Below are 57,671 nucleotides of genomic sequence, written 5' to 3' on the forward strand. Positions count from 1 at the left end.
GTCGGGGTCGTTCAGCCAGCCTTGCGCGGTTTTCAGGTCGTCTTCAAGCCGGCAATACTCGGCAAACCGTTCGGTGGCGGGCAGCAGTTCGGCGCGCTCACGGGTGACGGATTTGAACAGTGCCATGTCCTGCGCGGCGTGTTGGGAGGACAAGTGGTCGTCCAGGTCAGCCAGGCGTTCGGTCAGCCTGGTCAGCCTGGCCCGCATGCTGTCTTTCATTCGGTGTGATTGCCGTGTTTGAGGTTGAACAGCCGGGGCAGCCATTTCATCATGGCTTCCCGTTCTTCAGGGGTGGCGCCATGCAGCAGGGTCAGTGGGCCGTGCATGAACTTGGCGCTCATGCGGTGGGCCATGAGTTGCAGCACTTCATCGGGCGCTGTGCCTTTGCTCAGTAGCTTTTGCGCGTGCTCCAGTTCCAGTTGGGCAATGTCGTCGGCCCTGTGCTGCAGGTGTTGGATGATGGGCACCACGGAACGTTCGGACACCCAGCGCATGAAGCCCTGCACCTGTTGTTCGATGATGGCTTCGGCTTGGTTCACTGCCGCTGCGCGGTGGTCCCTTCCTTCCTGCACAATCTGGCTGAGGTCATCCACGGTATACAGGAACACGTCGTCCAGCTTGGACACTTGCTGTTCAATGTCGCGGGGCACGGCCAGGTCCAGCATGAACATGGGTTCGTGTTTGCGGGTTTTGCTGGCCTGCGCCACCATGCCCAGCCCAATCAGGGGCAGGGTGCTGGCCGTGCAGGAAATGACGATGTCTGATTTCGGCAGTTGCTCGGGAATTTGCCCCAAGCCAATCACCTTGGCGCCATGGGCTTGGGCCAACGCCAGGGCCCGGTCGGCGCTGCGGTTGGCAATGGTGATGCTTTTGGGTTGCTGGGCAGCAAAATGCGCGGCGCACAGTTGAATCATTTCCCCAGCGCCCACAAACAGCACGTGGCGGCGTGACAAGTCGCCGAAAATCCGTTGGGCCAGTTTGACTGCCGCTGAGGCCATGGACACGGAGTGAGCGCCAATTTCTGTGTGCGAACGCACGTCTTTGGCCACGGAGAAGGTGCGCTGGAACAATTGGTGCAGCATCAGACCAAGGGTGCCCGCCTCTTCAGCGCTGCGGGCGGCCTGCTTCATTTGGCCCAGTATCTGCGCTTCGCCCAGCACCATGGAATCAAGCCCGCTGGCCACTCTGAAGGCATGGCGCACCACGTCCTGCTGCGGCAGTATGTACAGGTGCGGCTGCAATTCGTGCATGGGGATGTTGCGGTTGTCGGCCAGCCAGTTCAGCAGGTCGCTTTGGAGCTGCTGGGCGTTTTCAGCGGCGCAGTAAACTTCGGTGCGGTTGCAGGTGGAGAGAATGGCTGCTTCCGGGGCTTTGAGCCGTTGGCTCAGGGCATGCAGGGCTTCGGTGAGGTGTTCGGCTGGAAATGCCAAGCGCTCCCGCACAGCCAGCGGGGCGGATTGGTAATTCAAACCGACTGCGAGAAGCTCCATGATGCCCTGTCTACGAACCAACCCTCAATTATACCTTGGGGGTTGGCCCGAGGCTTAACTGCTTTGTTCAAGCTGTTTGCGGATCTTGGCGAAGTCCCGCGATTTGCCGTCGGTGTCCACGTGTTCAAGCTTGTAGCCAAACCCGTACACGGGGGAAAGCCGGAAGCCCAGTTCAGGCTTGAGGGACAGCTTGGAGCGCACGCGGGAGATGTGGGTGTCCATGGTGCGGGAGGGCAGGTCGGTGTCGCGCCCCCAGACGCTTTCCTGAATATGGCCGCGCGACAGGGGCTTGCCCATGTTGCGGAACAGCAGCAGTGCCAGGTCGAATTCTTTTTGGGTCATGACCACGCGTTGGCCCTGACACACGATGGTGGTGAACTTGGGGTGGAACTCAAGGCCTGAAATCTCGAACACTTCAGGGGCGGTGAGTTCCGGGTAGGCCCGGCGCAGCAGGGCATTTACCCGCGCCACCAGTTCGCCACGGCGAATCGGTTTGATCATGTAGTCGTCGGCGCCGCAGTTCAGGGCCTCAACGATGTTCTCTTCATCGGTTTTGGAGGTGATGAAGAGGACGGGCACTTTCAGGTTCATGGATTCGCGGATCCAGACCATGACACGGGGGCCAGAGTTGTCAGGCAACACCCAGTCCAGCAGGATCAGGTCGAAGCTGTCCCGGTAAATGGCGGCCTGAAAGGCTTTGAAATTGGAAAAGGTGTGGCACTTGTGTCCCACAGCATCGAGCACCCATTTGAGCATTTCGCTCTGGGTGGCGTCATCTTCAAGAATCGCGATTCGCATGCGATCAATCCCCGGTCTTCTGTCTGTATTGGCTGTAATTCTTATGGTGAGGTTAAGTCTAACCTTCCAATCCGTAGATTAACCCTGAATGTTGCAATTTGTTAACTAGTTTGATGCGTTTTCTGTTTGCAATGCATGTATGGCGTGGGCTCCAGCAAACATCACTCCGACGATGCGCAGGGCTTTGTCGTAAATGGCGTCCCGTTCCTGAGGGGTTTCAACATAGTCCACGGCCATGAAGAGCATGTTCTGGGCGAGCACTTCCAAAACCTCGGTCATCTCCTGCTGCGGCAGGCCTGGTAACAGGCCGGAGATGCGTGGGTCGGTGCAAATATCGATGCTGATGGTGCGCAGGGTCTTTTTGAGGCCTTGCCGCATTTTTTCAAGGCTGCCAAAGGCTTCTGAAGCGCCCACCACAATGGGTTTTGGGTTTTCCACGGCCCAATCAAAAAAGCGCTTGAGCAAGACCGGCCGAATGTCCAGATCCGCTTCGCGGGCGGTGGCCACGCGCACCTCAGTGAAGGCCCTAATTACATCACGCTCAATTTCATCAATGACCGCTTGGCCCAGGCTGGCCAAGTCTTCGAAATGGCGATAGAAGGCGGGTGCGGAAAGGCCGGCTTCACGGGCGATTTCCCGAATACCGAGGCTGGAAAAACTGCGCCGGTGGTAGCTCAGGTTCAGGGCGGCTTCAATCAGCCTTTGACGGCCATGCTGGGGGGGAAGGGAGGATGTCATAGGGCGCGATTATAACCAAAACGGTCGCAAGTGTCTGAATCGTCGTGGTTTAGAGGCAAAAGTCCATTTGTCCGAATCAGGGGTTGACGTGCATGTTAACGATCGTTAACATGCAATCACGCTACTCGGAATGGCCGAACAGTTCAAGGCCATCTGACACGAACAAGGAGACAACACCATGTTGCATTACCTGAAATTCACCACCTTTCCGTTCATTGCTTTTGCAGTGCTGCACACCATGTTCCAAGGCGGTGCCTGGATGTATTCCGGCATTGTGGCGCTGGTGTTGGTTGTGGCCCTGGGCGATTTGATTCTGCCTGAGGACCGCACCGAGCCCCGTTTTCATCAAGAGTGGTTCCTGAACTTGATGCTGTGGCTCACCCTGCCGATTTTGGTCTGGTTGACCTTGCTGTTCAGTTGGGGCGTTGCACCCACGGATGTGTTTGGCTTGGACGGATTCATGAAGGAATGGTTTGGTTATGACCGTTTGGCCTTGCAAGCCGAAACCACCCCTTTCCAGTGGTTCATCGGAGCGGTGGCCGGGGCATTTCTGTATGGCGCAGGGGGAACCAATGTGGGCCACGAGCTGACGCACCGCACCTACAGCCCAAGGGACATGATTTTGGGCCGTTGGATGTTGGCGTTCACCGGTGATGCATCCTTCGCCATTGAGCACGTGTACGGCCATCACAAAAACCTGGGTACACCCCACGACCCTGCCACCGCGCAGCGTGGCGACAACGTTTACACCTTTGTGTTTCGCAGTTGGCTGGGTGGCTACGCATCGGCCTGGAAGCTGGAAAAGCAGCGTTTGGCCAAGTTCGGCCAGTCGGTGTGGAACCCGGTGCACAGCCGCATGATGCGCGGCAACCTGATGACCCTGTCGATTGCCCTGTCGGTGTATGTGATTGGTGGTGGATGGGCGCTGGCCCTGTTCTGGGTGATGTCGGCAGGCGGTAAAACCCTGCTGGAAATTGTGAACTACATGGAACACTACGGCATTGTGCGCCGCCCCGAAGACAAGGTGGAGCCCCGCCACAGCTGGAACACCAATGCGTCAGTGAGCACTGCGCTGCTGTATGCGCTGACCCGCCATTCCCACCACCATGCCGAGGCTGACCAGGAATACTGGAACCTGCGGTGCTACCGCCACGCCCCCATGCTGCCCACCGGGTACCTGGGCACCATTTTGCTGGCCTTGGTGCCGCCCCTGTACAAGCGTGTAATGACCCCTCTGCTGAACCATTGGGACGAGCATTTCGCCACGCCTGCCGAGAAAAAGTTGGCGATTGAAGCCAGCGTGAAGAGCGGCATGAAAGGCCTGAAGTCTGCCCAACTGGGCCACGTGACGCAGGCCCACACCAACAACGCTGTGTCGGCCTAAGGCCTGAACAGAATTAGGAGAACTCCATGAAATTGCTCGAATGGTTGGGTTTGCAGGGTGGTGCGGTGGGTGCGGGCAGTTCATCCCCCAAGCGCAAGGCGCGCGAAACTTTTAAAGTAAGTGTGAATGCCGGTGAGCAGTCGTTTGAGGTGGAGAAGGGCCGCAAAGTGGTGCTCAACGCGGCCTTGTCTGCTGGCTTGGGTTTCCCCCACAATTGCCGCGTGGGCAGTTGCACGCAGTGCAAATGCACGCTGAAAAGCGGCAAGGTGCGTGAACTGACCGATTCCAGTTATGTGTTAAGCGCTGAAGATCTGAAGAAGGGGATGATTCTGGCTTGCCAGTCCATTCCCGAGACTGACCTTGAAATTGAAGTGCCCTTGACCTCCGGCGGTGACCGTTTGGTGGAAACGCGCGGCACAGTGGTGAGCCAGAAAAACCTGACGCATGACATTGTAGAGCTGCGGGTGAAACTGGATGACCCCATGCCCCTGAAAGCGGGCCAATACGCTGAACTGCGCCTTGAAGAGTTGAGCCTAAGCCGAAACTACAGTTTTGCGGTGGCGCCCAAAGGCCAGGAACTTGATGAGCTGGTGTTCCACATTCGCAAAGTGCCCGGTGGGCGATTCACCGAGTGGCTGTTTGAGTCCAGCAAACTGGACACCCGCTTCAGTGTCAGCGGCCCCTTTGGCGATTTCTACCTGCGAGCCCCAGAGGGCGAGAAGCCTGCACCGATTGTGTGTGTGGCCGGTGGCAGTGGCATGGCGCCCATGCTGAGTCTGCTGGAGCAGGCGGTGTGGGCCGGTGAAACCCGGGATGCCCATTACCTGTTTGGTGCGCGCACACAACAAGATTTGTACGGTGAAAAAGACATCGGCCGAATTCAGCAAAGCTGGCGTGGGTCCATGAACTTTGTCCAGGTGTTGTCCGAAGAGCCTGCGGATTCGAACTGGACTGGTGCCCGTGGCTATGTGACCGATCAGTTGGATGCACTTAAACTGGATTGGCCGAATGTGCAGGCTTACCTGTGCGGCCCACCGGCCATGATTGATGCAGCCATTGCCAAGTTTGGTGCTTTGGGTGTGAAGCCCGAGAACATCCGGTTCGACAAGTTTGAGTAATTAACTTGACTAAGCATCAGGCTCATCCAGTGAGCCTGAGTCGATCAGGGCAGGGGTAAGCTTGCAGGCAGGTCAGACGCGCCAGGCAAGCTACCCGTGGGCAAGCTGCTGATCGGCAGGCTGTCCAGCGGCAACATCGCCAACACGTCGCCGAGTGGGGCCAGAGGTGTGCCAGCCAAGGCGTCAATCAGCGGGGCCAGTGGCGATGTGCTGCCACCGCTGTCCGTTCCCCCGTCTGTACCTCCGGTGTCTGTGCCGCTGCCTGAATCGCCACCTGAGCCGCTACCTGAACCGCTGTCTGTGCCTGTACCGGTTCCCGATCCTGTGTCTGTTCCTGAGCCGGTGCCTGTCCCCGTGTCGGTTCCTGTTGTTGTGCCTGTGCTGGTCGTTGTGGTGCTGGCTGTGGTGGTGTCACCGTCGCTGCTGACCACTGAAGCAACGGCCAAGCCGCCGCCAATCACCGCTGCGGCTGTGCTGTCCGAGCCCAGTGTCGCTGCACCCAGCAAACCTGCGCCAAACAGGCCGGTAAAGCCGCCGCTGTCGGTCATCATGACTGCGCCGTTGCCCCCATCGCCCACGGCGAACAGTTCTACCCCCTCTGACAAAGCAGTCACCTCAAAAATGGGTGCGCCTTCCGCGCCGCTGGCAATAGTGACTTGGGCTGCAGCACCGGGTGCCATGGTCACCAGTGAATCGGCTTGTTCAGGATTCATGGCTCTCAGGCTGATGTCCACCGGGCTGGTGTCCGTGTTTTTGATCACATCGCCTGCCAAAATGGCGTCACCTTGAGCCAGGGTCAGTTGTTCGCCTTGGCGCTGAACGATCACTTTTTCCGTGCTGGTGGCCACGGTGCCGATGGGTTCGGTGGTGCTCATGATGCAGGGTCCTGCTCTGTTTTGTCTCGTTGATACTTCGGCGCAATGGCTTCAGATTCACCCTGTTTGGGTGAAAAAAAACCCCGCCGGGGCGGGGTTTTTCGGCCTGACCTTGCTTAGATGGGCAACGGCAGCGATCCCAACTGGTTGGGGTCCAACTGAGACGTGATCGGTGACAGGGCTGAGCTGAGTTGCTCTGCACCGGACACGATGCCGTCTTCGATGGTTTGACCAACCTGTGGAATTTGCTCCAAAGGCGCAGCGGCCACCAGTTGTTCGGCACCGGAGACAATGGGGTCGTCGCCACCTGGCAGGGATGGCAGGCCACCGCCACCACCGGGCAGCGAGGGTGCTTCCCCGCTAAGCAGGCCAGCAAGCTGTTCCGCACCGGAGACAATGCCATCCTCAATGGTTTGACCAACCTGCGGAATTTGCTCGATCGGAGCTGCGTCCACCAGTTGCTGGGCACCGGCAACCAAGGGGTTGTCGCCGCCACCGGGCAGTGAAGGTGCGCCACCGCCGAGCAGTCCGCCCAGTTGTTCCGCGCCTGCAATGATGGCGTCTTCAATGGTTTGGCCAACCTGCGGAATTTGCTCGATCGGAGCTGCGTCCACCAATTGCTGTGCACCAGCCACAATGGGGTTCTCGTCGCTGCCGCCGCCACCGCTGCCGGCGCCTGGCAGAGAGGGAACACCGCCACCCAGCAAGCCATCCAGTTGCTCAGCACCGGCCAGAATGCCGTCTTCGATGGTTTGCCCAACTTGAGGAATTTGCTCGATAGGAGCGGCATCTACCAACTGCTGTGCGCCAGACAGAACTGGGCCCGCGTCGTCACTTGGTGCAGGTGTGGTTGGTGGTGGGTTTTCGCCGCCAGGTGCGGGCGTCGTTGCGGGCGGGGTCGCGTCCGCTTCTTTGCCCAACACGGGCTGCAGAACAGGGCCCAGTCCGGGAATGGCGGAGGCTGCATCGGAAACCATAACCACTGCGTCGGACAGCGTCCCCACGCCGCCAGCCACTGGAATGAGGGCTGCGCGCAGGGGGCCTGTCAAGGCGCCGTCTTCGCTGGCGCCTTGGTCAATCGCTTGAGCGACTGAGTCCAAGCCACCGGCAACGCCCACTGGGCGTTCAATCGGGGTGTCAGCCAGAGCACCGGCCACAGTGCCCACGAGTGGTACCAAACCAGTGGGGTCGGCAGCGCCAGCGCCTGCCACTTGAGTGCCGACGTCAACCAGCAGGTTGGACAAGCCGTTGAACCCTGCATCGGTAATTTGGCCGCCAGACGGGTCTGCTGCAGCGGTGTCGCCGCCCAAGAAGAAGCCCAGGCCATCGGTCAATGGTGCCAGAGGGGTGTCTGCGCCACCGGCCACCAAGCCGTTGGCTGCTTCAGACACCAAGCCAGCCGCACCAATGGCCTGTTCGGGTGCATCGGTGGTCGCTGGAGTTGTTTCGGCAGTTGTGGATACACTTGACGGATCCGGGTCGTCTGGCTTGTCAGTCGTTACTGGAGTTGAAGAACTAGAAGGCATAGGAGTGGTGGTTTCTTTGTCGCCATCTCCGTCGCCACCGTTAATAACGTTGTCATCGCTGGAGGCGGCAAAGCCGAGAATACCCAAGCCGGCCAGTGCTGCAGCTGGACCCAAGCCAGCTCCAGAGGCCAGCAAACCAGCGCCGATCAGGCCGCTGGTTGCGCCTTCGTAGGGCACCAGCGTGGCTGAGCTGACTTCGTCAGCCACGTCGTACAGTTCAACGCCTTCGCTCAGGGCGACCACTTCGGTGCGCGATGCGCCGCCGACGGTGGGGTTGGCGACCTCACGCAGTTCAGCACTGGCACCAGGTGCCAAGGACAGCAGCGTGGAACCCTGGCCCTCATATTGGGGGGGGAGCATCACTTCAATATCGGTGTTGGTGGTGTTGGTCAGTACATCACCCCAGGCCAATGCGGCATCTTTTTCAAGAGCCAACTGTTGACCGGCGCGTGTAACATCCAATCCCAAGGTGTTGGATTTAATGGTAGCAACTGGAGAAGCCATGAATATTCCTCGTTAAACTAGACGGGGTTTTGTAAGTTCGACACTTACGGGTTTTACTGACACAGGTCCGTAAATGGATTCAAGGCCCGTAAATTTATTTTTACGGTTTATAAGTCTTTGATTTGTAATTATTTTGACGGGCAAAAGGGCGAACTGTTCATTCAATGAGAGACATTCAAATTCACATTGCGTCCTACAACGACCCCTTGTTGTTGCACACAGTGCGTACAGCGCTGGCCCACGCTGCTCACCCGGAGCGCCTGCATTTCGCGATTTTTGACCAACAGGCGGCTTCCATGGCCTGGGTTTTTGCTGAAATCCCACGTGTTCGCTACCTGTGTGTGCATCCCCGCCACAGCAAAGGCGCCTGTTGGGCCCGTTCCATGGTGGCCACCCTGTACGAGGGCCAGCCTTTGGTGTTGCAAGTCGATGCCCACATGCACTTTGACCACCACTGGGATGTGATCATTGAACGGGAATTCGAGCGCATCGAGAAGGTGATCAAAAAGCCGGTGATGTCGTCTTACCCCCCCTCATTTGAAATTGAGGCCAATGGGTCGGTGACCCTGCGCCCATTGCCGCGCGGCAAAGTCTTGGTTCATGTGCCCAACGAGGGGACGGAGATCAAGGAGGAAACTCCTGCTTTTGTGTTTGGTTCAGTGTGGCGTGACTCACCTGTACCCCTGCCCGGCATCCATCTGGCGGGTGGCTTTTTCCTCACCCTTGGCCAATTCATCAACGAAGTACCTTACGACCCCATGGTGTATTTCCTGGGTGAAGAGCAAAGCATGTCGGTGAGGGCTTTCACCCATGGCTGGGACATCTATCACCCCACGGTGATGCCCATCTACCACCTGTACAGAAAGCCGGGCGAGGTGTCGGCCAACCAGCACTGGAATGCCGAGTTCGCCCGCATGCGGACACGCAGTCTGGCTGATTTTCAGGCCCGCTCGAACGCGCGTTTACGGGCACTGTTTTACGAGGGCGAGCAACTTGGGCCCTTTGGGTTTGGGTACGTTAGAAGCTTGTCCGACTATGCCCGTTTCAGCGGTATCGACTACGAGGCGCGAACCATCAATTGGGACCTTTACCGCAGGATGCTGAAACGTTGAGTGCATTCCTGAAGTACACATGGGCTTGGCTGTTGCTGGCCTGTTGCCCCATCCACTTTGCACTGGCTGCGGAGCCTTCGCCTGCAACCCCGGTCGTGAAGATTCAAGCGCCCGATGATTTGAGCGACCTGTTGAACCAAGCCATGGCCCCTGTGCTGCGCAGTGCCCGTGTTGAGGATGAGGGCGATGTGTGGCAACTGTTTCGTCGCTTACGCCCGGCGCTGCGTGATGCGCTGGGAACCCGCGGGTATTTTTCGCCTGTGGTGAACCGTGTGGTGCCTGCCGCCAGTGCCACTGGGCCAGACACCTTGGTGCTGCGCATTACCGTAGACCCAGGCCCGCAAAGCCGGGTGAGCGACCTGAGTATTGAGTTTGATGGGGCCATCAATGGCCCTGAGTTTGCGGCTCGTCGCGATAAATTGAAAACGCTCTGGTTGTTGGGGGTTGGGCAGACGTTCAGTCAGCAGGAATGGGCCAGCAGCAAAGACCTTCTGCTGCGTGACTTGCTGGCGCGGGATTTCGCAGCAGCCACCTTGGCAGAAAGTGAGGCCTATGTGGACCCCGAAAACAACTCGGTGAGTTTGAAGGTGGTGTACGACAGTGGGCCGGTGTTCACCTTTGGAGACCTGAAAGTAGAGGGGTTGAACAAGCACGGCGCGGACCTGATTGAACGGTACAACACCATTGAGCCGGGCGACCCCTATGTACAGGAACGTTTGCTGGGTTTGCTTTCCGATTTGCAGAACACCAGTTACTTTTCTTCGGTGGATGTGAAGGTGGATGTGGACGACCGCAGCCCGCAACGCACCCCCATTCTGGTCACCGTCACCGAAAGTGACAGCAAGCGCCTGGGGGTGGGCGGCGGTTACAGTTCCAACACCGGCTTTAGGTCTGAGATCACCTATCAGTTCAACAACCTGTTTGACCGTGCGTACACCCTCAACACCGGGGCCCGGCTTGACCAGAAGCGCCAATCGGCCTTTGCCGATTTGTTCCTGCCACCCAAACAAAACGGCTGGAAAGACTCGCTGGGTTTGTCGCTTGACCACCAGACCGTGGGCAACCTCGAGGTGAACCGCAACGCCATTGGGGCGATACGCGCCTTCACCGTGGGTGTGTCCGATTACAAGCTTGGTTTGAACCTTCAGCAGGAAGAGCGTCGCACCACGCAGGGGGTGAACTTTGGTTCGACCCAGGCTTTGGTGGCAAGTACGGCCATCATTCACAACCGGGTCAATGACCGTCTGAACCCCAGCAATGGTTATGTGGCCCAAGGCCAAGTGGCGGTGGCCTCCGAAGCGTTGGCGTCTGATCAAGACTTCATGCGTTTGTACGGCAAGGTTCAGCAGTACTGGAGCAGTGAACCCGCCCGCCATGTGTGGCAGGCGCGGTTTGAATTGGGCACTGTGTTGGCCGGGGCCCGCCGCGATATTCCGCAAGACTACCTGTTCAGGGCGGGGGGCACCAACAGCCTGCGCGGGTTCAACTTTCTGGATGTTGGTGTGCGCGATCAGGGCGTGCTGGTGGGTGGCCGCCGTTTGGTGTTGGGCAGTCTGGAATACACGCGCTGGCTGCGTGGCAACCTTGGCGCTGCGGTGTTCACCGATGTGGGCGGCGTAGCCGACAACCTCAGCACGCTGGACGTTCAGCGGTCGGTTGGGGTTGGGGTGCGTTACAAAAGCCCCGCGGGCCCAATTGCGCTGGACATTGCCAAAGCGGTGGATCAGAGCCGACCGCGCATTCATTTCGCCTTGGGGGTGGCATTTTGATGAAAGTACTGACCCCCAAGGCGGTGCGACTGTCCGCTTGGGCGCTTTCCGCTGTGTTGATGCTGGCCGGGTTGCTGGCTGGCGCCGCCTGGGGTTTGCTGGCAACCGAAGCTGGCACCCGTTGGGCTTTGTCCTTGGTGCCAGGAGTCCAGGCCGAGTCGGTCCGTGGAGCGGTGCTGTCGGAACTGTCGGTGGGCCAACTGACTTGGCAAGGGCAGGATGCTGCGGGTCAATTGCGTGTCGTTCAGTTGCAAGGCTTGTTGCTGGCGCTTCAGCCTATGGAACTGCTGAGTGGGACCTTGCGCATCAAAAAGATGCAGGCTCAAACCGTGAGCCTGAGACTGCCCCCCAGTGCTGATGACAGCCCGCTCAAGCTGCCGGATTCAATACGACTGCCCATCGGCATCGAACTGGATTCACTGAAAGTGGATACCTTGGTGTTCAATGGAACCGAGGTGCAGCGCATTGACAGCAAGGCCAGCTGGCAGGGCACAAAAGTTCAGCTGGAGCACCTGAACGCCAAGGCCTTGGACACTGATGTGCAATTGGCAGGCCAACTGACCACGGCCATCCCCTATACCCTGCAGGCAAAGTTGACTGCCCAGCGCGAGCAGGGCGCATTGAACTTGAACGCACTTATGCTGCTGAATGGCGACCTGCAGAATCAGCTTGAGGCCAGCGTGCAAGCCGATGGGCGACATGCCCGACGGGGCTTGGCACAAACAGTCAATGCACAGGCTTTGCTCAAGCCGTTGGCCCCTTTTCCACTGAAGAAGCTCAATGCCAAAGGGCAAAGTTTTAACCCGGCAGATTGGTGGCCTGGTGCGCCCACAGCGTTGCTTGACCTGGATGTTCAGCTTCGGCCCGATGACACCGGCACGCAGGTCGAGGGCTTGGTTCATCTGCAAAACCGCGCCCCGCAGGTGTTGCCCGCAGGTGGTTTGCCTGTCGCCAGTTTGTCCATGCCTTTGACCCTGAGCATTCAAGAAGGCCAGCTTAAGGCGGTGGACCTGCCAGCGATTGAACTCCAACTTGCTGAACGGCAGAACAAGGCCGGCCAGGTGTCGGCGCAGGTGAATTGGCAGAACACCGGCGGTGCCTTGGGTCAGGGTGAATTGATGCTGCAGGCCAGGGAGGTGTTGCCCTCCCTGTTTCACACCGAGCTTGCGGCCAAACCTATCCAGTTAGAGGCGCAGGCCCGCGTCGATCAAGGGCGCCTTGTGGTGGAGCAATTGGCGCTTCAGGGTGGAAACCAGCGTGTGATAGCCACTGTGGACTCTGCACTGACAGGGACGTGGGCCAGCAAGGCAGAAATCAACTGGACTGGCCTTAGCCCTGCTTACTGGCTGCGCAAGCCGCCCAATATGGCGGCCATGCAGTTGGAGGGCAAATTGAGTTTTTCCGGCAATCTGAAAAGCTCAAAACGTGAGCCTGAGTCATGGAACCCGTCCGGTCGATTGCAACTGGATTCTCTGAATTCGCAGATTGCACAAACCCCAGTTGTGCTGAAGCTGGATGTTCAAGGGTCGGTGGCCCGGCTTGATCAGGTGGCTCTGAACGCCGATGTGCTGGGCAATACAGCCACAGTCAATGGTCAATATGGCCAGGCCAAAGACAGCCTGGTGGTGAAGGCTCAATTTCCCAAATTGCAGGCCTTGGGGCGTGCCTTGGGCTTGAAGCTGAACGGCACCGTGGCCGCCAATGCCAATGTCAGTGGACAGTACCCAGCCGTTCAGGCTCAGGGGAATCTGGATGTGCAGTCATTCCGTTTTGCAGACACTGTGTTGGTGCAGTCCGTTCAATCCAGTTTTGCGATCGGTGCGGATGATCAATTCCCCTGGGAAGTTGACCTGAATGTCAATGGGGTCGGCCAACCACGCGGGGGCACTGCTGCGGAGCAGACTCGCCCCGCCGAGGATTGGGTGCGTTCAGCCACTATTCAGGTTCGGGGCAAGCGTACGCAGCACACCATTGCTGTTAAAGCGGACACTGGTTTCAACGTGTTCAGTCGCCAACGGGCGCTGAAGCTCAACCTGCAAATGCAAGGTGGCGTGCAGCCACTAAGCCGCGTACCCGGGAAGCCTTTGGGCTGGTCAGGTGTCATTCAGGCCTTGCGTGTGGAAGGGCTGTGGGCCCCGGCGCGAAGCCTCGCCTTGCAGGGGGCCAGCGCCTTGAGCGTGGCACCCTCGTGGGTGGAATCCGCGAATCTGGTGTTGCAGGGCGAGGATGGCACACGCATCGACAGCAAGCTGGCGCAGTGGACCCCCACGTCCTTGAAACTGGAAGGCAGCATTCCCAAGTTCGGCGTACCCCGTTTGTCACCCATCCTCAAAACGCAGGTGTCGGTGGAGCCCAAAGACTGGGTGTTGGCCGCGCAATGGCGGGCCCTGAGCACGCCGGGCCTGCTGGATGCAAAGTTGGACATCAACCATGTGTCAGGTGGTTTACAGATTCTTGAGGAGTCGCAACTGGATGTGCCGATTCAGCGCATGCAGGCCGGGTTGGTATTGAACCGCCAGTCGGCCGATTTGAATGTGGATTTGGCCGCGCCCGGCTTTGGCTCTTTGCTGGCCAATGCCACTTTGCCTGTTGAAAAAAACGCCTTCACCGGTACATGGGGGCTGGCTGGCCGCAAACCCATGCAGGGTTCTTTGGCGGCCGCATTTTCCCAGTTGAACTGGTTGGGCCCAATGCTCAGTGGGGGCATACGCACGCAGGGCAGCGGCCAGATTGCAGTGGCTTTGTCAGGCTCAGTGGATGAGCCTGACATGCAAGGCCGTTTGTTTGCCAATGGCCTGGATGTGTTTCATTTGGACCAAGGTGTGCGCTTGGAAGAAGGCGAGTTGGTGGTGGATTTCAACCGCGACCGCGCCCGCATCGAGCAGGCAGAGTTTGTGGTGCGGCATCGCCAACCACCGCGCCGCCGCACCGATGAGCTGGCGCCACTGCTTCAAGGCAATGGGCGTGTCAGTGCAGCCGGTGAATGGCGGCTGGACGGCCTGAATGGTGCAATTCAAGTCAAGGCCATCAAGGCGCCCTTGGTCCAGCGCTCTGACCGCTGGGTGATGCTCGATGCAACGGTGGATGTGACCCAACCCAAAGTCGATGGTGAGCCGCTGAAGGTCAGGGGGGATGCCCAAGTCTTGGGGGCTTACATCGAAACACCAGAAAGCGGTGTGCCCACACTGGGCGATGATGTGGTGATCAAAGGCCAAACCGCCACAGGCGGCGCAGGTTTGCCGCTGGATGTCATTTTGCAGGTGCGTTTGGGCGAGAGGGCTTACTTGAACGCGCAGGGCTTGAAAACCCGGCTGGATGGCGGTTTACGTTTGACCCTTCAAGACGGAGTGGGTGGCAGTGGCGTTCGCCGTTCAGGGCGACGGTTGGCGGCTACGGGCACCATTCAGGCCGTGGATGGCACTTTCCGCGCCTATGGGCAGGATTTGACCATTGAGCGTGGTGTCGTCAACTTCCAGGGCCCGTTGGAAAACCCGGGGCTGAATGTTCGTGCTGTTCGAAAAGGGTTGGCCGTGGAAGCCGGGGTTGAGGTCACCGGCACCGCGCAGCGGCCCAAGGTCACCTTGGTCAGCGACCCGGGCGTACCAGATCCTGAAAAGCTGTCGTGGATGATCATCGGGCGGGGCAGCAATGCCAGCGACCGCGACCAAACCTTGCTGTTGACTGCCGCAGCCGCGCTGTTTGGTGACGACGATGAAAGCCCGGTGCGCAGACTGGCCAAGCGCGTGGGGGTGGACGAGTTTGCGCTGACCACCGGTTCGCTCACCGCAGCCGATTCCCGCGCGGTGGGCAGCAAGGTGGCGATTGCGCCAGGTGCTGATGTGTCAGCCACGGTGGTGGGGGAGGGTGACCCACTGCTGTCACAGCGTATTGTGTCGCTGGGCAAACGCCTCAGCAATCGCTTGCAGGCCAGTGTGGAACAGTCGCTGACTACCACAGCCAACATCGTCAAGCTGAACTATCAATTGTCCCGACAGATGAGTGTCATTGCGCGCACTGGTGCCGACAACGCGCTGGACGTGCTGTATCAGATCTCTTTCGATTGAGCGGCGGGGCCAGCAATGGCCCCGATTCACATCAGGCGGCGGGCCAGCAGGAAACGGTGCTTCCAGTAGGCTTCGTTCATGGAGCTGATGGCTACCCCTTCGCGTGCGGACACATGCAGAAAGCGGCCTTTGCCGATGTAGACCGCCACATGGCGTCGGGTTGGGCCTGACCTGAAAAACATCAGGTCGCCAATGCGCAGGCGCTCCAAAGGCACCGAACTGCCCAGCACCATTTGTTCGCGAGAACTGCGCGGCAAGTCAATGCCGAAGTGCTGCGCAAACAGGTTTTGAATGAAGGCGGAACAGTCGATGCCCGCCTCTGAGGTGCCACCTAAACGGTGGCGCGTGCCTTTCCAGTGTTCGTATTGTTCTTCGATGGCTTGGCCAACCTGCATGTCCTCAGCCGATTCCAGCGTGGTTGTGGCGGCGTGGCTGGTGGACCAGGCAAAACCGGACAACGCGATTGCTGCACTGACGGTCCATCTCAGGGGTACTGCAAAAACTTTGCTCATACCGTTGCTCCCTCGGTGCATGCCAAGGCCAAGGCAGGTCCGAGACCAAGCCCGGACATGCACGCGGGGCGCGTTCGTCTACAGGGGTCAGGCGGACTTTCTGTGGCGGGTGCCTTTGGCCATGGCGCTTTGTTCAAGATCAGCCAGTGCGGCTTCCAGAAAGTCCAACATGCGCTGTACTTTCGGGGCTGATTCACGGCAAGCGATGACGCCGAAATCCAGGTTGTCGCAATAACTTTGCACGGTGATGTTCATGGCATATCCATGCCAGATCAACGATGCCGGGTAATTGGCCAACAACTGGGCGCCGTTCAGGTAGCGGGCTTCCCGGGGGCCGGGCACATTGGACACCACTACATTGAACAACACGGGCAGTCTACCATCCAAACCACTGACCTGGCCTGCCAGCAAAGGCAAACTGGTCAGCACGGTGTGGGTGTCGATTTCAACTCGGTTCATCGCGCCCAAACGTGCTTTGGCGTCATTCATACTTTCCTGAATGGCCTCAAGGCGTTTGGCGGCGCTCTTGATGTGAGTTCCCAAGGTGACCTGCACCGCTGAAATGGCGTTGCCCCCTTCATTGGCTTGGTCGTTGGAGCGGATTGACACTGGCACGTTGGCCACCAGTGAATGCTCCGGCAAGGTGGCGTAGCCCAAGAGGTATTCCCGCAAGGCCCCGCCACACATGGCCAACACCACATCATTGAGGGTCGCGTCGTACTGCTTGGCAACGTCCTTTAAGCGGCTAAGCGACCAGCTTTGCGCCGCAAAACGCCGTGCCGGGCGCACCCGTTTGTTCAACACGGTGCTGGGTGCCTTGTAAATGCTTTTCACATGGCTTTCTTTGGGCGTTGCTGCCAGCTTGGCCAGGTTCAGCGCCACATTGCCCATGGCCTTGAACGATTCACCCAGGCTTGGGCCACGGCGGCGTGGGCGTTTTTCGCCAGCCTGCAAGGCTTCCAGTTCTTCCCATTCAGCCGACCACGGTGGGGGAAGGCGGTCGCGGCCGTTCAGGGCCAGGCGGTTTTGAAGCAGGCGCATGGCGGCAACGCCGTCCACCAGGCTGTGGTGAATTTTCACGAACAGGCCGAACCGGTTGCCTTCAATGCCTTCAATCAGGTAGGCCTCCCACAGCGGGTGCGCCCGGTCCATGCGCTGCGCATGAAGGCGAGACACCAGCGCCAGCAGTTCGCGGATGCGCCCCGGGCGGGGCAGGGCAGCGTGTCGGATGTGGTAGTCCATGTCGATGTCGTGGTCCTCCACCCAGCCTGCGTCCAGGTTCATGGGCAAAACACCACTGAGCTTTTTGTTGAATGGGCGGGCCACTTCCCTGACGTTCATCATCCAGGCCAACATGTCTTGCATGAAAGTTTCCGGGGCGTTGTCGGGGGTTTTGTACAGCATCAGGCCACCCACATGCATGGGTGTTTCCGGGGTTTCCATGGTCAACCAGCCGGAATCCAATAGGGCCAGGCGCTTTTTCATGGGATGTCGTCCTCTGTTTTGGTGTGGTTGTTGTCCCATTGATACTGGCGGCGGGGCCGATTGGATGGCGTGGCGCTGTGTCAAAATGATGGGCAACCCGTCACGGAGCCCATTCAAACCATGCAAGCCGCCCAAGTTGCCCTGTCGTTCATGACCCTGCTGGATTGGGTGGCGCTGGTCCTGTTTCTGCTGTGTTTTCGCGGCTATGGGCTGGTGGTGGAGGGTTCGCGCCGTTTTCGTCGCCGTGGTTTAAGCCAGCGCACCCATCAGTTTCGCAGGCGTTGGGCTGCGGCGCTGATTCGACGCAGCAACCGTGTTTCAGACACCGCGTTGCTGGGTAATTTGGTCAACAGCGTGACCTTCTACGCCAACACCACGATCTACATCATTGCCGGTTTATTGGCGCTGCTGGGCACGATGGACCAGTGGATGAATATCACCGCAGATTTGCCGTTTGGCCGCGATGTCAGCCGCGGGCTGATGGAAATCAAGGTGCTGTTGGTTCTGTTGGTGTTTGTAGTGGCCTATTTCAAATTCACCTGGAGCCTGCGCCAATTCAACCTGCTGACCATTTTGGTAGGGGCCGCACCCGAGGGGGCGGCGGAGGGGCACGAGGTGGATGTGGAACGCATGGCGCGTATCAACAGCCTTGCCGGGGATGATTTCAACCGAGGCTTGCGCAGTTATTACTTCGGCATGGCGGCGGTGACGTGGATGATTCACCCCGGCTTTTTACTGGCCTTCACCGCCGTGGTGATGGCGGTCCTGATTCACCGTGATTTTTTCTCGGAAGCGTTGGCGGTGATGTCAAAGTAAAGTGCTTTTCTGGCCGACTCACCACTGAAGTGCCCTGCGTTTTTTGTAGTCCGAGGGGTTGGGGGAAACCGGTTGCATGGCCCGTTCCATCAAGGCTTGTACCGTGGCGTACTCAATGTTTGAGCTTACTGGGCCCAACGGGGTACTCAGCGGGCGTCTCAGGTGAGCCACTGCCGCGAATGCGGATTCCAGGTCCATCGCTTGTTCTGTCGAGTGTCTGTTTAAGTCGCCTTCAGAAATGGCTCCAGCCGCGTGCGCTCTGCTCAGGAAGTACGTGTCGAGTTGTTCTTTGGGCTTGAGGCGCACTTGGGTGTAGTCCTCGTTGAATTCGAGGATGGCATTGGTGTCCAGCTCTTCAGCGAACTCTGATTTGTGCAGCGCCTTCAGATCGTCAATTGCAGCTTGTCGGTAGTCTGAAAACCCATCAGCATCCGGCTTGGGCAACAGGCCTCGGACTCGTTCAACCAGGGTGTCGCTGAGTACCCCCGCAATGGCCTTGGGGGTGACTCGCAGGTCCAATAGCGCGGTGGCCATGTCCCCCAGCATGTGCCCCAGTTCTTTGCTGGCATGCCGGTCCGCAATGGTGTGGGTTCGCCATTGGCCTTGGAGTGCCTGGGCCACAGAACCCCGGTCATGTACCTCCATGGTGTCAGAGGTTTCCAGTGGCCGGCTGTGTCTGATTTCTCGTTCGACCAAAGCCTGTAAATGCTGCTCAACCATGGTGGTTCGGGTGCGCGTCCAAGTGGCCAGCACACCGGGTGCTTGCAGGCCAGCCAGCGCCTGCTGAATGTTGCTGGCTTCCCCGCTTTTGCAGACACCCAAGCCTTCGGCCAGTTCTCGGCAGGCCTCGATTTTTCGGTCCAAGGCGATGCTGGGGTCCTGAAGGCGGGCAGCAAATTCGATGAACAAGGATTGCCCCAGCTTCACGGCGTGTTGATCAGCAGCTTGGGGTGTTTTCTCGCACTGGCTGGCGTAATGCCGGAGTGCCTTCAAGGCTGTTTCGCGCGGTCGTTGTTTGCTGAGGTGAACAACCTGGGTAGTGGGCAGGTGATCCGCAGCGAATTGAACCACTGTGCGCAGGGCATCCTGCAAAGGTTGCCCCCTGGCTGCTTCCGGGTTGCCTGGCTTGCCGATTGGCCCGGTGCCCGGGTCGACAGGCATGTGCAGTCTTGAATTCACATGAATTTCTGGCATGGCTGGCGGTGGCTGTTCTGCGGCCTTGAACAAAACACATACTGTTGAGTAATCCGCAAGCACTGCACAGTTCCCTGTCGGGCTGCATCAGGTTGATTCTGGCGCTTTCAACGCCCCCCACATGATCTTGAACAGCGCATCAAACTGATGAATCAGCGGTTCCGGGTCGCGGCGAACCACGTGCATCTGCACCACCCGCCCCAAAATACCCATGAATACATCCAGCAGCACCTTGCTGGACACCTCGTTGTTCAAAGCCCCCTGGCTTTGGCCATGCTTGAGCAAACCCAGAAATGCGCCCATCAGTTCGGGGCTCTCGTACACCGGCAAATCCAGGTGCCGGCTGGCGGGAATGGACATGGTCAGCAGGAGAATCACCTTGGGGTGGCGGTCAAAGTAGTCCAGCATCACCCACATGGTTTTGCGCAGCCGTTCACGGAAGTCTTCGATGCCCTCAAGGTGGTCAATCATGCGCATGGCCAATCGGCGCAGGCTGCTGTCCAGCACGAAGGTCACCAGTTGTTCCTTGCTGCCGAAGTATTTGTAGATGGTTTGCAGGCTGACATGCGCTTCGCGCGCCACGTCAATCAGCGCCACGCTGTTGAAGTCTGCCCCGGTGAACAGGGTCATCACGGCTTGCTCCACGCGGTCCAGCGTGGCTTTGCGCATCAGTCTTGGGTCGGCTTGGCGTTCGTTCATTCGGGCATTCTAGCGCACTGGCACGGGCCAGACCGAACCCCGCTTTTGCGGGCTTGGGTGTGCACGCCTATCATCACTTGATGTCCGTTTTGATGATGAATAAGCCGTGCGAACCACAGTCAACCTCGATGACCAACTGCTCAAGCAGGCCGGCGAACTCAGCGGTGTGAAGGAACGCACCGAGCTGTTGCGCGAGGCCCTGCGTGCCTTGATTCAACGCGAGAGTGCGAGGCGGCTGGCCACGTTGGGCGGCACTGAGCCCCGGCTGCAACCGGTGCCACGCCGGGGGTACAAGGCATGAGGGTGCTGGTGGACACCTCTGTGTGGATGGACCATTTTCACACCAGTGACGCCCAACTGGTGCACCTGCTTCAGCACGATGAAGTGTTGACCCACCCGTGTGTGCTCGGAGAGCTGGCGTTGGCTGGGCTGCAAGGGCACGTCATCATCATGTCGATGATGGCCAGCCTTGAGCACGGTTTTGTGGCCACCCACGATGAAGTGATGCAGATGATCGAGCTTCGCAAGTTGTACGGCCGTGGCTTGGGTTATGTGCAGGCGCATTTGCTGGCTTCGGCCTTGCTCACCCCGGGCGCCATGCTGTGGACACGTGACCCAAGCTTTCGTGCTTTGGTGCAGGAACTTGGGCTTGAGCCACCCTTGTCGCCATCGCCTTTTTTGCAGGAGCGCACCGAGGGTTATCGCCAAGCCTGAGGCCGTTTTTCTTGATTGTGGTGTTTGTCTTCCTGCTGCAAAACTTCCACCAACCGTTTGATTGGTAATCTGGATTACCAAATCAATAGAGTTCACCCTCTAAACCCCGAAGTCGGGTTGATTGTGCGTTTGCACAATGCCATTCTGGACCGCGAAGAATTCGCTTCAAAAGCGGTAATCGTTGTTACCGCTACACAATAATCCAGGAGGCACTGATGCCATCGGCACTGATTTTTGATGCAGTAAGGACCCCTCGAGGCAAGGGCAAGAAAGACGGAAGTCTGCACGGCGTAACCCCCGTGTGGCTGTTGAACAACCTGTTCACGGCGCTGCGTGACCGCAATTCGCTGGACACCAGCCTGGTGGACGACGTGGTGCTGGGCTGTGTAACCCCCGTGGGCGAGCAAGGTGCCGACGTGGCCCGCACCGCAGTGCTGGACGCTGGTTGGGCCCAAACCGTGGCCGGTGTGACCCAGAGCCGCTTCTGCGCCTCGGGCCTTGAATCGGTGAACCTGGCTGCCGCCAAAGTGGGCAGTGGCATGGAAGACATGGTGGTGGCCGGTGGCGTAGAAAGCATGAGCCGTTGGGCCATGGGCAGCGACGGTGGTGCCTGGTTCATGGACCCCCGCATCAACAACAAACTGGGTTTTGTGCCACAGGGCATTTCCGCTGACCTGATTGCAACGCTGGAAGGCTTCTCCCGTGCAGACGTGGACGCCTACGCCGTTGAAAGCCAGCGCCGCGCCGCCAAGGCCCAGGCCGAAGGCCGTTTCAACAAAAGCCGTGTGCCTGTGAAGGACATCAACGGCATGGTGGTCTTGGACCACGACGAATTCATCCGTGGCAACGCCACCGTGGAAGCGCTGGCCAGCCTGCAACCCTCATTCGCCATGATGGGCCAAATGGGCTTTGACGCCACAGCCCTGCGCAAGTACACCACCGTGGAATCCATCAACCACGTACACCATGCAGGTAACAGCTCCGGCATCGTGGACGGTGCCGCTTTGGTGTTGGTGGGTTCTGAAGCCGCAGGCAAGGCTGCGGGCTTGAAGCCGCGCGCCCGCATTCGCGCTGGTGCGGTCATTGGGTCCGAGCCCACCATCATGCTGACTGGCCCCACGCCCGCCTGCGAAAAGGCCTTGAAAAAGGCCGGTCTGAAGGCTTCCGACATTGACCTGTGGGAAATCAATGAAGCCTTCGCGGTGGTGCCCATGCAGACTGCCCGCAACCTGGGTGTCAGCCTGGACCGCGTGAACGTCAACGGCGGCTCCATCGCCATGGGTCACCCACTGGGTGCCACAGGCGCCATCATTCTCGGCACCTTGCTCGATGAGCTTGAGCGGCAAGACAAAACCCTGGGCTGTGCCACGCTGTGCGTGGGCGGCGGCATGGGTATTGCCACCATCATCGAACGCATCTGAACACAGGCCGAAGGAGAACACACATGAGTGCAGTGAAATTTGAACTCGGTCAGGACGGCGTTGCAGTGGTGACACTGGACATGCCTGGCCGTTCCATGAATGTATTGAACGAAGAACTGATGGGCCCTTTTTCCGAGGTGCTCACCCAGATTGAAACTGACGCCGCAGTCAAAGGCGTGGTGCTGACCTCGGGCAAGCCAGAATTCTTGGCCGGTGCCGACCTGGACAAGGTGTACGCCATCACCAAGCCTGAAGAGGCCTACGAGCTTGCCGAGGCATTCAAGAGCCTGTTGCGCCGCATGGAAAAATGCGAGAAGCCCATTGTGTGTGCCCTGAACGGCACCGCATTGGGTGGCGGACTGGAACTGGCCATGGCCTGTAACCACCGCGTGGCCTTGAACAACCCCAAAGCCAAATTCGGTTTGCCTGAAGTGAAGCTGGGCCTGTTGCCCGGTGGTGGCGGTACACAACGCCTGCCCCGCATGATCGGTATTCAGGGCGCTTTGGAAATGATGACCCAGGGTGGCGAACTGCGCGTGGAGCAGGCCGTCAAGAAAGGCATCATTCAGGAAACAGCCGACACCGTTGAAGAGATGATTGCCAAGGCCCGCGCGTGGTGCGTGGCCAACCCCAAAGCCGTTCAGCCTTGGGACCAAAAAGGCTTCAAATTCCCCGGTGGCGATTCCAAGCACCCGGCGATTGCGCAGGTGTGGGCGATTGGCCCCTCCATGGCCAACCAAAAAGCCTTTGGCAATTACCCCGCCATTGGCCACATCATGAGCTGCGTGTTTGAAGGCGGTTTGACCGACATCGACACTGGCCTGGAAGTGGAAAGCCGTTACTTCGCTGCCTGCGTGTTGTCGCAGGAAAGCAAGAACATGATGAACACCCTGTGGTACCAGCTCAACGCCATCAAGAAAGGCCAGAGCCGCCCACAAGGCCCTGCAAAAAGTACGGTCAAGAAAATCGGCGTGCTGGGCGCGGGCATGATGGGTGCGGGCATTGCCTATGTGTCCGCCAAGGTGGGCATTGAGGTTGTGCTGATCGACGCCACTCAGGAATCGGCCGAGAAGGGCAAGGCATACTCCACCAACCTGCTGGACAAAGCCATTGCCAAGCGCAAGAGCACCCCTGAGAAAAAAGAGAAGCTGCTGAGCCTGATCACCCCCACCACTGATTACAGCTTGCTGGAAGGTGCGGACCTGGTGATTGAAGCCGTGTTTGAAGACCGCGGTGTGAAAGCCGACGTCACAGCCAAGGCTGAAGCAGTAATTCCTGCGTCTGCCGTGTTTGCCTCCAACACCTCGACCCTGCCCATCACCGGCTTGGCCGAGGCGTCCAAGCGCCCCAACCAGTTCATTGGCCTGCACTTCTTCAGCCCCGTGGACAAAATGCCGCTGGTTGAAATCATCTGCGGCAAGCAGACTGACGACGATACCCTGGCCAAGGGCTTTGACTATGTGCTGCAAATCGGCAAAACACCGATTGTGGTCAACGACAGCCGTGGCTTCTTCACCAGCCGTGTGTTTGGCACTTACCTGATGGAAGGTGCCGCCATGGTGGCAGAGGGTGTACACCCACGTTCCATCGAAATGGCGGGTCTGGAATCGGGCATGCCCATGCCACCCTTGGCCATTCACGATGAAGTCAGCTTGTCGCTCTCTATCCTGATCGAAAACCAGACCCGCAAGGACATGGAAGCCGCTGGCCAGAAATTCCCGGAACATCCAGGTTCCCGCGTGATGCGTGTGGTGGCTGAAAAGCATGGCCGCATCGGCAAGAAAGACGGCAAGGGTTACTACGACTACACCCCCACCGGCAAAACCTTGTGGCCCGGTTTGGCCCAGGAATTCCCCTTGGCCAAGGAGCAACCCTCCGCCCAGGAAATTCAGGACCGCCTGATGTACATCCAGGCCAATGAAGCCGCCAAGTGCTTGGGCGAGAAGGTGCTGCGCACTGTGGCCGATGGCAACATCGGGTCGATTTTTGGTTTGGGCTTTGCCCCGTACACCGGCGGTATGTTGCAGTTCATCAATGCGGTGGGCGTGGCCAAGTTTGTGGCCCGTTGCGATGAATTGGCCGCCAAATACGGTGAACGCTTCCAGCCTGCGCCTATACTGCGTGAGCTGGCGGCCCAAGGCAAGAAACTGGAGGATGTCAGCGCTTAACTGCGCGCGGTTTGCCTGCACAGCAGTGGCCTGCAAAGCCACTGTTTGTGCGGTGCAGCACCGTTGGGTGTAGAGGTGTACACCCACACAAAAATTTTTTTGCAGTGCATGTTACTGGTGTGTAACATCAAACAGTTCAAGATTCAGTTCGCCTGACCTTCCGTCACGCGGACCTTTTCCCACAGGAGCAGTACCATGGTATTCAAAGCCGTCATGAATGGCCTGATCAAGGCCAAGGCCATGCCTCAGATTTCCGCCACAGAACGTCAGGCCCTTGAAGCCGGTACTGTGTGGATCGACGGGCAGGTTTTTTCCGGCAAACCCGATTTTTCCAAAATTTTTGCCGAGCCCTACAGCAAGCTGAGCCCACGTGAACGCGAATTCGTGGACGGCCCGGTTCAGGAACTGTGCGCCATGGTGGACCCTCACGAAGTGGCCACCACACGCGTCATTCCCCAAAAGGCCATCGACTTCATGGCGCAGAAAGGGTTCTATTCCTTTCTGATTCCCCAAGCCTATGGTGGTTTGGAGTTCTCCGCCAACGCCATCTCCACCATCATGGCGATGCTGACCTCCTACAGCCCTTTGCTGTCGACCTTGGTGGTGATCCCCAACAGCCTGGGTGCTGCTGAGCTGATCAAGCACTACGGCACACAGGCCCAGAAAGACCACTACCTGCCCCGCTTGGCCAATGGCCACTACCTGCCCTGCTTCGGCTTGACCGAGCCCACCGCAGGTTCTGACGCCGCGTCCATTCTGGCCCGTGGTGTGGCCTTCAAAAACGCCGAAGGCAAAGTGCAGATCAAGCTGAACTTCCGCAAGCGCTACATCACTTTGGCCCCTGTGGCCAACCTGATTTCCGTGGCCTTCAAGCTGCAAGACCCACAAAACCTGCTGGGCAAGGGCGAGGATGCGGGCATTACCGTGGCCTTGGTGCACCGTGGCACCCCAGGCCTGGAAATGGGCAAACACCACCAGCCCATTGGCGACGCGTTCTACAACGGCCCCATTGTGGGTAAAGACGTGGTGGTGGATGCCGATGAAATCATCGGTGGCCCGGAGTACGCAGGCCAAGGCTGGCGCATGCTGATGGAACAATTGGCCGGTGGCCGTGCAGTGTCCCTGCCTGCCGGTGCTGTGGGTGGCCTGCGTGCAGCGGCTGCTGCGTCTGGTGCCTACGCCAAGGTGCGTCAGCAGTTCGGCATGCCGATTGCTGAAATGGAAGGCATTCAGGAAAAGCTGGCCGAGATCAATGCCATGGCCTACCTGGCCGAAGGCTCACGCATTTTTGCATTGAGCGCGTTGGACAATGGCGAGCAGCCACCCGTGGTGTCCGCAGTGTGGAAAGCCTATCTCACCGAGCTGTCCCGCGAGCAAGTGAAAAACGCCATGGACGTGATGGCGGGTGCCGGCGTGATGCAAGGCCCCAACAACATCATTGGCCGTGGTTACTGTTCCGCCCCGGTGGCCATCACCGTGGAAGGCGCGAACATCATGACCCGCTCGCTGATCACGTTTGGTCAGGGTGCGGTGCGTTGCCACCCCTACGCCTTCAACATTGCCAATGCATTGGAAGCCAACGACCTGGCCACCTTCAGCAAAAGCCTGAAGGGCTGGATCGGCCACATGGTGGTGAACACCGGCCGCTTGATCGGCATGAACCTGACACGTGGCGCCTTCGCCACTGTGCCTCAGATCGACGGTGTAACGCCTTACCTGAAGAAGCTGGCTTGGGCGTCCACCCGCTATGCCTACCTCACCGACATGGCGCTGATCAATGTGGGTGGCAAGTTGAAAGCCCGTCAACAACTGACCGGCCACTTCGCCGATGCACTGGCCTGGCAACTGATGGCCATTTCCACCGTGCGCCGTTACGTGGCTGAAGGTGAAATCAAGGAAGACCTGCCCTTGGTGCAGTACGCCCTGGAGTATTCGCTGGAGAAAGTGCAGCGTGCGTTTGAGTCCATCTACGCCAACTTCGGGGACAACCTGCTGGGCAAGTGGATGCGCACTGTGGGTTACTTCACCCTGCGCATCAGCCCGTTGACTGGCGCACGCCGTGACCGCTTGGTGCCTGTGGTGGCCAAGGTGACCACCAAGTCGGATGCGCAAACAGCGCGCCTGCTGGGTGACCTGCCCCTGCCCAAGATTGACCTGGCCGAGCTGGACAGCGATGAAGTGCTGGCCAACACCCGTGGCGTAAAACGCCTGATGGCGGCCTTCCAGGCCACCTTGCAGGCCGATGTGGTGCAAGCCAAAATCATTCAGGCCCGCCGTGCCAAGCAACTGGACAAGGGCAGTGTGCAGGAAATGGCCCAACAGGCCTTGGCCAAAGGCATCATCAGCGCGGCTGACAAAGCCCTGCTGGACCGCGCCAACCGCCTCAGCCTGGAAGCCATCATGGTGGACGAGTTCACGCCAGCGCAATTCTTTGGCAAGGAAGGCGTGACTTATGCACCGGGCTTTGAATGCGCCAATGTGCCCAACGTGCCCCATGGTGCACCGGTGGAGAAGCTGCGCGTAGTGGCCTAACCCCCGAAGTGCGGTAATGGAAAGCCAGGCTCATGCAATGAGCCTGGCTTTTTTTGTTTCGTACTAAACGGGTGACTAACTGCTTGCTTGTGCTTGATGGGCTTCCAGAGCCTCACGAACCCAAGGCCAGGATTCAACCAACACAGGCTGGAGTGAATGGTTTTCGCACATTCTTGATACCCCTTCCATGCCCTTGGTTTTGATTTCGTTGGGCCAATCGAATCGGTGGTTTATGCCGCTGCTGTAGACCTTGCTAGTGCGTGTATTCGGATTAAACCAATTTCGGAGTTCGACTGTCTTCACATGGTAAGTGCCCGCTCTACCCAAAGCGGCGCAAAGCGCATCATTCCTTGTCTCTGTCGAAACTATGTCCAGGATCAATGTCAAGTTTTGAACGTTGGGTGGTAACTTATGCAAATTGACCAAACGCGGATTTGGTAACCCCCCTAACATCAGTGAAAGGGTTCGAAGGCTCTCCGGGTATTGTTTGGGAGCAGTGAACCGTGTTCCCTTTGGGCAAGTGGGCGGCACACGGACCATCAATGTCTCAACACCAGCGGGAATTTTCAGTGTGCTCTCACACTTTGCATTGAAGGAGTCCGTTAATTGAACGTTCAGTGTTTTAAGTACACTGTGTTCAGTTGGCTCGTTGTCTAACTGATAGGGCAGGGGAAGTTGCAAATCAAGTGAATTGAAATTCTCCTGTATTGCAGCGGGCAGGGTCCATTGAGGTGAGTCGTCAGCCGCTACTTCACCTGCTAGTAGGGTAGCGGGCAGGCTTGTATACTTAAGATCCAGATTCAATTGTGCGCCGAGTTCTGCGAACTCGAATAGACGTAAGCGACGCATGGTTTCCAAGGTTTTTTCACCGCTGTTCATGGTGTCGAACTTGAGCGAAAAGCGCCAGATGTCATCGGCACCCTTTCGCCGATAGAGGCCAGTCACTTCGACATAACCCTGTTCGTTTGAAAGCCTAATGTTTTCGGCTTTGTCGGGCTTAGCGCGCAGTCTTGTATGCCAGTTGTTGATCTGCTCATTCAACACCTCAGCTTTATTCAAACGTAACGCTTGACGTTTAGCGTTCTTTGCAGCTTCAATCTTTGCTCTGCACTCCATTTGATGCTGCGCCAGATCTGGGTTGTCAACCCACAGATCGATCAATCTTTTTTCCTCAGTTGGCCCGTTACCCCGCGGTACTGTGACAACTGAGGTACTCGTGCCAGTTGCTGCGATCACCAACTCTCGGCCTAGCTGTTCGGCGCCCTCGAGAATGCGTGATGGTACGCGAGGCTTCTTTAAGTTATCCGCAGTGGTTTGATCGGTGGAATCTGACGCTTGTGATCGTTCAGAGAGGGAGGGGGCGATTCGTTTCACAATTACAACTCCATGTCCTGGCAAAAATGGTAGAAAGGTTTCTGTGTGAGGCCAGCGTGGTCAAGTTGCTTGGCGGCGTCCTACCATGCCTGGCCGACGACCTTTGTAGTCGAGCGTGCTGGAAATGGCGCCATGCTCGATGAGCAGTGAAACCACGCTGTATCGAATAGAGCGGTGGGCGATTCGGTGGGCGAGGTGCAGGGCCGTTTTGCCCACATGATTGAAACCACATCGTTGGTTCACATCGGCACCCGCCTCGATCAGTGCTTGAATGCGTGTTTTTGCATATTGGTATTCCGGGGTATGTAAGGCCCCTTCTGCACCCACCGAGGCTGGGGGGATTGGTATCTCAAGAATGGCGCGGTGCAGGGGTGCGTAGCCGTCATCGTCCAATGCGTTCAAACCGCCTTGGTGGGAATAAAACCGAACGGCCTGAGACACCAAGCCCCAGCGCAGCGCGACTTGCAGGGCTGTTTGTCTGTTGTTGTTGGCTGTGAGCGCTGCGCCAAATTGCAACAGCACCGAGACCATCTCAGCCTGCTGGTTGTAGATGGCGTTGTGCAAAAGCGTGTCGCCGTTGTTGGTGGTGATGGATGGGGAGGCACCCGACTCAAGCCATAGACGCATCAGTGCGGCAGACCCATTGATGCTGGTTGCCTGCATGATTTCGGCAGTCATGCCTTCAATGGGCAATCCGAGGTTCAGCAAGGTGGTGGCCAGACTTAAGGAGGTGCTTTGATACTGCACACTGTCATCGCCAACCCAGTGCCTCAGTTCTTGCCATGCTTGAGCGGTGTCCTCTGCGGTCCATTCCATCGTGGGGCCTGGCAGCAAGGTGCGGATTGCCTGGGGTTTGCCGCAATGAATCAGTTTGTATAGGGTTGGTTTTTTCATCGCTTCGGTGATGCTACCCACCGGTGCAGTCGCCAGAATGGTGTTCAGTAAAGTTTGGGTGTCGCTGTCGCCCAGTTCTGTGCCCGCGATGCTTTCTAGGTATTTTGCGAGGGTCTCAGGCTCGAGTCGGCTTTGTTCGCCCACGTGGTTAGCGGGCTCGTTGACCAATTGATTGACCAACAACCGAACCACAGGTGTTGACGCGTTTGGAAACTCATGCAGCCGGCTGAGAAGTGCGGCTGCAAAGAATTCAGCGCTGGGGTACGCTGACTGAAGATTGGTGAGGTATTCCGTGTCGGCCTGAACCATGGCCTTGTGGAGCGAACTCTGCAGCAGTGAGCTTGCCGGCAGAATATGGTCAAGTACCGCGCGGTACAACACAGGGCTGATGCGGCACCGGCCCAGTTCCATGGTGCCTTCGTTCAATAAGGCCAAGCCAAGGCACAGCACTTTAGTGCTCGGCTCCCCGTGTTGGCTTTCAAAGAAATCGAAGCTTTCGTCAAGCACACCCGGTTTACGCAGTGCATGGCTCAGCGCGGACATACCGAGTTGACTGGCCGCCGGATGCATGACCCAGCTGGCCAGTGAACGCGGGGTTAGCCCGCGTTCAAGTGCGTTGATCACTGGCTGAATGGCTTCCAGCACCTCGCCCATCTGACCCAGCGTGCACCACAGCGAGGCCCTCTGTTCCATGGGTGTCAACTGCAGAAAAGTTTGCCGGTCGTGCGTGGGCAGGTTGTTGTCCGCTTTGGCCAAGATGGCTTCATGGATCAATTGCAGGCCCATTCCTTCCGTCTGATTTGCGTTAAGAATTCGCAGTAAGGCTGGTTCAAACAGGTCATCCCACACGATGGGTTCGGGCTGCTGGTCTATTACGATAGTCTTGGCTTTCCACACCAAAGCATCGTTATGTATCAAGTGTGTGGTGTCCGCCCCGTGTCCAGCCCAGTACGTCAATTTGAGGGGTGGTGGCCAGTGTGGTTGATGGTTGCCTGCGAGTGTTTGTATGCGTTCAAGCAGGTGAAGACTCAGTTGCAAAGGGTGGGTGACCAGGCTTGTCGGTTGATGGTCTTGATCAAACACGCACACTTGCGTGGGGTGCAGTGGCCCCCATGCGCCGTCCAAGGCATTCAGGGATACCACCAGTTGCGGGTAGGAAATCGGCTGCCCGGCAGCCTGACCGGCTGCAATGTGGTGCAGCATGTGTTCGGCCGTGCGACAGGCCAAGCCAGCAGCGCTCAAACAACGGTTCAGGGCCACAGTCAATTGCGGTAAATGGGCTTGCACATCCCGAACGTAGTCGCTTGAGGCGTACCGGTCCTCGATGCTTGGCAGTTGATAACGGTCGGCCAGATGGTTCTGCAGTGCAGCCACCATGTGAATCTCATTGAATTCGAAGTTGGCCGCTCTGTACTGGTGTCGTTGAACGAACTGAAGGATTAGTTGACGGGCCAGTTGCAGCCGCATGTCCTGAAGCAGGGTGCTTAGGTTGGGTGGGTCCAGAAGGGCCATCAGCCGCGTGTGGGTGTCGGCCACGTTGCTGATGACGCCAGGCCCACAGACATCCACCTGATTGGACAGTTCATCGATCAGAGGGCGCAACGCATCCCGCCATTCAGCCGCCTCTGTGGCGTTGGTGTTGTTCAGTAGCCCTGCCGCACGCGCCATTCGACGCAATTGTGTAGCGCTCTCCAAAAACAGTTGCGGCAAGTCGATGTCGAACTGTTCACTTTCCACCGGCCCATGGGCCATGCCCATACGCAGCGCCAACCGGTGCCACGCTGATGTGGCGAACGGGGCATTGAGGTTGTGAAAATCATGGAGTGTGTTGAGCGCCATGAGAACCTGGCCTCGGTATTGGTCATAGCCTGTCCACCTCGGCAGGTATCGGGCGGGTGTAACCGCTTGCCCCCCTGCTGAGGGCGGTGCCTGGGGTAGGGTCGGTGATGCAATCTCATCCATGGCCCGCAGGCAACGCTGCGGCAAGGGAAGGTCAGCGTGTGGGTCAACAACGGGCGCTGGGCAGTTGATGGTTGATGGGGTGAGGCAGGGAATTGAGAAGCGCATGGTGTCTGTTTGTCGGGGCGGTTGCTTGAGTGAACATCGCTTAAGCAAAGTTCGCCCCATCTTTACTTTTGGCCAAATGCCATCCGCTTCAGCGCGAGCGACGCTGTACTTCGTCTTCTTGCGACCGCGCCTTCAGAAAGCGCACGAAGTCATTGGCCCATGCCTGATCTGCTGGGGTCTGTCCGTACTCGCTGAATTCTTTCTCCGCGCATTCCACGATGATATTGACTTCTTCATCGGCTTCCGGGGCCATTGTCAGGCCAAGCTTGATCAGTGCATCAATGAAGAGTCTTACTGGGTCCCTCGCATCGATCCGTGGTTCAGGTGACCCTATCAGGCCCGGTACGTTTTTCAAGTAGTCGTCGTGCAGGCGTCTCCCCACGTCAAAATGACACTCAATCATCTCAAGCACTACGTTGGTCAGTAGAACGTCTTTGAAGTGCGCAATACCCCCTTCTATTGGCTTTGGCTGAATATCGCAAATCAGTTCTAAAAGTAGTTCAACCGTGTTAAGCCTGCGTTGAATGGTGGCTAAAACGAGGGCATGAATCAACTCGCCTTCATCAAACAATTTGGCGGCCTGTTTTACTTTGGGGCTGGGTTCGTCCGCGTCGGTGTCAGAGTCGTCAGAGTTGGGCACGAACTCGTCTTCAAGCCCCTCGAAGGCGGAACGCTGATCGTAGAGTCTGGCGATCACTTCGTTATGGCCAAACAAGGCAGCAAGTTGGATCACATTCAGGCTGCCTCCGTCGTTGGGAATGGTGTAATGCACCTTTGCACCACGGGTTGATAGCAGAAGCAACATGTCGATGTCTCCTCGGATGGCGGCCAGGTGAATCGGTTGCAGGCCCCAAACATCCTCGGATTGGCGGCTACCCGCATTGGGGTCGGCGCCTTGCTTGATCAAGAATTCGGCTGTGTCTTGCATGCCTTCAACCACCGCGGCATGCAGAGGGGTCCACCTGCGTTGATGCGCGTTATCATTGGCGCTCAGGTTCACCGCTCTGCTTTTTGATTCTTCCGTCGTCAATTGCCCCAGGATGGTTTGTATGAATGCGGTGTGCCCAAGCCGTGCAGCCAAGTGAAGCGGGTTTTCCGTTGGGGGCTGACCAATCCTTTGCGTGGGTGCGGTTCTGAAAGAGGACCACGAGGCGTATCTGCTGAGCATGTCCATCAGTAACTCGTTGGAAAGGTCTGGAATCGACTGGAGCAATTTCTTGGTGAAGTGGCCTTCGCTGTCATTGAAGGCCAGCACATGCAACACGTTCAAGCCTGAGAAAGTTTCGCTAAGTTGTAGTGTCGTGAAGTAGCCCTGCCTGATGCATTCCACCTGCTGGTCGTCGTTCAGTTGTTCGATTGAGAGCGTTTCAAGCAGAGCAGCCCTCAGTGCCTCTGTGGATTGGCGCAGCTTCCATGTGAAGTACGGGCGAAGTACCAGAGGCAGACGAGTGGTCTGTTGCGATTCCAAATGCCCCAGCAGGGCGCGCAACGTCATGGGTATTCCGGCCCTGGCCTGCGCGATCCTGAAGACTTCGCCGATGTCAGGAAAGTCGGCCTGACCCAGTGCTACACGGTCTAGAAACTCTGCAAACCTGATTGTGGCGGGAACATTGAATGCCGCTGAGACAACGGTGGCGTGATGCTGTGTTGACTCTTGCTCAGTCCTCTTGAGCAGGCTTGTCGCAGTCTTGAACAAATGTTTGCGGCCTAATGTGTCCAGAAATCTGGAGGTGTGATAGGGCATCCCGCTGGATTCTCGCAGGAACTGCTGAAAGCTATCGTCGTTCAGCATCCACCACTTGTCAGCAAGCCAGGTCGCTGTTTCCACATTCTTATCGAGCAATTGGTGATCCAGTGCTTGAGTTCCCATTCGACTGACTGAGGCTTCAAGCAAGTTTTCTGCCGCTTGTTGAACACACTGGGTAGATGGACGCCTGGTCGAGATGAACCGAGCCCGTTCTTTGTTGTTGTTGGGCAGAGCATTCATGATGGCTTCCAGCATGCGTGCATTGCCATTGACGGCGAAGTAGCTGGCTGCCCGGTAGCGAGGCTTATTCGGCAGCATGCCCAGTAACGTGCGCCATGTGTCTGGTGGCCGATGTATCTGCAAGGTTCTCAGAGCCTCGGTGAGAATCTGGGCCACTTCAGGTGGGCTAACTTCCTTGCTTTGGGTTAATGTCAGCAACAGGTCCAGACCGTCGCTTGTTAATTGGCAGGGGTCGATTGCTTTGTCTTGCAGCAGAGTGAACAGCAACTCGGGGGTTTTTGTCAGGGTGGCGGCCAAATGCAACAGATTGAAGGTGGCTGCTGGCCGGTTGGCGTTGGATTGGATTTGAAGCGCATCCTTGGCGATGGGTACTTTGTTCAGGTCCACCCCGCAACGTTTGAGAAAGTGAAGTTGATCATGCAGGGTCAGCCTTACCGGTGGTGTTGGCCGAAATTTGGTTGGCCGGGAGGGCTTGATGACCAAGTACCGCAACACTTGCCCCAGGGAGTACTGGCTTGCAGCCCCTGTAAAAAGCACCGAAAAAAACTCGGCTAGTTTTTCCGGGTGCTGCTTCAACATGGCGGCCACCGGGTCAAGGGCTTGAATGTCCACGGTGCCATCAACAAAGCGCTGCCCGAGTGCACTGAGTCCCATCGCGATAGGGCGGGCTGTTGGGGTGCACAATTTTTTGTGGTCTTCGGTGTCGTCAGCGCGGGTTGGGCTGGGCGAACGCTCCAGTTCAATTTTGGGTGGCATGCGGCACCGGTGTGAATGGGAACGCGTTTTGTGGGGGTCGTGGCCAAAGAAGTTCCTGCGGTGTGCAACTGAGCAGGTAATTCCGGGTTTTGGCCGATTCAGGCAAGCCAGTTAGGCTGAGGCGGTTTATGATTCAATCAATCGTTTGGTTGAACATTCAGTGGATTTTTCCCATGGCCCCTATTCAAGACCCCACTTTGCTCCAAGGCATCACTGTTCTGGACCTGTCGCGCAACCTGCCCGGCCCCGCCACGTCACTGGCGTTGCAACAAATGGGGGCCACGGTCATCAAGCTGGAACCCCCGCATGGTGACGATGCGAAAAGCATGCCGATGTTGTACGCCGCCTTGAACAGCAAAAAGCAGATTGTCACAGCGGACTTTCGCACCGCCGAGGGCATTCAGGTTCTTAAAGACTACGCTGCCAAGGCCGATGTGCTCATCGACGGTTTTCGCCCCGGTGTCATGGCCGAAATGGGCTGTGGTTACGACACGCTGAAAGCCGCCAACCCAAAGCTGGTGATGTGCTGCATCACCGGGTATGGGCAGGCAGGGGCCATGGCCGAAAAGGCAGGGCATGACATCAATTACATGGCCATGAGTGGGGTGCTGGCTGGCCTGCAAACCGCCGAGGGCGACATTCCGGTGCCGGCTGTGCAGTTTGGTGATTTGCTGGGCGGCACGTCCTATGCGGTTCAGGGCATTCTGGCTGCGCTGCTGAAGGCACAGCGCACTGGCCAAGGTACGTTTGTGGATGTGTCGATGACCCACAACCTGTGGAAGCAAAACATCATGCCCGAGAGCATGGAGCAGATGTGGGTGATGCTCAGTGGCAAGCCTGCCCGCCATCAGGACGACCTGCTCAGCGGGGGGCTGGCCTGCTACAACGTGTACCGAACTGCCGATGGCCGCCACTTGGCGGTGGGCTCACTGGAGCACAAGTTCTGGAAAGTGGCTTGCGAGGCCATCGGCAAGCCTGACTGGGTGAACGTTCACTGGAGCCGTGGTGCCATGCCCGGCACGCCGCCCGCCGTGGACATGCTGGCCAAAATGCGGGATTTGATTGCATCCCAGCCCCTGGCCCATTGGGAGCAGGTGTTCGGTGCCGTGGATGCCTGCATCACCCCGGTGCTGACTCGCGCCGAGGTGAAAGCGCGTGGGGTGTTCACACCGCCCCGTGTTTGATGGCGAGTAGGGTGCGCTGGATGATTTCAGTCACCTCCGGTTGGCCCAACTGCTCAGCTTGCTTTGCTGGTCGTTGACCCTCCATATTCGGGGTGTTGAACAATGTTTGGAGGTTGGATATCGACAGGTGATCAATCAGGCATTCCAGTATGTCTGCGCGACCCACGCCCAGTGCCAAGTTCAATGAGGTGCAACGCCTGGTCTTTCTAGGGGCAATAGCAGAATTCTGCGGCCCCTTGCCCTTTGACGCCAATGTGCCCATGGGGTTGGCCCCTTCATCAAGCAGCAATTTCACCATGCCCAAGTGTCCAGCCTCAATGGCAGCATCCAAAGGTGTGCACGCCTCAAAATCGGGTAGATTCAGCAATTTTTCAGCGTTCATGGGCTCTAGAGAGTTGAGTGCAGCCTTCAAGAAATTGATATCGCCCAGCGCGGCGATCTGATGAATCAGAGGGAAGTCAACGAAGTTCTGAGTCTGGCCCAACAAAGCCAAGCGCAACTCATCGGTATGCAGTGCATTGAGTATGGTGTTCAGTTTGTTGGTCCGCGCAGTGTCATCGGTTTGTCTGAGGAGCCACTTGATCGGAGATGGCATAGGCGGTGTCTCTTTGGTCAGGCAGCGCAAACGATCTGCCGGTTTGTCAAGCAGTTGCAGAGCGCGTTCAAGTTGTTCGGCTGTGCCCAAGTGGCAAATGACTTGTAACGCCGATTGGGGCGGGATCAGCGGGCGGGTTAGTGCGCTAAACCGGGCAGTCTGCGACATTCTTTGCGTCGCCTGCATAAGACTGTCCAGTTGTTGATCGTAAAAGCCCAAGCGAATCAACTCATCCCTGTAGTCGTCTAGAAGGCTTGGGTGGTTGGACAGAACATGCAGCCGGTTCGCGCGCAACGCGGTCGATTGGCACGCGCGTGCAATGGCTTTCAAAGCACCAGTCTGGTTGGTGGTGCAGAGGTGTTTCCAGGGGCTTTGGTTGGGGTGCCCCGGTGTATCCAGCATTTCGCGCTGATAGTCATCATTCGGTTGTGCAGCCAGCAACGCCTGTACTGTATTGTCTCGGTCGGCGTTAAACCCGGAGGTTACCGCCCAATACAACGGGGTTCGAAATTGCCTGTCGCAGGCGTTGAGTACCACATGTCGCGCTGCATCATTGGGCGCATGGCTGAGTAGGGCATTTATCGACGCAATGTCTCCAATATTGGCGGCCAGGTGCAGGGCAGTTGCGCCATTCGGTCGCATGCCAGCCAGCATAATTCGAACTTTGTCATTGCCCTGTAATGGCCGCAGCAATGCATGAATTGTTGCAGCCCTTGCATCTGGTCTCGTATTCAGCAGAGCCATGTGTAGCGGGGTGCGCCCTCGATCGTCAGTGGTGCTTAAGGCACTCAGCAACTCTTTACGGCTCAGTCCATCCAGAAGCGGCGGGATGCAAGCTGGGCGATTCAGTCGGGCGGCCAGGTGCAGTGGTGGGCGGGTGCCTTTGGGTGCCGGTTGACCAAGGCCGATGAGTCGATGAGGTGTGCGCTGATTCAACCGAAATGCCCCAACCAGCAGTTTGACGGTTTCATGGGCGTGGGGGTTGCTTGGTGAGCTGATCGCCACTTGAATGCTGGACAGGGTGGTGTCACTTCCGTTGTTGGGGATTGTGTGCCACACCGATTCGGGGTCGGTGTTTTGCGACAGCAAATGGCGCAAGGTGTCGTTTTGTCCGAACAGTGCGGCTTGCCCAAGCCTGTTAATCGTCAATGTCGGCGAGGGCTGCGCCGGGTGTGCTATGTCGTGTGATGAAGAACGGTCGATTGGGGTGGGCATGGTGGCAGTTCGGCAGGTGGTTGGAGCAGACCTCCTGAGTAACACGCAGTGGCAGTGGGTTCCACCCGGAATTTGTCAACTCGGTTGCCGAACCACAATGACTTGCCTGGCACTCAATAGTCCTTTTCCTCTGTGTCAAACAGCAACCACTGCCCAGTTCTGCTCAACTTCGCGACATGTTCCAGTGGGGGGCAGGCGGATTCCATTGCCCATGTGGGCAGTTTGCCTGGTCAGAATGATCGGGTCGATGAACACAAGATTCAGTACAAGCCTTGTTCAGATGGAACCGATTGAGCCAGCTTTTTGTGGAATTCGCTCACTTTGAACCCGAACTTTTCCTGAAACTGCGGTCTAAAAACTTACGCGGGGCTTACCCATAAAGGGTGAACGATGCTATCGTAGAGCCCTGCGTAAGTTCATAACATCACAATAAAAAATCGAGTGCACGGGGCTCGGCCGGGAGACAAAACCTGACACTGACAGGTCTTCTGTTGCCGCCTGCACACGGTTTCAAGGAGATACAAGCATGTCTGCACGTCCCGATGACGCCGCTCAGGTTTCGTCCAGCCAATTCAATGGATTTGTGAGCAAGGAAGCCCAGGAGCTGTTTGAGTCCCGGTATTGGACCAAAAGCTACCCCCCGGGCGTGTCGGGCGACATGCCCCCAGTGCGCAACAACAGCATGCTTGAGCTGATGACCAAGTGCCTGAAGGAATTCGCAGACCGCCCAGCGTTTGTGTCCGCAGGCACCGAGTTCACCTACCGCCAAGTCGACGAGTTGTCTGACCAGTTTGCCGGTTACCTGAAAACCCAAGGCGTGAAAGCTGGCGACGTGGTGGCCATCATGCTGCCCAACTGCGTGCAGTTCCCTGTGTGTTTCATCGGCGCCATGAAGCTGGGTTGTACCCTCACCAACGTGAACCCGCTGTACACCGTGCGCGAGCTGAATCACCAGTTGAAAGATTCAGGTGCTGAGACCATTGTGGTGTTCGAGAACTTTGCCAACACCCTGCAGAATGCGCTGGAAGGCACCAAGGTCAAGAACATCGTGATTACCCAGCTTGGCGACCTGCTGGGCGGTTTGAAAGGCCTGATCGTCAACTTCGTGATGCGCAAGGTCAAAAAGATGGTGGTGCCCTACAGCCTGCCCAATGCAGTGGCTGTGAAAAAGGCACTGGCCGCAGGCAAGGGCGTGAGCTACCCCAAACCCAACCCGCAGCTGGACGATGTGGCACTGCTGCAATACACCGGCGGTACCACGGGCGTGTCCAAGGGCGCCATGCTGACCCAACGCAACCTGATGAGTAACCTTGAGCAGGGCTTGGCGTGGATGAGCGAAGCCATCGGCAAGGACCCCATCACCGTGGTGACCATGCTGCCGCTGTACCACATCTACGCGTTGGCCGTGAACTGCATGCTGTTCATGACTTTCGGCGCTCGCAACATTCTGATTGCCAACCCGCGTGATGTGGGCACCGTCATGAAAGTGCTGCGCAAGGAAGAGTTCCATGTGATTACTGCGGTGAACACCCTGTTCAACGCCTTCCTGAACAATGAAGAATTCTGCAGCCGCGATTTTTCCAAGATGAAGTTTGCGATGAGCGGCGGTATGGCTTTGCAACAACCCATCGCCGAGCGTTGGTACAAGGTGACTGGCTGCGCCATTTCCGAGGGCTTCGGCATGACCGAAACTTCACCCGTGGTGTCCGTTCCCCCATTGCATGGTGCAGAGCGCCCCGCCTTCCGCGGCAATGTGGGCCTGCCCCTGCCCGGCACCGAAGTTCGCCTGCGTGGTGACAATGGCCTTTGGGTGGGCTTGAACGAGCCTGGTGAGATTTGTGTGCGTGGCCCTCAAGTGATGCTCGGCTACCTGAACCGCCCTGAAGAAACCGCAAAAACCATCGACAAGGATGGCTGGCTGGCCACGGGTGACATCGGCACCATGGACGAGCAGGGCTTCCTGAAGATTGTGGACCGCAAAAAAGACATGATCATCGTCAGCGGCTTCAACGTGTTCCCCAACGAGATCGAAGACGTGGTTGCCCAGCACCCCGGCGTGTTGGAGTGTGGCGTGGTGGGCGTGCCCGACCCAGTGACCGGCGAGAAAGTGAAGCTGGTGGTGGTCAAGAAAGACCCGGCAATCACCAAAGAAGACCTGATTGCGCATTGCCGCAAGGGTTTGACCGGCTACAAGATTCCAAGCTTCGTGGAATTCCGCGACGAGTTGCCCAAAACCCCAGTGGGCAAAATTCTGCGCCGCGAACTGCGCGACAAGCCAGCCGCGTGATGATTAAGGGGCTTGCATAAGCCCCTTCGATGTAAACAGCAACGGCCTCTTTCAGAGGCCGTTGTTCATGGTGCAGCGGGTTTTCTGATCAAAACTCAACGCGCCGAATTCGGGCGTCGTCAGGCCCCATGCTTCTGTACGAGGGGGAACACAGGCCATATCAGCGGCGCCGCGTCGGCCAGCAGGTCAAGCTGTGTGTCGTCAGCCTGCTTTAATAGGGCCTGAATGCCCAAGTTGGGCGGCTGGGCGGTCACAACGAGAGTGAGGTGAGGCGGACGCTTTTTCCCGTCTGGGGTTACACGGGGTGCGGCCGCCCTAATCCTGTCCGGCATGACAGCCACCTTCAGGCCCATTGGGGATGACTCCAAATCCAAAGCGGCACTGGGCACCCAGACCGCTTTGCAAGCGGCATCAAGCAGCGCGTTGATGGTCGTTAGAATCTGCGCTTTGATCGTTACATCATCGTGTCCAAGGTCGATTTGAAGCACATCGCTGTATATCGCCAGTCCGGGTTGATTGGTTGCCAATCCAAAATAAAGTGGGGTAGGAACGAGGTTTGCAACTGTGACGTTTGCAGCAGTGACTTTTGCAGAGTTGGGCTGGCGCACGGAAAAAACAATCAGTTGCCCAGCCAATTGTTGAGCAGACAGCTCGAATTCATGCAGCGTTCCACGGCCGTCCGGCCAAGGTTGACGTTGCAGGTATTGATTGATGTTCGTTTGAAGGTCTGGGTTGTCTGCTGTCATGCTGAAGAGGCGGGCTTGATCGGCTGACAACCGCACGCCATGGGCCATAAGCCGCTTGGCCAGCGCCTGTACGGCCCACCGAAACTCTCGACCGCATTCTTCCAAGCCCCTAGAGGGTTGAACCGAGAACGACATTTCAACGTGCAACGTCGGTTGAGGAGGTGCCGCATTACTGGTGTTCGCGGCCGAACTGGATTGCATCATGGTTGCCCACTCAGTTAAACAGACTGAGTGGGCATTGGGAGCGCGGTTGTTCCCGAGCGGGTCCGCCCAAGGTCAGTTGCGCACGTACATTTCCACGCGGCGGTTTTGTGCGCGGCCAGCTTCAGTGTCGTTGCTGCCCACGGGGAATCGTTCACCCAGGCCAGCGGCGGTCAGGCGTGTGGAGTCCACGCCTTTGTTGACGAGAAAGCCGGTGACCGACTGCGCACGGCGTTGGGAGAGGTCCTGGTTGAAGGCGTCTCCGCCCACACTGTCGGTGTAGCCAATGACGCACACAATGGTGCCGGGGTTGTCGCGCAGGGTGGCGGCAATCTGGTCCAGCGTGCTGGCAAACTGCGGTTTGATGGCGGTTTTGTTGGTGTCAAACAAGGCTGCACCGGGAATGTCGAGCATCACCGAGCCATCGGCCTGTTCACGCACGGCGATCTGGCTGCCTACCAGGTAACCAAACAAGCCACCCAAGCCAGCACCCAGCAGGGCCGAGTTCTTGCCGCCCACCGCTTTGCCCACCACCGCACCGCCAATGGCACCGGCGGCGGTGCCAATAATCTTCTTGGTGTTGTCCACGGGGCGTTCGGGGGCCAGTGGGCAACCGGCTACGCTGAATGGAGAATTGGGTGCAGGCTGGGCTTGTTGGGCGGGTTGTTGAAGGTTGGCGCAACCGGCGGACAGGGCTGCGGTGGCCAGCAGGGTGTAATGCACGACGGGTTTGATGGACAGTTTCATGGGAAGATTCCGGTACAGGTAACAAACAATCAACGATTCAATAGGGCGATAGGGCTACTCCCACGCCCGGAAGGTATCCCATGTTAAAGGCTTTGACCGTACTTTTGGCGTTCCAAACGGCAGGGGAGTTGTTGCACCTTTGGTGGCTAGCCGCCATACCCGGCCCCGTGCTGGGCTTGCTGCTGCTGTTGGGGTGGTGCACTTGGCAGCGTGGGGTGCCGGGGTACCTTGACCACACGGCGCAGGTGTTCAGCAGCAACCTGGGCATTCTGTTTGTACCCGTGGCCGTGGGGGTGGTGGTGTTTCTGCCCGCGTTGTGGCCGGTCGCGGGCCCTTTGATGCTGGTGTTGGTGGGCAGTGTGCTGGCCACCTTGGTGGCGGTGGCTTGGGTGCTGAATACGTTGGCGCATCGCGTTGAGCGCGAGGACGAGCAGCCATGAACCCTGTCAATTTCAGGCAGTTGATCGACTGGCCCAATGTGTGGGTGTACCTGTCGGGCAACCCGCTGTTTGCCTTGTTTGTCACGCTGCTGGTGTATCAGTTTGGGGTTTGGTGTGCCGAGCGTTGTGGGCGACACCCCTTGGTCAACCCCACACTGATTGCCGTGGTGTTGTTGGCCACCGGTTTACAGCTCACGGGTTGGTCGTACACCGATTATTTCGCAGGGGCCCAGTTTGTGCATTTTCTGTTGGGCACTGCCACGGTTGCTTTGGCCATACCCATTTACCACGGCTTGCGCAGCGTGCAGGGGCGTGTATTGCAGCGGGTGTTGATGCTGATGGCTGCCTTGTTGGTGGGCGCGCTGGTGTCTATGGCCAGTGCTGTGGGCCTGGCCCGTTTGCTGGGCCTTGACCCTGCAATTGTTCATGCCTTGTGGGCCAAGTCCATCACTTCACCGATTGCCATGGGCATCAGTGACCGCATTGGCGCATCGCCCACATTGACTGCGGTGTTTGCCATTCTCACCGGGGTGTTGGGCGCGGCGCTGGTCACGCCCGTGTTCAATGCCATGGGTTTAACCCGGTGGTGGGTGCGCGGCTTTTCAAGTGGTGTGGCAGCGCATGGCTTGGGTGCGGCGAGGGCTTTTGTGGTTCACCCCGAGGCTGGGCGGTACGCCAGCCTGGGCATGGGCCTGCACGGTGTGGTGGGGGCTGTGTTGGTGCCTTGGGTGTATGGGTGGTTTTAACTTCAAAGGCACGCCGCCCATGCGGCGACAAACACCGCGCGCATGTCTGGGCTCAGGTAGGCCGCAGCCGCCAGCAGGGCCATGGCCAGCAGCGCAAGCTTGGCCCAGCCCGGCAGCAACCGGGTTTGGTGGCGTGGGTCTGTCATGCAGCCACCGGTTTGTGGTTTGGCGCCGCCCAGGCTTTTTCGGCAATCGGCCAGTTCACTGCGGCGGCCACCACACTCAGCGCAATTGAAATCCACCACACCAGCGTGTAGCTGCCGGTGAGGTCGAACAGCGCACCGCCCAGCCACCCACCGATGAAGGCGCCCAGTTGGTGGAACAGAAACACCAGCCCACCCAGCATGCCCACATTGCCCACGCCGAACATCACGCCCACGGTGCCCGTGGTTAAGGGCACGGTGGACAGCCACAGCACGCCCATGCAGGCCGCAAACAGGTAAACAGACCATTCGCTCAGGGGCAGGCTGAGGAAGGCCACAATCACCACCGCGCGAAGGCCGTAGATGCCGGTCAGCAGCAAGGGTTTTCGAATGCGCCCACCCCACAGCCCGGCCAGGTAGCTGCCCAGTATGTTGAACAGGCCGATCAGTGCCAATGCATTGCTGCCTGCGGTGGCCACAATGCCTTTGTCCAGAATGTAGCTGGGCAGGTGTACGCTGATGAAAATCACCTGAAACCCGCACACAAAGTAACCGAAGCTGAGCATCTGGAAGGGCCTGTGGCGCAGGGCACGGGCCAATGTGGCCCCCACACCCAATGGGGCTGGGTTATTGCTGGTTGCGGTTTCAGAAGCGGGTTTGCCCAAACGCAACAGGGGGTAGGCCAAGGCCAGAATCAACAGGGCCAGGGCCGAGAAAATCAGCAGTGTCTCCGACCAGCCGGTGTGGTTGATCAAAAACAGACCACCGGGCAGAAAGGCGAACTGGCCCAGCGACCCCAGCGCCATGCTGATGCCCATGGCCATGCTGCGTTGTTCGGCCGGCATCACGCGGCTGATGGCGCCAAACACCACCGGGAATGTGGTGCCGCTCAGGCCCAGGCCAATCAGCAGGCCAGCACTTAAGGCCAGAAGGCCAGGGCTGTTGGCGTGGCTCATCAACACCAGCCCAAGCGCGTACAGAATGCCCCCGCCTACCATGGTGAGGGCGGCGCCGTGCCGGTCGGCCAGCCGACCCACCACGGGTTGCACCAGGCCCCAGGTCAGGTTTTGCAGGGCGATGGACAGGGCAAATACTTCGCGTCCCCAGCCATTGTCCAGGCTCATGGGTTGCAGGAAGAGGCCGAACGAATGCCGGATACCCAAAGACAGGGTCATGATGAACGCCCCACACCACATCACGGTGATGGGGGAGGGCAGGCGGCTGAGTGGTGGTTGGTTCGGCATGACAGTTCTTCGGCAAGCGTGGCTGGGTGGGCTAACGGGCTCCTCCAACTGGTGAAGCGCTTCATACCTCGGACTGGTGGACTAGGTTAGTTGCCACCTTAGAGGGATGTTTAGCTCATCCCGGTTTCCCATACTGGGGGCATTCCAGTCAACAGGACAAGCCCCTGATGAAGCCCCAAACCGTATTGAACACTAAAAGACGGTTGACCACCATCGGTGTTTACGTGGCGATGGCCAGCACCTTGGCGGCCTGCGCCCCCATTCGCCCATTCCCGAGCACCAAGGCTGTCCGTGAATCCATCAAGCAACCCGAGTTGACTGTGCCTACCCCCAATTTACCCACCATGACTTTGCCCATCGAGCGCATGCCCGAGGACACATTCTGGGTGAAACCGAATTACTCCCAGGGTGAGTTACCCGTATTGATGGTGCGTAATTTGTCGGTCACCGAGCGTGGCTTGTTTGATGTGTTGCAGATTCTGCTGGCCAACACCAACATGCCCCTGGCCTTTGAGGGCGGGCCCGAGTCGGCAGCCCGCTACGGTGTGGTCACTTTGAACAATTTGAACGGTCCGCTGCCCGATGTGATGAACAAGCTGGGCGAGATCATGGGCTTTTTCTGGACGGTGAGTGACAGTGGTGTGTTGCGCATCATGCCCGAGCAGCAATTTGTGGTGCCCATGCCCCCTGTGCTGAATGAAGACAGCATGGCGGGTATTACCAACACCTTGCAATACCTCGGTGCGCGCGATGTGTTTCTGGACCGGATCAACCGCTCTCTGGTGTTTCGCGCCAACCGCCGCGCGTTGACGGACATTCGCAATTACCTGGACCGCGCCCGCGCCACCCGCTCGCTGATTGTGTACGACATGAATGTGTTGCAGGTGGACCTCAACGACAGCAACAACATGGGTATTCGTTGGGAGTTGTACAAGTCGGGTGGTGGTTTGAATGCGGGCCTGGACTCGCCTGTGGCGGGTGCGTCCAGCACGGCCCGTGCACTCAGCCAAGTGTCGCGCACATCCACGGGTGTGGAAACCCTGATCTTCGGGGAAAACTTTCAGTCCAGTTTTTTGATCGATTTCTTGCGAACACAAGGCGATGTAAAAACCTTGAGCCAACCCAAGATTGGCTTGATGAATGGCACCAATGGTTCCATTCGCGTGGGCCAGTCCACCGCGTTTGTTGCGCGGGTGGGGTCGCAGATTATCAACGGCGTGGCCCAGTCCACAGCCGACACCCAATTGTTGCGCACCGGCCTTGAATTGTCGCTGACCGGTGAAGCGCACGATGCAACCATCTACACCCGCATCAACATTTCCATCACTGAATTGCTGGCCTTGAAAAAATTCACAGCACTGGGTGTGGATTTGAACTTGCCCGAAGTGGCCGACCGTGAACTGAAAACCCAGGTGCGTTGCCGCCCCGGCGACACGATTTTGCTGGGCGGCATCACTGTGTCGCGCAGTCAGGATGATTTCCAAAAAGGTTTGGGCATTTTGAGCCGAACCGACGCGGTGAAGCAAACCGAATTGGTCATCACCATCTCCCCCAAGCTGTTGCGTTTTGATGAGTTGGCCAAGGCCGACACTCGTATGCCTCAGCAGGTACCAAGCCGGTTGGATGTGCCTTCGGCCAAGGAATTGCTGGCACCCCCACGCAGTGAAAGCCCAGCCGAGGAGCCGCCCGTGGTGAGCACGCCTGCACCTGTGCGTGCTCGCTCGGATGGGAAGGTGCTACGCAAAATTGACCCAGTGCCGCTCAAGATGAGCATGACCCTGCAACGCCTGCCCGAGCCCTATTGGACCGACAACACCCAGTACGCAATGAGGGCCAAACGATGAACATTCCCAGAACGCTCAGTGTGTATTGCGTGCTTCCTTTGGCCTTGGTGCTGTGGAGTGCTGAAGCCGAAGGGCAGACCGCCATTCAGAACCCGTTGGTGCGCCCAGCCTGGAGCACCATCAGCAGCAACGCCGCAGGCGGTGGGCGGGCCGAGGGCCAAGGTGGCGCAGAACCTGCACCACGTGGGCGAGGTGGCGAGCCTGCACCGCCCGCCCCACCTTCTGGCGACCCTGCACTGCGAGACAAAGCCGAAGCGCGGTTGACGCAGGAAGACTTCAACATTCGCCAGCAAACGCTGAACGCCGCCAACGTGCCTGCACCTTTGGTGGCCATGTTCGACCAAATGGCGGTGAGTGCCCATGTCAGCAACGCTGTGGTGTTGCGCAGGTTTGACCGTGGGCCATCCTCGGCCAGTCAGCCCGCGCCCAACCCTACACCGCAGCCCTCACCCAACCCAAACCCCAACGGCCAGGCTACAGCCATGCAACCGGCTGTGCGCACCGCATCGCCCTTGGCGGGGGGCTTGTCCAGTGCTTCATCGGTGCTGCGCCTGAAGGTGGGCCGCAACACCAACATCAACGGCTACACCTTGCGAGCCCGGGTTGAAGACCTGGATGTCACCGTGGAGTGGTTGAACGACCAAGGCCGCTGGGTGACCGTGTTCTTCGGTGCGGTGGAGTCGGGCCAATCGTTGGCCGTGGTGCCCGCTGAACTGGAGAAGGTGGACACCAAGGCTTTCGATTACCTGGTGCCCAACAAAACCAGCCAGATTGTCGGCGGCGCTGGCGGTGGCTTGGGCGGTGGTGCCGGTGGCTTTAACGGCGGTGGATTCAATCAGGGTGGTGGCCTGGGCGGTGGCTTTGGCCAATCGGGTGGCAACGGCTTTGGCTCTGCACCTCCTTTGTTCAGGTGATCAGCATGCGAAACACAAACGTTGATCTTGGTGAAGTTGGTCTGGACCAGCAACAACTGGAACTGATCCGCCAGCAGTACGTGCAGTTGCGCTCGGAAGGCCGAAGCGCCGACTTGACCACCCTGGCCCTGCGTTCACGCTTCGTGAACCTGGATGACTTGAAGGTGGACGATGATGAAGGTGAAGAGGGCGACCTGGCCTTCACCCTGCAAACCATTTTGCCCATTGATGTCTGCAAACGGTTTTCCTGTGTGCCGGTGGAATTGTCCAAGGGCGAGTTGACGCTGCGTGCGTCCTTGCCCTTGAACCCGGCGCAGATTGCGCGCATTGAGTCGTCACTTCGTGTGCGGGTGAACCGCATGATTGTGGTGCCCGCCAGCAGACAAGATGTGTTGTCCGTGATTCAAGGCTTCGAGCAATCGGGTTCTGTGGCCAGTTTGATTGAACTGCTGAAGGCAGAAGGGTTGGAAGCAGGGCGTTTGCGTGCCCTGGTGTTTGCAGTGCTGCGCGAAGCCATCGGCATGCGGGCCAGCGACATCCACCTGAACCGCAAAGTGGACCCTGATGCGTGGTTGATGTACCGCGTGGATTCCGTGATGCGGCCCATTCATTTGCTGCCCGAGGTGCTGATGCAATCTTTGGTGGCGCGCATCAAAATTGAAGCGGGCATGGACGCGTCCAACAGCCGAACTGAGCAGGACGGCCGCTTGTCGGTTGATTACGATGGCCGCACGGTGGACTTTCGTGTGTCCACACAACCGTTGGTGGATGGCGAGTCGGTGGTGTTGCGGGCCTTGGACTCATCCACACTGCCCAGCCTGGCGGCCTTGTTCCCCAGCCAACCTCGCATGATCAGCCTGATACGCGGCCTGAACCTGCAGAACGGCAAAACAGGGGGGCTGGTATTCATCACCGGGGCCACCGGTTCCGGTAAGTCCACCACGCAATACACGGTGGCTTGCGGGTTTCGCCGCGACACCATGAATGTGATTACCGTGGAAGACCCGGTGGAATACATTCTGCCCTTCGCCAAACAAATCCAGTTGCAGGCTTTGATCAAACAGCGGGCCATTGAGCTTGAGCGTTCCATCCTTCGGCAAGACCCTGACATTCTGATCTTCGGTGAAATTCGTGACGCCGATTCCGCACGTGCTGCGCTGGCCTTTGCAGAGAGCGGGCACTTGGTTATTTCCACCATTCACGCCAACAGCGCCCTGCAGGTCACCGAGCGGTTCTTGTCCATCATTGACCCGGTTCACCGTGAAGATTCTGAATTTCTGATTGCCCACTACATGCGTTTGGTGGTTCATCAAAAGTTGGTGAAGCGCCTGTGCACCTGTGCGGTGGATTGCACCCCGGAAGAAGTGGCGCATATTCGCGAACGCAGCTTGCGCAAAACCGGTGGGCTGGTGAGGTTGGGTGAACACCTGAAGAAAGCAGCCGGGTGCGGACGCTGCGCCAACACAGGGTACATGGGCCGGGTGGCGGCGCACGAAACCATTCACATTCCCAACGATGAAACCATGCGCGCGCGCTTTGTGAAGTCGTTCCGGGGCAGGCAGATTGAACTGCCAGCCGACCTGGTGGAGACCAATGGCGTTGAGTTCTTCAGCCGCCTAAGCACCTTCGAAGCCCTGCTGAACAACGGTGTTCTGGACTGGCCCACCGTTGAAAAGTCACTGGGGGTAGAGTGACATGAACCTGCACAACTACCGTGTTCAATACCTGGCGCCGCAAATGCTGGACGCCACGGCCCGGCCCGACGCGCGCTTGACCGGTTACTACCGGCACGAATTGGTGGTGGCTGCAGGCCGCCCGCGTGAAGCCATGCAGTCCGTGCTTGAGCGGGGTGGGGTGGTGCTGGATGTGGTGCAAATCAAGCCCCGTGGTGCCTTGTCGCGCCTGCTGAAAAGCCCGGTGAACCGCACCTACAAACAGAAATTTTTGCAGGCAGTGTCGTACAACGTGCGCTCGGGCCTGTCGCCAGAGAAGGCCTTGGAGCAGGTGATTCTGGGTGAATTGGGCGAGCCCCGTGTGGCCCTGAACGAGGCGCTGGATGCCTTGCGCCAAGGCTATGGTTTTGTGCAGGCCCTCAGCCTGCTGAACTGGTTTGACAGTTCCACCATCGCGGTACTTAGCGCCGGTGAGGCAGCCGGGCAGCTTAGCCGCGCGCTGGACACTGCAGTAAGCTTTTACGAGAAAGGCTCAAGCACGCTGAAGCTGATGTTTGGTGCCGTGGCATGGACGGCGCTGGACTTGATCATGGCGGTGAGTACGGTGATTGGCATGCGCTTTGGCCTGATTGAAGAGCTGAAGAAAACCCCCTTGCTCAGTGAGGATGAATCCAAAGTGGCCGCCTACAAAAGTGCGCTGGCTTTGGCCGAGCATGTGAACAACGGCTTGTTGGTGTTCTCCTTCATCTTCGTGTTGTTCATGTTCTACTTCATTTTGATGTTGCTGTCGCCCGACCAGAAAGTGCGTGGGCAAGCCCTGACTATTCTTGAGCGTTTCCCGGTGGTGGGCCAGTTGTTGGTGTGCTCGGGTATGTCGGCGACGTTCCGGGTGTTGTCGTCTTTGCTCTCCGGTGGCGTTACGTTTCTGAATGCGGTGTACATCGCACGCAAAGGCTCGCTCACGCCCACCATTGTTGGCTTGTGGCAAGAAGTGGTGAGCCGCACTGAAATTGGTGAACACCCCTCCACCGCATTCAACTCGCCAGTGTTGGACAGCAGTGAACGCCTGCTGATTCGCTCCCACCGCGACCAGGCCCAACTGGCCGAATGTCTGGAATCCATCGCAGCCAGCCGCGAAGACCGCGCCAACGCGGCTGCGAAAAAATTCGCAGTGATCGCCTTCGTGGCTTCGCTGGTGTATTCGGGCATTGCGGTGCTGTTCAGCCTGGCCGTGGTGTACCTGCAAAACGAATCGGTTCTGTCGGGGGCATAAGGCATGATCGACAGCTCAGCCAAACAGTTTTACCTCAACCTCATTGCAGGCCGATTGCCCGTAGGCTCGGCCAGCCCGATGAAGGTGGTGTCCAACCAGGCCTATGCCATGTTGGGCACCAACCGCCTGCATGTGTTCATCGCCATGCGTGGTGGCTATGCATATTACTTCGCAGTGGAAAGCCAGTACGTGGCTTCCATGCCCGGTTTTCAATTGCCCTTCACCGAGGTGTTGCCGGGCGAGCCCATGCACAAGGGCGATGGGGTGTATTGCATCAAGGCGGAGGACTACACCTCGGCCTTGATTATCGAAGGTGCAGGCCTTCGCTTGGTGAGCAATGCACCCGATGTGATGGAGGACTTCCTGCTCGGGCTGGACCTGCCCATTCACGAGCTGACCCACCGGCAAGGCAAACCACTGACCAGCGTGCCCCAGGAAATTCTGGGTGTGTCGGAAAAGGTGGGGGGATGGATCAACAAAATTTCGCTGGGCACCTTGGGCGTGTGTGCCTTGGTGTACCTCGGCTTGAACGGCTACCAAATGGCTGTGGACACCTTGAACCAGCCCACGCTGAACATGCAGGCCGTAGAAAACGACCTGAATGCCACGCTGGACAAACTGAGTGTGCAGCAACCCTTGGCCATGCAGTTGTCGCGGGTGCAGCGGGTGTCGGCCACGGTGATTCGCTCGGGCGGATGGATCGAGAAATACAGCATGAATGGCCAACGCAAGGAGGACTTTGAAATCATGTTGCCAAGCTGGGTCAGCCAGGATTACCTGGACCAATTGGGCCGCGATGTCGTCACCGACCTGAGGGATGTCGAAGGGTTGCTCATTGTCCGTAAGAACAACAAGGGGAAGTGAATCATGAAGCTGAATTTCAAACAGGACGGCGCCATGATCACCACTGAACTGATGCGATTGCTGGGTGTGGCACCAATGTTCACCCTAGCCGCCGCGGTGTTGATGTTGATCATCACCACATTCTCGATCAGGGACTTCATTGTCCGCCAGCAGGCTGAGCGCAAGAGTCTGGAGTTACCCCAGTTCTCGATCAGCGCCAAGCCGGTACCCAAGGCTGTGTACGAAGACTACGCGAAGGTGCTGGCCCGGCTGAGCGCGAATGTGGAAGTGACAGCAGTGCCTGAGGGCCTGCAGATTGCCATTGCTGATGCCCAGTATTACCCCGAATTCATGTTCGTGTTGAACAGCATTCAGGGGGTGTCGGAGAAGGTGATCTGGCGGGCCGAGGAAATCTGTCTGGCAGGTTGTAAATCGGGTGCTGCGAGCGCACTGGTCAAGGGCCTGACCGAGAAGGTCAACGTCAAACTGAGAGGGAACGACGAATGAACGACGATCAATTGAAAGACGCATTGCCCGGTATGGGGCACATCGAAGCTGAGGCCGCTTCAACCTCGAACGGTGCGACTGGCGAGCCATCAGCCGCTTCATCGGCCCGTTGGGTCAAAAGCGGTGTGGCCCTTGCGGTGGTGGCCGGCCTGGGTTGGGGCGGTTACCTGATGTGGGGTGGCAAGGCCGATGGGCAGGCCACTGCAGCCACGGCCAACACCCCGACATTCAACGCCACCGCAGTGGTGGCCAAGGTGAATGGCCGCACCGTGACTGAGGGTGAAATTCAGGGTGTGGTGCAAGCCGGTGTGGACAAAGCCATTGTGGTGGACCGTTACATCAACAAGGTGCTGGCCGCCGAAATGGGCCGCGAACGTTATGCCAAGGAAGCCGAATCTGTGATTCAGGCAGCCGAGCGTGAAGTGCTGTCCACCCTGTACACCACCCGTCGGATGGATGAAATTCGCAAGTCCATCACCGATGAACAGATCAAGGACTTCTACGACAAGAACGTGCTGGATGAAAACTTCAAGCTCTGGAAAGTCAGTTATTACCTGTCCGGTGACAACAACGACATTCAGAACACCTTGAAGGCCATGAAGGATGGTGAAAGCAAGGCCTTGGCGCAGCTTAAGCCACTCGTTGAAACGGGGGATGGCTTTGCGGTTGCCAATGTGTTGCCCTATAACCTGGGCCGAGTGGTCAGCAAAATGAAGAAAGGTGAGTTCAGTGGTGTGTTGCCTTTGCGCAATGGTTTTTTGGTGCTTCGCATCGATGACCTGCGCCAGTTGGACAAGCCCAAGATGGATGCTGTACGCAATGAAATCATCGAAAACATTTCCTTGCAGAAATTCAATCAAGAACTAGAGCAGGCACGCAAGCAGGCCAAGGTCGAATTGGGGTAAACGCACACATTCAAGGAGTGCATCATGAGTAGCAAACACACACCCAAAATCCCCGGCAAGCCCGGGCGGGTTCGCCCTCATCAAGGGGGTTTCATTCAAGCGGCGCTGTTGTTCGGTATTGCGCTGATGACCGCCATTCTGGGCGGCTTCGCCCTGGCCAACCGCAGCCCAACATCACAGACCGACGTCGAACAGGCGAAAGTGAATGCCTCGGTCATTCTGAAGCAGGCCAGCGACCTTCGCGACGGTGTGGGCCGTTACGCCTCCGATTTTGGCGCATCGGCTGTGGTCAGCACCATGAACTTTACCACCACCACAGGTGTTGGGCTTTTTGACCCGGCAGCGCGATATGCCTCGCCTCAGGTGATGCCCACTTCCGCTTTCACTGCAGCCAAAGCAATTGCCACGCCATCGACCAACGCAGCGGGCCATTGGAACCTGAACAAGGGAACACCGGGTAATGAATTGGGAACACCAGCAGCCGACCCCATGGTGGTGCTTAGTGGCTTGCGTCAGGATGTGTGCGGACGAGTCAATACCTTGTTGTACGGGTCTTCCGCCATTCCAACCGCCGGCGGACCCGTGGCCGACTTCACCGGAGCCGCCTCGAACGGCCTAATTTCTGGCGTCGGAGGTGTGCTGGGCTGGCCTGAGGGCTGCGTAATCTCCTCAGACGGTTCTTACGTGTACTTCAAAGTGGTTCAGGAAAACTGACCGCGAGTACTGCGTTTCCCTATTTGTTGCCATGGACAGGTTGGTGCGCTGTGCGCCAGCCTGTTTTTTTCTTCTTGCACTAAACCCACCTGACCGGGCGATATAGTCTGGCGCAATTCCCTCCGTTAAACCGATACAGCGTGGTCAACCCGCGCGGTTTTCTGGAGAGCATCATGAACGCGTTGTACAAATTGCAAGCCTTGCGCAGAAGGAGGTCGCTGGGCTTTGTGACATCCTACCTGCTCTATGGCATTGCCTTGGTCAGCGCCATGGGCCTGGCCTTCGGAAAAATGTATGTGGAGAAAGAACAGGGCCGCATCATTCAAGACAACCTCGATGAATTGGTTACGCAGGTGGACGTGTTGCGGGGCAAAGTGCTGTTGTGCGCCGCCATCTATCCTGAAGGCACCCATGGCGAGTTCGCCGTACGGCCCGCCTACCCAGCCCCACCGGCTGCAGACAACTACCGTGCGCCCATCAACACCGTGACTTGCCCCGGTTCACCTGGCGCGGCCTACAACCTTGCGCAGTTGGGCGACGGGGTGCCGCTGCCCCGTGTATTGCCCGAGTTTGAGCCCTGGGTTTACGAACACACCGAGGCCGAGGGCATCAAACTGATTCTTCAGCCCAAAGTGGCGGGCGGTGGCGAGGCGATTCGGAACCGCCTGCTCCGCAAGCTGGGTACTGTGGCCGCTGCCAGCGGCGACAACGTTGTCATCACCTTACTGAACTAAAAGGGGCACACCATGCGCCGACCTTGCCAACACCACTCCCGCATTGATGCCGCATCACAGGCCTGCGGCGCAGCCAGCCGATGGTTGCTGACTGCCGCCTTGATCGTCATCACCGCGCTGACTGCCAGTGTGGCTGCAGCGCGTTCGGGCGACACCAGCGCGGCGTTGGCCACCAACCAGGTGATTCGGCAATTCAGCTTGCGCAACTCGGTGGGCATGGCCACCCAACTGCTGCAAGGCCGGGTGGTGGAGGCCAGCGGCAAACTGCGAGGTGCACCCATGGGTGCTGCAGGTGCCTTCTTCCCCAACAACCTGGGCAGTGTACCCAGCGGCTTTGGCTTGCCACAACGGGATGGCAATGGCCGCCCCATGGGCTACTGCGCTTGGGACAATTCCACCGACAGCGATTCCTCAAGTTACCTGGGCGGTGCAAGCCGCCCTCAGCAATTGTTGTACGCCGTTATCTCCCCCGGCCTGAATGGCAGCTTTGAAACCAACTGCGACACCGTCGAGCTGACAGGTCAAGCCGCTGGCGATGACTATGTCGAGGTGCGATTGGCTTCAGAAGCCGCCTCTCAGCAATACCGTTCAGCAATCAGCACCGTGTCTGTGTTGAACTCCACCCCGGGGCAGGAAGGGGATATTCGCTTGGTGCTGGAAAACAATCGGATGTACAGCTTTGTCGGCGGAGCCTGGCAGCCCATCACCAGCCTGGGCCCATTCAACGACAACTCATCGGCCAATGGGGCAGGGGCACTCACCTACACCGGCGGTACAGTAACAGTAGCAGCCTTTGAAGCGGCAACCGCAGCACTCAGCAGCACACTCTCAGTGACTGGTGCCTCTACATTCAACGGTGCTGTCACAGCCACCAATGGCCTGACAGTCAGCGGCGGTGGTTTGAATGTGACTGGCAACACCAACTTGACGGGGAACCTTAACGTCACCGGTACCTTCAACGCAGGCACCTTTCAGGGCAACGGCAGTGGCTTGACTGACCTCAACGCAGGCAACATTAATGCGGGTATTTTGGGCACGGCATTCGGCGGCACCGGGGTGAATGCCTCGGCGGCGTCTAACGGTGCACTGTTGATTGGCAATGGTTCAGGCTTCTCGTTGGGCACCTTGGCGGGCACTGTGAATCAGGTGATTGTCACCAACACTGCGGGGGGAATTCAACTCAGTTTGCCCCAAAACATTTCTACGACCAGCACGCCAACTTTTGGTGGCTTGATGTTGAATGGCCCGTTGAACGGCACTACCGGGGCATTTACCGGGGATGTGGCCGTGGGTGGGGTGTTGACCGGAACATCCGGCACGTTCAGCGGCAACCTGTCTGCACGTCGTTTGTTGCTGGCCGACTCTACCGGTGGCGTAACCAACCCAAACCTTGTAATTGGAAATGGCGCACTTGGTGGCTTACCCGGCGGCACTGGGGGTAACACGGTGATTGGTGTCGGCGCCTTGGGGGCCAATTCCACAGGCAGCAACAACGTGGCTTTTGGTCGTAGTGCAGGGTACGCCAACGCATCGGGTGTGTTCGCCAATGCCAACACCACGGGCAGCAACAACACCTTCTTGGGTGTTTTCGCCATGCCCGGTACAACAACCCAATTGACGTACGCCACTGCCTTGGGTTCTGAAGCCTTGGTCACCACCAGCAACACCATCGCTTTGGGCCGCACCACGGACGCCGTGGTGATTGGTGCCACAGGCACTGCCACCAGCGGCATTCTGCAAAACAAAGCACTGCAAGTGACTGGTAACGTGGGCATCAGCGGCGACTTGGTCATCGGCGGTGCATTCACCGCCACCAGCTTCAGCGGTAATGGCAGCGGCTTGACCAACCTGAATGCCGCCAACATTTCCACGGGTGTGTTGCCCGTGGCACGGGGTGGTACAGGAGTGGGCACAACACCCACCAACGGCCAGTTGCTGATTGGTAACGGCACAGGCTACGCCTTGGGCAGTGTGAGTGGCACCGCCAACCAGGTTACTGTGAACTACACCGGTGGCAACCTTGTGCTTAGCCTGCCGCAGAACATTGCAACTGCCAGTACGCCTACCTTTGGTGGCATGGCTTTGAACGGCGGGCTGACCGGCACCACGGCCAACTTCAGTGGCCGGGTTGATGCAGCCAGCTTCTACGCCGGTGGCAACCAACTGTTGCCTTTGACAGCCACCAACATTCGCAACGCGCTCACCCCCTCTACCAACAGCATTGCTTTGGGCACCAGCTCATTCGCTGAATTGGATGAAGGTACGAAGAACACCTCGGTGGGCTATGCCGCCCTGCAAGGTGTACGAGATGGCACCGACAACGCCGTGGTGGACTACCGCGCGGGCTACACCATCCGTGATGGCAGCGGCAACACAGCCTTGGGCTCGCTGGCGCTGGACACCATTCGTGATGGTACCTACAACACTGCACTGGGTTATTCCGCTGACGCGAGTTCCGATGGCTTAAGCTACGCCACCGTGATTGGTGCCAACGCTTCAGTGTCCTCCAGCAACACAATCGTGTTGGGCCGCACCAGCGACACCACGGTGATTGGTGCCACCGGCACTGCAGGCAGCGGCACCTTGCAGGGCAAGAAACTGCAAGTGACTGGCGACATTGGCGCCACCGGCAACATTCAGATTGACGGCATCTTCACCGGCAACGGCAGTGGCTTAACCAACCTGAACGCAGGCAACTTCACCACGGGTGTGCTGCCTGTTGCGCGGGGGGGTACTGGGGTTGGTACAACACCCACCAACGGCCAAATACTGATTGGTAACGGCACCGGCTATTCCTTGGGCAGTGTGACTGGCACCGCCAACCAGGTTACCGCAACCTACAGCGGTGGAAACATTGCGCTTAGCCTCCCGCAAAACATCGGCACTGCGAGCACCCCCACCTTTGGTGGCATGGCCTTGAACGGCGGTTTGACTGGCACCACCGGTAGCTTTACCGGTACCCTCACTGCGCAGCGGCTAATCCTGAGTGACTCCACTGGCTCGGTGATCAACCCAAACCTTGTGATTGGGCTCAACGCCATGCAAGGCGCAGCAAGCGGTAACGGTGGAAATACAGCAATCGGTAGCGATGCATTGCGATCAAATACTTCTGGGGAGTCAAACGTTGCGTTGGGCTACAGGGCAATGGAGTTCAATACAACGGGCTCTGATAACACTGTGCTTGGGGCAGAGGCGTTACAGAACAACATCAGTGGGTACAGGAATACAGCTCTGGGTCGGGCTGCTCTCAAGCTAAGTACCACTGGGTACTTCAATACCGCGATAGGCGAATTAGCGCTATGGCGAAATTTAACAGGGTACAGAAACGTCGCTATTGGTAACAGTACCTTGGGGAATTCAACTGGCAACAATAACAGCGCAATTGGCTCTGATTCACTTGCATCGACTACCAGTGGTTCGTCTAACAGCGCACTTGGTACTTACGCTGGCAGCACCAACATTGTTGGCAATAACAACACATTTGTAGGTGCCTCTTCCAATTCCTCTGTAAATAACTTGTCTTGGGCCACAGCGATCGGCTCCGACTCCTTGGTATCAACCAGCAACACAATCGTACTGGGCCGCACCAGCGACACCACGGTCATTGGCGCCACAGGCACCGCAGGCAGCGGCACTTTGCTGAACAAAAAACTGCAAGTGACTGGCGACATTGGTGCCACTGGCAACATTCAAATTGACGGCACCTTCACCGGCAACGGCAGCGGCTTAACCAACCTGAACGCAGGCAACTTCACCACGGGTGTGCTGCCTGTTGCGCGCGGTGGTACTGGGGTGAGCACCGCCAGCAACGGCCAACTGCTGATTGGTACGGGCAGCGGCTTTACGCTGGGCACGTTGACTGCGGGTACCGGCATCAGCATCAGCAATGCATCCGGCAGCATTACCATCACCAACACGGCAGGCGCTGTCAACAAAACCAACATCGACAGTGCGCTCACCTTTGGCACCGGTAACCTGACCCTGGGCACCTCGTCGATGTCCACCAGTTCGGTGGGCAGCCGCAACACCGCGATCGGTCAGAATGCCTTGACCGGTGGCCCGGCATTAAATGGTGCCGACAATACCGCACTGGGTTTTGGGGCGCTGCAAACCCTCACCAACAGCGCCGCGAATAACACCGCTGTGGGTTCGTATGCCCTGAACTCGTCAATCAACGGTTTGCGCAACACTGCGGTGGGTACCTCTGCTTTGCGTACTTCACAAAACGCCACAGACAATACAGCCGTGGGTTACAACTCCCAGTACAGCGGTATTGGTGCCTCGCGCATTACCACCCTGGGTACTGAAAGCCTGTATAACAACACCAACCAGAATGACATCATTGCCATCGGTTACCAGACTGCGTACGGCCAAGGCACGCCCAACGCGAACGGCTTTGTGGCCATTGGTAACTATGCGATGTACAACGTGCGAAATTCGCAAGGCTCGGTGGCCCTGGGTCATCAGGCCCTGCGTAACCTGACCGATGGCTCAGCCAATGTGGCCATTGGTATTAACGCGGGTTATGCCACATCAAGCAACAACACCACCAACGCCAACACCAGCGGTGCCAACAACACCTTCATCGGCAGTTATGCCATGCCGGGTACCAGCAGCCAGCTCACCTACGCCACCGCATTGGGGTCTGAAGCGGTGGTGTCCACCAGCAGCACTGTGGTATTGGGTCGCACCAGTGACAACACTGTGATTGGTGCCACC

Annotated in this window: 43 protein-coding genes (2 of these 43 cut by a window edge); 25 read left to right on the plus strand and 18 right to left on the minus strand. The window is 58.1% G+C overall.

Features of this window, described 5'->3' with window-relative positions:
* From prfA to ACK4FF_RS03525, 4 genes are all read right to left on the minus strand, one after another.
* Positions 1-219, minus strand: the 5' portion of a protein-coding gene (prfA, locus tag ACK4FF_RS03510; protein ID WP_409704642.1) for a peptide chain release factor 1. 864 nt of this gene lie to the left of the window's left edge; only the first 219 of its 1,083 coding nucleotides appear in the window; the start codon lies at positions 217-219; the stop codon falls past the left edge of the window.
* Entirely contained in the window at positions 216-1,490 is a 1,275-nt protein-coding gene (gene hemA / locus ACK4FF_RS03515; RefSeq protein ID WP_409704644.1) for a glutamyl-tRNA reductase, read from the minus strand. The genes prfA and hemA overlap by 4 nt, the downstream gene beginning before the upstream one ends.
* Positions 1,491-1,544: 54 nt before the next feature.
* Positions 1,545-2,288 carry a response regulator transcription factor gene (locus ACK4FF_RS03520; protein WP_409704646.1) on the minus strand — a complete coding sequence of 248 codons (744 nt, stop codon included), beginning with the start codon at positions 2,286-2,288 and terminating at the stop codon, positions 1,545-1,547.
* Between the two features lie 105 nt (positions 2,289-2,393).
* Positions 2,394-3,026: a TetR family transcriptional regulator gene (locus ACK4FF_RS03525; protein ID WP_409704648.1), complete on the minus strand. Its 633-nt coding sequence runs from the start codon at positions 3,024-3,026 to the stop codon at positions 2,394-2,396.
* 178 nt (positions 3,027-3,204) lie between these two features.
* Here ACK4FF_RS03525 and ACK4FF_RS03530 point away from each other — a divergent pair, with 178 nt between their 5' ends.
* Both ACK4FF_RS03530 and ACK4FF_RS03535 read left to right on the plus strand, forming a co-directional pair.
* Positions 3,205-4,410 carry an alkane 1-monooxygenase gene (locus ACK4FF_RS03530; RefSeq protein WP_409704650.1) on the plus strand — a complete coding sequence of 402 codons (1,206 nt, stop codon included), beginning with the start codon at positions 3,205-3,207 and terminating at the stop codon, positions 4,408-4,410.
* 26 nt (positions 4,411-4,436) lie between these two features.
* A complete protein-coding gene (locus ACK4FF_RS03535) occupies positions 4,437-5,528 on the plus strand; it encodes a 2Fe-2S iron-sulfur cluster-binding protein (RefSeq protein ID WP_409704652.1) in 1,092 nt (363 codons plus the stop codon).
* Positions 5,529-5,572: 44 nt separating this feature from the next.
* Here ACK4FF_RS03535 and ACK4FF_RS03540 read toward each other — a convergent pair whose 3' ends face one another.
* A complete protein-coding gene (locus ACK4FF_RS03540; protein WP_409704654.1) occupies positions 5,573-6,403 on the minus strand; it encodes a hypothetical protein in 831 nt (276 codons plus the stop codon).
* A 116-nt stretch (positions 6,404-6,519) separates the two neighbouring features.
* Positions 6,520-8,433, minus strand: coding sequence for a hypothetical protein (locus ACK4FF_RS03545; RefSeq protein ID WP_409704656.1), 1,914 nt, complete (start codon positions 8,431-8,433; stop codon positions 6,520-6,522).
* Between the two features lie 164 nt (positions 8,434-8,597).
* On the opposite strand from ACK4FF_RS03545, the gene ACK4FF_RS03550 reads away from it, so the two are divergent.
* Genes ACK4FF_RS03550 through ACK4FF_RS03560 form a run of 3 tightly spaced genes read left to right on the plus strand, consistent with a single transcriptional unit; the run spans position 8,598 to position 15,378 of the window.
* A complete protein-coding gene (locus tag ACK4FF_RS03550; protein WP_409704658.1) occupies positions 8,598-9,545 on the plus strand; it encodes a GlcNAc-transferase family protein in 948 nt (315 codons plus the stop codon).
* Positions 9,542-11,314, plus strand: coding sequence for an autotransporter assembly complex protein TamA (locus ACK4FF_RS03555; RefSeq protein ID WP_409704660.1), 1,773 nt, complete (start codon positions 9,542-9,544; stop codon positions 11,312-11,314). The genes ACK4FF_RS03550 and ACK4FF_RS03555 overlap by 4 nt, the downstream gene beginning before the upstream one ends.
* Positions 11,314-15,378, plus strand: coding sequence for a translocation/assembly module TamB domain-containing protein (locus tag ACK4FF_RS03560; RefSeq protein ID WP_409704662.1), 4,065 nt, complete (start codon positions 11,314-11,316; stop codon positions 15,376-15,378). Before ACK4FF_RS03555 ends, ACK4FF_RS03560 begins: the two co-directional genes overlap by 1 nt.
* A 26-nt stretch (positions 15,379-15,404) precedes the next feature.
* Here the strand turns inward: ACK4FF_RS03560 and ACK4FF_RS03565 are convergent, their stop codons facing one another.
* Both ACK4FF_RS03565 and ACK4FF_RS03570 read right to left on the minus strand, forming a co-directional pair.
* Positions 15,405-15,890 carry an NlpC/P60 family protein gene (locus ACK4FF_RS03565; RefSeq protein WP_409704664.1) on the minus strand — a complete coding sequence of 162 codons (486 nt, stop codon included), beginning with the start codon at positions 15,888-15,890 and terminating at the stop codon, positions 15,405-15,407.
* A gap of 87 nt (positions 15,891-15,977) precedes the next feature.
* Positions 15,978-17,375 (minus strand): WS/DGAT/MGAT family O-acyltransferase, encoded by a 1,398-nt coding sequence (locus ACK4FF_RS03570; RefSeq protein WP_409704666.1) that lies wholly within the window; start codon positions 17,373-17,375, stop codon positions 15,978-15,980.
* 120 nt (positions 17,376-17,495) lie between these two features.
* On the opposite strand from ACK4FF_RS03570, the gene ACK4FF_RS03575 reads away from it, so the two are divergent.
* Positions 17,496-18,191 carry a DUF599 domain-containing protein gene (locus ACK4FF_RS03575; protein WP_409704668.1) on the plus strand — a complete coding sequence of 232 codons (696 nt, stop codon included), beginning with the start codon at positions 17,496-17,498 and terminating at the stop codon, positions 18,189-18,191.
* An 18-nt stretch (positions 18,192-18,209) separates the two neighbouring features.
* On the opposite strand, the gene ACK4FF_RS03580 is transcribed toward ACK4FF_RS03575, so the two are convergent.
* Together ACK4FF_RS03580 and ACK4FF_RS03585 are read right to left on the minus strand one after the other, a co-directional pair.
* Positions 18,210-19,352 carry a hypothetical protein gene (locus ACK4FF_RS03580; RefSeq protein ID WP_409704670.1) on the minus strand — a complete coding sequence of 381 codons (1,143 nt, stop codon included), beginning with the start codon at positions 19,350-19,352 and terminating at the stop codon, positions 18,210-18,212.
* A gap of 120 nt (positions 19,353-19,472) precedes the next feature.
* Entirely contained in the window at positions 19,473-20,084 is a 612-nt protein-coding gene (locus tag ACK4FF_RS03585; RefSeq protein ID WP_409704672.1) for a TetR/AcrR family transcriptional regulator, read from the minus strand.
* 106 nt (positions 20,085-20,190) lie between these two features.
* On the opposite strand from ACK4FF_RS03585, the gene ACK4FF_RS03590 reads away from it, so the two are divergent.
* The 5 genes from ACK4FF_RS03590 to ACK4FF_RS03610 all read left to right on the plus strand — a co-directional run bounded on the left by ACK4FF_RS03590 (position 20,191) and on the right by ACK4FF_RS03610 (position 26,919).
* A complete protein-coding gene (locus ACK4FF_RS03590) occupies positions 20,191-20,385 on the plus strand; it encodes a type II toxin-antitoxin system VapB family antitoxin (protein ID WP_409704674.1) in 195 nt (64 codons plus the stop codon).
* 8 nt (positions 20,386-20,393) lie between these two features.
* Complete coding sequence (locus tag ACK4FF_RS03595) at positions 20,394-20,798, plus strand: type II toxin-antitoxin system VapC family toxin (RefSeq protein WP_409704676.1); 405 nt, start codon at positions 20,394-20,396, stop codon at positions 20,796-20,798.
* Positions 20,799-21,013: 215 nt separating this feature from the next.
* Positions 21,014-22,219, plus strand: a complete 1,206-nt coding sequence (locus ACK4FF_RS03600) for an acetyl-CoA C-acetyltransferase (RefSeq protein WP_409704678.1) — start codon at positions 21,014-21,016, stop codon at positions 22,217-22,219.
* A gap of 23 nt (positions 22,220-22,242) precedes the next feature.
* On the plus strand, positions 22,243-24,387 hold the full coding sequence (locus ACK4FF_RS03605) for a 3-hydroxyacyl-CoA dehydrogenase NAD-binding domain-containing protein (protein ID WP_409704680.1): 2,145 nt from the start codon (positions 22,243-22,245) through the stop codon (positions 24,385-24,387).
* Between the two features lie 195 nt (positions 24,388-24,582).
* Positions 24,583-26,919, plus strand: a complete 2,337-nt coding sequence (locus ACK4FF_RS03610) for an acyl-CoA dehydrogenase (protein WP_409704682.1) — start codon at positions 24,583-24,585, stop codon at positions 26,917-26,919.
* 75 nt (positions 26,920-26,994) lie between these two features.
* Here ACK4FF_RS03610 and ACK4FF_RS03615 read toward each other — a convergent pair whose 3' ends face one another.
* From ACK4FF_RS03615 to ACK4FF_RS03625, 3 genes are all read right to left on the minus strand, one after another.
* Entirely contained in the window at positions 26,995-28,293 is a 1,299-nt protein-coding gene (locus ACK4FF_RS03615; protein WP_409704684.1) for a hypothetical protein, read from the minus strand.
* Positions 28,294-28,353: 60 nt separating this feature from the next.
* Entirely contained in the window at positions 28,354-31,254 is a 2,901-nt protein-coding gene (locus ACK4FF_RS03620; RefSeq protein WP_409704686.1) for an ankyrin repeat domain-containing protein, read from the minus strand.
* Positions 31,255-31,342: 88 nt separating this feature from the next.
* A complete protein-coding gene (locus ACK4FF_RS03625) occupies positions 31,343-33,997 on the minus strand; it encodes an ankyrin repeat domain-containing protein (protein WP_409704688.1) in 2,655 nt (884 codons plus the stop codon).
* A gap of 173 nt (positions 33,998-34,170) precedes the next feature.
* Between ACK4FF_RS03625 and ACK4FF_RS03630 the strand changes: the two genes are divergently transcribed.
* Positions 34,171-35,181, plus strand: coding sequence for a CaiB/BaiF CoA transferase family protein (locus tag ACK4FF_RS03630; RefSeq protein ID WP_409704690.1), 1,011 nt, complete (start codon positions 34,171-34,173; stop codon positions 35,179-35,181).
* Here ACK4FF_RS03630 and ACK4FF_RS03635 read toward each other — a convergent pair.
* Positions 35,162-36,991: an ankyrin repeat domain-containing protein gene (locus ACK4FF_RS03635; RefSeq protein ID WP_409704692.1), complete on the minus strand. Its 1,830-nt coding sequence runs from the start codon at positions 36,989-36,991 to the stop codon at positions 35,162-35,164. The two genes, ACK4FF_RS03630 and ACK4FF_RS03635, sit on opposite strands and share 20 nt — an antisense overlap.
* Positions 36,992-37,517: 526 nt before the next feature.
* Between ACK4FF_RS03635 and ACK4FF_RS03640 the strand changes: the two genes are divergently transcribed.
* Entirely contained in the window at positions 37,518-39,278 is a 1,761-nt protein-coding gene (locus ACK4FF_RS03640) for an AMP-binding protein (protein WP_409704694.1), read from the plus strand.
* Between the two features lie 119 nt (positions 39,279-39,397).
* Here ACK4FF_RS03640 and ACK4FF_RS03645 read toward each other — a convergent pair whose 3' ends face one another.
* Both ACK4FF_RS03645 and ACK4FF_RS03650 read right to left on the minus strand, forming a co-directional pair.
* On the minus strand, positions 39,398-40,228 hold the full coding sequence (locus ACK4FF_RS03645; protein WP_409704696.1) for a hypothetical protein: 831 nt from the start codon (positions 40,226-40,228) through the stop codon (positions 39,398-39,400).
* Positions 40,229-40,300: 72 nt separating this feature from the next.
* Positions 40,301-40,972, minus strand: coding sequence for an OmpA family protein (locus ACK4FF_RS03650; RefSeq protein WP_409704698.1), 672 nt, complete (start codon positions 40,970-40,972; stop codon positions 40,301-40,303).
* A gap of 80 nt (positions 40,973-41,052) precedes the next feature.
* Here ACK4FF_RS03650 and ACK4FF_RS03655 point away from each other — a divergent pair, with 80 nt between their 5' ends.
* Together ACK4FF_RS03655 and ACK4FF_RS03660 are read left to right on the plus strand one after the other, a co-directional pair.
* Positions 41,053-41,412 (plus strand): CidA/LrgA family protein, encoded by a 360-nt coding sequence (locus ACK4FF_RS03655; protein ID WP_409704700.1) that lies wholly within the window; start codon positions 41,053-41,055, stop codon positions 41,410-41,412.
* On the plus strand, positions 41,409-42,158 hold the full coding sequence (locus tag ACK4FF_RS03660) for an LrgB family protein (protein ID WP_409704702.1): 750 nt from the start codon (positions 41,409-41,411) through the stop codon (positions 42,156-42,158). The genes ACK4FF_RS03655 and ACK4FF_RS03660 overlap by 4 nt, the downstream gene beginning before the upstream one ends.
* 2 nt (positions 42,159-42,160) lie before the next feature.
* Here the strand turns inward: ACK4FF_RS03660 and ACK4FF_RS03665 are convergent, their stop codons facing one another.
* The gene (locus ACK4FF_RS03665) at positions 42,161-42,304 is read right to left on the minus strand and encodes a hypothetical protein (RefSeq protein ID WP_409704704.1); all 144 of its coding nucleotides are present in this window, start codon (positions 42,302-42,304) and stop codon (positions 42,161-42,163) included.
* Entirely contained in the window at positions 42,301-43,545 is a 1,245-nt protein-coding gene (locus ACK4FF_RS03670; protein ID WP_409704706.1) for an MFS transporter, read from the minus strand. The genes ACK4FF_RS03665 and ACK4FF_RS03670 overlap by 4 nt, the downstream gene beginning before the upstream one ends.
* Before the next feature lie 167 nt (positions 43,546-43,712).
* Here ACK4FF_RS03670 and ACK4FF_RS03675 point away from each other — a divergent pair, with 167 nt between their 5' ends.
* The 10 genes from ACK4FF_RS03675 to ACK4FF_RS03720 all read left to right on the plus strand — a co-directional run.
* Positions 43,713-45,389, plus strand: coding sequence for a type II secretion system protein GspD (locus tag ACK4FF_RS03675; RefSeq protein WP_409704708.1), 1,677 nt, complete (start codon positions 43,713-43,715; stop codon positions 45,387-45,389).
* Positions 45,386-46,303, plus strand: coding sequence for a hypothetical protein (locus tag ACK4FF_RS03680; protein WP_409704710.1), 918 nt, complete (start codon positions 45,386-45,388; stop codon positions 46,301-46,303). Before ACK4FF_RS03675 ends, ACK4FF_RS03680 begins: the two co-directional genes overlap by 4 nt.
* Before the next feature lie 5 nt (positions 46,304-46,308).
* Complete coding sequence (locus ACK4FF_RS03685) at positions 46,309-47,997, plus strand: GspE/PulE family protein (RefSeq protein WP_409704712.1); 1,689 nt, start codon at positions 46,309-46,311, stop codon at positions 47,995-47,997.
* A gap of 1 nt (position 47,998) precedes the next feature.
* Positions 47,999-49,249, plus strand: coding sequence for a type II secretion system F family protein (locus ACK4FF_RS03690; RefSeq protein WP_409704714.1), 1,251 nt, complete (start codon positions 47,999-48,001; stop codon positions 49,247-49,249).
* A 3-nt stretch (positions 49,250-49,252) separates the two neighbouring features.
* A complete protein-coding gene (locus ACK4FF_RS03695; protein WP_409704716.1) occupies positions 49,253-50,113 on the plus strand; it encodes a hypothetical protein in 861 nt (286 codons plus the stop codon).
* A gap of 3 nt (positions 50,114-50,116) precedes the next feature.
* Positions 50,117-50,599 carry a hypothetical protein gene (locus tag ACK4FF_RS03700; protein WP_409704718.1) on the plus strand — a complete coding sequence of 161 codons (483 nt, stop codon included), beginning with the start codon at positions 50,117-50,119 and terminating at the stop codon, positions 50,597-50,599.
* Positions 50,596-51,504: a peptidyl-prolyl cis-trans isomerase gene (locus tag ACK4FF_RS03705; RefSeq protein WP_409704720.1), complete on the plus strand. Its 909-nt coding sequence runs from the start codon at positions 50,596-50,598 to the stop codon at positions 51,502-51,504. The genes ACK4FF_RS03700 and ACK4FF_RS03705 overlap by 4 nt, the downstream gene beginning before the upstream one ends.
* Positions 51,505-51,528: 24 nt before the next feature.
* Complete coding sequence (locus ACK4FF_RS03710; RefSeq protein ID WP_409704722.1) at positions 51,529-52,218, plus strand: hypothetical protein; 690 nt, start codon at positions 51,529-51,531, stop codon at positions 52,216-52,218.
* A gap of 173 nt (positions 52,219-52,391) precedes the next feature.
* Positions 52,392-52,952 (plus strand): hypothetical protein, encoded by a 561-nt coding sequence (locus ACK4FF_RS03715; RefSeq protein WP_409704724.1) that lies wholly within the window; start codon positions 52,392-52,394, stop codon positions 52,950-52,952.
* 12 nt (positions 52,953-52,964) lie between these two features.
* Positions 52,965-57,671, plus strand: partial view of a beta strand repeat-containing protein gene (locus ACK4FF_RS03720; protein ID WP_409704726.1) — the 5' portion only. Its footprint extends 3,273 nt past the window's final position; only the first 4,707 of its 7,980 coding nucleotides appear in the window; its start codon is at positions 52,965-52,967; its stop codon lies beyond the right edge, outside the window.

The sequence above is a fragment of the Limnobacter sp. genome (genome assembly GCF_046297615.1).
In the GTDB taxonomy this organism is placed as follows: Bacteria; Pseudomonadota; Gammaproteobacteria; order Burkholderiales; family Burkholderiaceae_B; genus Limnobacter.

What these genes read in the sequence shown, in the direction of transcription:
- ACK4FF_RS03710 (WP_409704722.1), top strand. Translation starts at nt 51,529, where the DNA reads ATGAGTAGCAAACACACACCCAAAATCCCCGGCAAGCCCGGGCGGGTT.
- ACK4FF_RS03635 (WP_409704692.1), bottom strand. Translation starts at nt 36,991, where the DNA reads ATGCCCACCCCAATCGACCGTTCTTCATCACACGACATAGCACACCCG.
- ACK4FF_RS03575 (WP_409704668.1), top strand. Translation starts at nt 17,496, where the DNA reads ATGCAAGCCGCCCAAGTTGCCCTGTCGTTCATGACCCTGCTGGATTGG.
- ACK4FF_RS03600 (WP_409704678.1), top strand. Translation starts at nt 21,014, where the DNA reads ATGCCATCGGCACTGATTTTTGATGCAGTAAGGACCCCTCGAGGCAAG.
- ACK4FF_RS03630 (WP_409704690.1), top strand. Translation starts at nt 34,171, where the DNA reads ATGGCCCCTATTCAAGACCCCACTTTGCTCCAAGGCATCACTGTTCTG.
- ACK4FF_RS03525 (WP_409704648.1), bottom strand. Translation starts at nt 3,026, where the DNA reads ATGACATCCTCCCTTCCCCCCCAGCATGGCCGTCAAAGGCTGATTGAA.
- ACK4FF_RS03545 (WP_409704656.1), bottom strand. Translation starts at nt 8,433, where the DNA reads ATGGCTTCTCCAGTTGCTACCATTAAATCCAACACCTTGGGATTGGAT.
- ACK4FF_RS03645 (WP_409704696.1), bottom strand. Translation starts at nt 40,228, where the DNA reads ATGATGCAATCCAGTTCGGCCGCGAACACCAGTAATGCGGCACCTCCT.
- ACK4FF_RS03685 (WP_409704712.1), top strand. Translation starts at nt 46,309, where the DNA reads ATGCGAAACACAAACGTTGATCTTGGTGAAGTTGGTCTGGACCAGCAA.
- ACK4FF_RS03660 (WP_409704702.1), top strand. Translation starts at nt 41,409, where the DNA reads ATGAACCCTGTCAATTTCAGGCAGTTGATCGACTGGCCCAATGTGTGG.
- ACK4FF_RS03605 (WP_409704680.1), top strand. Translation starts at nt 22,243, where the DNA reads ATGAGTGCAGTGAAATTTGAACTCGGTCAGGACGGCGTTGCAGTGGTG.
- ACK4FF_RS03535 (WP_409704652.1), top strand. Translation starts at nt 4,437, where the DNA reads ATGAAATTGCTCGAATGGTTGGGTTTGCAGGGTGGTGCGGTGGGTGCG.
- ACK4FF_RS03540 (WP_409704654.1), bottom strand. Translation starts at nt 6,403, where the DNA reads ATGAGCACCACCGAACCCATCGGCACCGTGGCCACCAGCACGGAAAAA.
- ACK4FF_RS03625 (WP_409704688.1), bottom strand. Translation starts at nt 33,997, where the DNA reads ATGCCACCCAAAATTGAACTGGAGCGTTCGCCCAGCCCAACCCGCGCT.
- hemA (WP_409704644.1), bottom strand. Translation starts at nt 1,490, where the DNA reads ATGGAGCTTCTCGCAGTCGGTTTGAATTACCAATCCGCCCCGCTGGCT.
- ACK4FF_RS03530 (WP_409704650.1), top strand. Translation starts at nt 3,205, where the DNA reads ATGTTGCATTACCTGAAATTCACCACCTTTCCGTTCATTGCTTTTGCA.
- ACK4FF_RS03610 (WP_409704682.1), top strand. Translation starts at nt 24,583, where the DNA reads ATGGTATTCAAAGCCGTCATGAATGGCCTGATCAAGGCCAAGGCCATG.
- ACK4FF_RS03705 (WP_409704720.1), top strand. Translation starts at nt 50,596, where the DNA reads ATGAACGACGATCAATTGAAAGACGCATTGCCCGGTATGGGGCACATC.
- ACK4FF_RS03570 (WP_409704666.1), bottom strand. Translation starts at nt 17,375, where the DNA reads ATGAAAAAGCGCCTGGCCCTATTGGATTCCGGCTGGTTGACCATGGAA.
- ACK4FF_RS03560 (WP_409704662.1), top strand. Translation starts at nt 11,314, where the DNA reads ATGAAAGTACTGACCCCCAAGGCGGTGCGACTGTCCGCTTGGGCGCTT.
- ACK4FF_RS03665 (WP_409704704.1), bottom strand. Translation starts at nt 42,304, where the DNA reads ATGACAGACCCACGCCACCAAACCCGGTTGCTGCCGGGCTGGGCCAAG.
- ACK4FF_RS03655 (WP_409704700.1), top strand. Translation starts at nt 41,053, where the DNA reads ATGTTAAAGGCTTTGACCGTACTTTTGGCGTTCCAAACGGCAGGGGAG.
- ACK4FF_RS03690 (WP_409704714.1), top strand. Translation starts at nt 47,999, where the DNA reads ATGAACCTGCACAACTACCGTGTTCAATACCTGGCGCCGCAAATGCTG.
- ACK4FF_RS03565 (WP_409704664.1), bottom strand. Translation starts at nt 15,890, where the DNA reads ATGAGCAAAGTTTTTGCAGTACCCCTGAGATGGACCGTCAGTGCAGCA.
- ACK4FF_RS03620 (WP_409704686.1), bottom strand. Translation starts at nt 31,254, where the DNA reads ATGCGCTTCTCAATTCCCTGCCTCACCCCATCAACCATCAACTGCCCA.
- ACK4FF_RS03520 (WP_409704646.1), bottom strand. Translation starts at nt 2,288, where the DNA reads ATGCGAATCGCGATTCTTGAAGATGACGCCACCCAGAGCGAAATGCTC.
- ACK4FF_RS03550 (WP_409704658.1), top strand. Translation starts at nt 8,598, where the DNA reads ATGAGAGACATTCAAATTCACATTGCGTCCTACAACGACCCCTTGTTG.
- ACK4FF_RS03585 (WP_409704672.1), bottom strand. Translation starts at nt 20,084, where the DNA reads ATGAACGAACGCCAAGCCGACCCAAGACTGATGCGCAAAGCCACGCTG.
- ACK4FF_RS03675 (WP_409704708.1), top strand. Translation starts at nt 43,713, where the DNA reads ATGAAGCCCCAAACCGTATTGAACACTAAAAGACGGTTGACCACCATC.
- ACK4FF_RS03670 (WP_409704706.1), bottom strand. Translation starts at nt 43,545, where the DNA reads ATGCCGAACCAACCACCACTCAGCCGCCTGCCCTCCCCCATCACCGTG.
- ACK4FF_RS03695 (WP_409704716.1), top strand. Translation starts at nt 49,253, where the DNA reads ATGATCGACAGCTCAGCCAAACAGTTTTACCTCAACCTCATTGCAGGC.
- ACK4FF_RS03640 (WP_409704694.1), top strand. Translation starts at nt 37,518, where the DNA reads ATGTCTGCACGTCCCGATGACGCCGCTCAGGTTTCGTCCAGCCAATTC.
- ACK4FF_RS03700 (WP_409704718.1), top strand. Translation starts at nt 50,117, where the DNA reads ATGAAGCTGAATTTCAAACAGGACGGCGCCATGATCACCACTGAACTG.
- ACK4FF_RS03650 (WP_409704698.1), bottom strand. Translation starts at nt 40,972, where the DNA reads ATGAAACTGTCCATCAAACCCGTCGTGCATTACACCCTGCTGGCCACC.
- ACK4FF_RS03680 (WP_409704710.1), top strand. Translation starts at nt 45,386, where the DNA reads ATGAACATTCCCAGAACGCTCAGTGTGTATTGCGTGCTTCCTTTGGCC.
- ACK4FF_RS03715 (WP_409704724.1), top strand. Translation starts at nt 52,392, where the DNA reads ATGAACGCGTTGTACAAATTGCAAGCCTTGCGCAGAAGGAGGTCGCTG.
- ACK4FF_RS03580 (WP_409704670.1), bottom strand. Translation starts at nt 19,352, where the DNA reads ATGCCTGTCGACCCGGGCACCGGGCCAATCGGCAAGCCAGGCAACCCG.